Source organism: Spectribacter acetivorans (assembly GCF_031846305.1).
Classification (GTDB): Bacteria; Pseudomonadota; Gammaproteobacteria; order Nevskiales; family Salinisphaeraceae; genus Spectribacter; species Spectribacter acetivorans.
Window position 1 is genome coordinate 170795 of record NZ_JAVRHY010000002.1, and the last position, 56469, is coordinate 227263.

Here is a 56469-nt window from a genome sequence, read left to right on the forward strand (position 1 = left end):
CTATGCGGTCGGCCTGGTGCTGCTGGGGATCGCGGCGGCGCTCACCGTGTGGTCGATGGTGGCTTACCTGCGGGCGGCCTGGCCGCATTTGCGCGATTAGAGGCTCAATCGCGCCTTGACACGTGCGCTGCACGCCCTAGAATACGCGGCGAATAAGGCGGGAATAGCTCAGTGGTAGAGCACAACCTTGCCAAGGTTGGGGTCGCGAGTTCGAATCTCGTTTCCCGCTCCAGTTTGCAATGCGACTGCAGCGATCAAGCCTCGTCCCGACGGTCGGGGCTTTTTCGTTGGTGCTGGTGGCATACGCTTGTATCCAGTGGTCGCAATAGACGAAGACTGCCGACTTTGGCCTGGTGGCAGAGTGGGTGAGCCGGAACCAGACGAATCACCGATTCGTCCCGGCGAACGCCCGCGGCAGGACGCCGCGGGCCGGGTTTCTTGGTGAGACCAAGATGGTCGAACCTAGAAACTGCGCGCCGCGATTGACCGGTCGACAGCGTATAACGAAGATGACCGACTTTGGCCTGGTGGCAGAGTGGTGATGCAGCGGCCTGCAAAGCCGCGTACCTCGGTTCGATTCCGGGCCAGGCCTCCACCTTTTCCTTGCCGTTTCCCCGCGGCCCCGTCGCGCCACCACCGGCGCGGCCTGCGCTAGACTATCGGCACGCCCAGGTGGCGAAACCGGTAAACGCTGCGGACTTAAAATCCGCTGGTAGCAATACCTTGTGGGTTCGAGTCCCACCCTGGGCACCAAGGCATGGGGCGGTCGCCCGCGCTGGTGTCGCATCCACCGCCTGTCATTGCAGGGAAGCCTCGATTTGACGCAATCCAGTGCAGGACTGACCGTGCAATCGCTGGCCTGCGCGCGTGGCCGCCGGATACTGTTCGAGCAGCTCGATGTGACGCTGGCCCCGGGCGAGGCGGTGCGAGTAACCGGTGATAACGGTCGCGGCAAGACCACCTTGCTGCGGACGTTGGCGGGGCTGCGTCTGCCTCATGCGGGCCGGGTGTGCTGGGATGGCCACGACGTGCATACCGGGGACGCCTTCACCGACGGTGACCTGCTGTATCTGGGCCATGAGAACGCCCTCAATCCGGACCTCACGGCGGTGGAAAATCTGACCGCGTTGCGGACGCTGCACGGACGCCAGGGCGACATTCGGGCGGGGCTGCGGCGCTTCGGGGTGGATACGATCGGTGACCGCCCCTGTCGGACGCTGTCGGCCGGCCAGCGCCGGCGCAGCGCGCTGGCGCGGCTGTGTCTGGAAGGCGCAAGGTTGTGGTTGCTTGATGAGCCCGCCGCGGCGCTGGACGCGGCGGCCCGGCAGGTGCTCGGCGACGTGATCGGTGCGCACGTGGCGGCAGGCGGGCTGGTCCTGTTCACCACCCATGAAGCGCTGGATATCCCGCAAACTCCGGTTCGATCGCTGACGCTGTGAGCGGCTTTCTGGCCATGCTCCGGCGCGATCTGCTGCTGCTGGCACGCCAGCGCGGCGAGGCGGTGCATCACGTGCTGTTCTTTCTGCTGCTGGTGGCGTTGTTTCCGCTGGGCACGCGTCCGGCGCCCGATCTGCTGCTGTCGCTGGCCCCGGCGCTCATGTGGATGGCGGCACTGCTGGCCGCGTTGCTGTCGCTGGACCGCCTGTTCCGCCCCGATCTGGACGACGGCACGCTGGAACAGCTGCTGCTGTCGCGCGAGCCGCTGGCGCTGCTGGTGCTGGCCAAGGTGGCGGCCTACTGGCTGGGTGGCGGGCTGATCTTCGTGCTGGTTTCGCCGCTGGTGGCCCTGCTCCTGGGGGTACCGGCACAGGCCATTCCGGTTATCATGTTGAGTCTGTTGCTGGGGACGCCGGTGCTGGGCCTGATCGGCGCCATCGGTGTAGCGCTGACGCTCGGCCTGCAGAGGGCCGGCGTGCTGCTGAGCCTGCTGGTGTTCCCGCTCTACGTGCCGGTACTGATTTTCGGGGCCGGCGCCATGCAGGCGGCTATCGAGGGATTGCCTGCCGCCGGGCCGCTCTACATGCTGGGCGGCCTACTGCTGCTGGCGATATCGCTGGCGCCACTGGCCGCCGCGGCGGCTCTCAGAATCAGTCTGGAGTAGGTTTCGCGTGCGCGACTGGATTGCCTGGACATGCTGATGCGCTGGTTCCATCAACTGGGCTCGCCGCCGTATTTCCAGTCGCTGGCGCGGCGCCTGTCACCCTGGCTGGCGGTGCCAGCGGTTCTGCTGACCGCCTGGGGCTTCTACGCCGGGCTGGTCCATGCGCCGCCCGACTATCAGCAGGGCGACGCCTTCCGCATCATCTACGTGCACGTGCCGGCCGCCTGGCTGTCGCTGTTCGTGTACACCGCGATGGCAGTGGCCGGCGCGGTGGCCCTGGTCTGGCGCATGAAGGTGGCCGAGGCCTTCGTGATCGCTGCGGCGCCGATCGGCGCAAGCTTTACGTTCCTGGCGCTGGTCACCGGCTCGATCTGGGGCAAGCCCATGTGGGGCACCTGGTGGGTGTGGGACGCCCGGCTCACCTCCGAACTGATCCTGCTGTTTCTCTATCTCGGGGTGATGGCGCTGGAAAGCGCGATCGAGGAGCCGCGGAGTGCGGCCCGCGCCGCATCCCTGCTGGCGATTGTGGGCGTAGTGAATGTGCCGATCATCCACTACTCGGTGGAGTGGTGGAATACGCTGCACCAGGGTCCGACGGTGACGCGCTTCGACGCTCCGGCCATTGAGTGGTCGATGCTGCTGCCATTGCTGGTCAGTGCATTGGGCTTCACGCTGCTGTTCGCGTGGCTGGTGCTGGTGCGCATGCGGGTGATTCTGCTGCGGCGCGAGGCGGGCTCGCGCTGGGTGCGGGAATGGCTGCAGAACCCATGAGTGATTGGTGGTCGATGGGCGGGTATGCCGCCTACGTGTGGAGCAGTTTCGGCATTGCCGCGGTCGTACTGGTGTGGAACATGGTCTGGCCCTACGTACAGTTGCGGCAGCTGCGCCGACGGCTGCGCCAGGAGGAGAAACAGGTTTGACCCCGAAAAGACGCCGGCGATTGACGCTGGTGGGGCTGTTGCTGCTGGGTATCGGCGGCGCGGTTGCCCTGATGCTCACTGCATTCAACGAGAACCTGATGTATTTCTATCAGCCCAGCATGGTGGCTGCCGGCGAAGCGCCCCAGGGGGCGCGATTCCGTATCGGGGGCCTGGTGGAAACGGGCAGTGTGGAACGGGCCGAGGACGGCCTGCTGGTGAATTTCACCCTGGCCGATTGCGATGCCGCGGTGCCAGTGCGCTATCGGGGTATCCTGCCTGACCTGTTCCGCGAGGGGCAGGGCATCGTCGCCTACGGGCAACTGGATGAGCAGGGCGTGTTTGCCGCCGACGAGGTGCTGGCCAAGCACGACGAAAATTATATGTCGCCGGAAGTGGAGGAGGCCCTGAGCAAGCCGGACGGCCAGTCCTGCATGCCGGCCAGCATGGGAGCCGCGCTGTGATTGTCGAACTCGGCCATTTCGCGCTGGTGCTGGCGCTGTGCCTGTCGCTGGTGCAGGCGATCGTGCCGATGCTGGGCTATCGCACCGGACGGACCGACCTCATGGGCATGGCCATGCCAGCGGCCTCGGGGCAGTTCGTGTTCCTGGCACTGGCATTCGCGGCGCTCGGCTGGGCATTCCTGCAGAACGATTTCTCCGTGGCCTATGTCGCCGCCAACTCCAATACCGAGCTGCCCTGGTACTACCGTCTGGCCGCCATCTGGGGTGCCCACGAAGGCTCGTTGCTGCTGTGGGTGACCATGCTGGCGGGTTGGAGTCTCGCGGTTGCGGCCTTCAGCCGCTCGCTGCCCACCGATGTGGCCGCTTGCGTGCTCGCGGTAATGGGCATGGTCAGCGTGGGCTTTCTGCTGTTCACACTGGGGACTTCCAACCCGTTCGAACGGCTGTTTCCTGCGGCCGCCGAGGGCCGTGATCTGAATCCGCTGTTGCAGGATCCGGGGCTGATCATCCATCCGCCGCTGCTCTACATGGGCTACGTGGGCTTTGCGGTGGCGTTCGCGTTCGCCATTACTGCCCTGATTACCGGGCGGGTGGACAGTGCCTGGACCCGCTGGACCCGACCATGGACCACGGCGGCCTGGTCGTTTCTCACCATCGGTATCACCCTGGGCAGCTGGTGGGCCTACAACGAACTGGGCTGGGGTGGCTGGTGGTTCTGGGACCCGGTGGAAAACGCCTCCTTCATGCCCTGGCTGGTGGGCACCGCCCTGATCCATTCCCTGGCGGTGACCGAGAAACGCGGCATCTTCCAGAGCTGGACGGTGCTGCTGGCAATAAGCGCCTTCGCCCTGTCGCTGCTGGGTACATTCCTGGTGCGGTCGGGCGTACTGGTGTCGGTGCATGCCTTTGCCACCGACCCGGCTCGCGGTATCTATATTCTGCTGTTCTTTGCCATCGTGGTGGGTGGATCGCTGTTGCTCTACGCCGCCCGCGCCCCAAAACTGGCGCGCGGGGATACACCGGTCAAGGCGCTGTCCCGCGAGGGGCTGCTGCTGCTGAACAACCTGTTTCTGGTGGTATCGGCCGCAGCCGTGCTGCTGGGCACGCTGTATCCGCTGGTGGCGGATGCCCTGGGTCTGGGCCGGATATCGGTGGGGCCGCCGTATTTCAACACGGTGTTCGTGCCGCTGACGGTGCCGCTGGTGATTCTCTGCGGCTTCGGCGGCGCGATGGCCTGGAAACGCACCCGCTGGCAGGTGCTACGTGACCGGCTCTGGCTGCCGGCGCTGGCTGCAACCGTTGCCGGCGTGGGCCTGTCCTGGGTGACACTGGGCACCGGCGGGGTGGTAGCGACGGCCGGCTGCATGGTCGGTTTCTGGGCCATTGCCACGGCCATGGAGGAGCTCTGGTACCGCCGCCGCACCAGCTGGTCCCGCGGCGTGCTGGGCATGACCATGGCCCACGCCGGCGTGGGCGTGATGGTGATCGGCATCACCCTGGTTACCGCGTTCGGCCTGGATCGGGATGCCAGTCTGGCGGTGGGCGAAAGCAAGACGATGGCCGGCTACCGGTTCACCCTCGAGGGCACCGAGGAGCAGTCGGGACCCAACTACATCGCGCAGGTCGGCCACGTCGCCATTAGCGATGGGGACGGCAATGCCATCGCGACCGTGCATCCGGAAAAACGGCGCTATCCCACCCGCGGCAACGTGATGACCGAATCCGGTGTGCACAGCAATCTGTTCCGGGATCTGTACGTGTCGCTGGGCGAGCCTCTGCAGCAGGGCGGCTGGTCGCTGCGCCTGTTCTACCGGCCATTCGTGCTATGGGTATGGCTGGGCGGGCTGCTGATGATGCTGGGGGGCATCCTGGCGACGACCGATCCCCGCTATCGACGCCTGCGTCAGCGCGAACGCCAGCGGGCCGACAGCCACGCCGTCGCCGCCGGCGCCTGATGCGGCTCAGCTTTGTCCTCCCCGCGCTGGTCGTGGTGGTCCTGATCGGGCTGCTTGGCTACGGCCTGACGCGCAATCCGTCGGAACTGCCGTCGGCGCTGCTGGATCAGCCGGCGCCGGCCTTTTCCGTGGCGCGTCTCGAGGCGCCAGATCAGTTGATTACCCAGGAGGCGTTTGCCGGCCGGGTCGCGGTGTTCAATGTCTGGGCGAGCTGGTGCGTGGCCTGCCGGGCCGAACATGCACTGATCGAGGAACTTGCCGAGCGTGGCGAGGTGGCCGTCTACGGCCTCAATTACAAGGATGACCGGACCACGGCGATGCAGTGGCTGGACCGCTATGGTGACCCGTTCGTGGCCAGCGCCTTCGACCCGCGGGGGCAGGTCGGCATCGACTACGGTGTGGCGGCGGTGCCGGAGACTTTCATTATCGATGCCGAGGGCATCATCCGTTTCAAACAGGTGGGCCCGGTGGACCGCGAGACGCTGGAGCAGACGCTGCTGCCGCTAGTGGCCCGTCTGAAAAAGGAAGCGGCGTGAAGGTCCTGCTGTCGGTATTTTTCCTGTTGCTCGGCGGTACCGCGGTGGCAGCGCCGCCCGCCCTGGACGAGGCGCAGACCCATCGTTACCACCAGCTGATCGATCAGGTACGTTGCCTGGTCTGCCAGAACCGCACCATCGCCGAATCCGACGCGCCGCTGGCGGCGGATCTGCGCGACATCATCGGCCGGCAGATCGCTGCCGGGCGCTCCAATGAGGAGATCAAGAATTATCTGGTTCAACGCTACGGTGAATGGGTGCTGTACAAGCCGCGTTTCTCGGCCGCCACCTGGATTCTGTGGCTGGGTCCGGCGGCACTGCTGCTGGCGGCGCTGGTGAGCGCGATACTGCTTTGGCGGCGGACCGGGCGGCGCGCCGAACCGCCAGCACCGGATGAAGACTCGCTGGCACGGATTCTCGACGATGAGCGTCGGTCATGATCGTGTGGTTCTGGGTGCTGGCCGGACTGATGGCCGTGATCGCGGCCGGCGGCCTGTTATGGCCGCTCTGGCGGGCCGGATGGCGCGGCAGTTCGCGGCGCGAAGCCAATATCCAGGCCTATCGTGACCGTGTTCGCGAGCTTGACGCCGAGGTGGCGAGTGGCCGCATATCCGAGGAGGAGGCGGCGTCGCTCAAGGCCGAACTGGGCCGACGTCTGGTGCATGAGGCTGGCGACGAGGAAGCGCCGGCGACGCCGGTCCGAGTTCGACCCTGGGGCACCTCGCTGTTTCTGATCCTGCTGGTGCCGGTGCTGGCAGTCATCGTTTACGGGTCGGTTGGCGAATGGCAGCTGGCCACCGGTAATGACCAGCCGCCGCTGCCGGTGATGATCGAACGCCTGGAATCCCGGCTTGCCAGCCGCCCGGAGGATGCCCGGGCCTGGATGTTTCTCGGGCAGGCTTATTCCAGTCAGGAACGGCCGACCGACGCGGCCGAGGCCTTCCGGCGTGCCAACGAGCTGGTCGAGCAGCCGGAGGCGTCCCTATTGGTGCGTGAGGCCGAGGCGCTGGCCACCGCTAACGGCGGGCAGCTTCAGGGTCGGGCACAGGCGCTGTTCGATCAGGCGCTGGAACAGGATCCCGACAATGGCCTGGCACTCTGGTATGCCGGGATGGCGGCGATCCAGTCGGAGCAACCGCAGGACGCCCGGCGCCACTGGCAGCGACTGCTGAAACAGGATCTGCCCGACGATTTCCGGGCGGTGGTCGAACGCAGCCTTGAGCGGATTGATGCAGCGCCGCAATCGGGCTCCTGACGCGGTTGTCACCCCCCGGGAAACGGGTTAGGGTCGCCGGCGTCACCCCCGCACGACGCCCGCGCATGGCCGACGCCACCGTTATCGAACTCGATCGACTGCCCGCCATCGTTCCCACCTATCTGCGTGCCGCGCTCACCTTCAGCGGCGGGCTGGGTCCCGACGCCACGATCCCCGACATCGAATGCCGCGTGCCCGGCGTATCGATCGACCCGGATCTGCTGCAACGCTACGCCGAGGTCTGCGGGTTCCCGCCGGACAGCAACGACGTACCGATCACGCTGCCGCACGTGCTGGCGTTCCCGGTTCACATGGCCGTGCTCACGCACCGTGAATTCCCGCTCAAGCTGCTGGGGCTGGTGCATGTGCGTAATCGCATTACCCAGCATCGCGCGCCGGCGGTTGGCGAGGCGCTGGATCTGGCCGTACGGGTCGGCGGCCACCGGGACGTGCACAACGGCATCGAGTTCGACATGGAAACGGTGATGGCCGACGCCTCCGGCAATACCGTCTGGGACTCGACCAGCACCATGCTGTCGCGCGGCGGCGGCAAGGGCCGGCGTTCGGGACGGGGCGACAAGTCGCCGCCGGCGGTGCCGGAACAGGGTCGCTACGGTCGATGGGAGGCGCCCGCCGACATCGGCCGGCGTTATGCCGGGGTGGCGGGCGACGTCAACCCGATCCACCTGTCGGCGTTGTCGGCCAAGCTGTTCGGTTTCCCCCGGGCGATCGCCCATGGTATGTGGCTCAAGGCACGGGCGGCGGCGGAGATGCAGGCCGACCTGCCGGATGGCGCCCATACCCTGGAAGTGGCCTTCAAGCGCCCGGTGCTGCTGCCGGGTTCGGTCATGCTCAAGTACGATCCGGGCGAGAGTGGAATCGATTTTGCACTGATCAAGCCCGATTCGGACACCGTGCACATGGTCGGATCCGTGCGCCGCGCGTAGTGGACCTGAGCGCCCGTTGACGGTCCCGGCGCACCAGAAAGGAGCAGCAATGCGAATCCGTAAAGCCGTTTTCCCGGTGGCAGGGCTGGGTACCCGTTTTCTGCCGGCGACCAAGGCCAGTGCCAAGGAAATTCTGCCGGTGGTGGACAAGCCGCTGGTGCAGTACGCGGTGAAGGAAGCGATTGCCGCCGGCGCCGAGGAAATGGTGTTCATTACCAGTCACACCAAGAACTCGATCATGGATCACTTCGATCGGGACTACGAACTGGAGGCCATTCTCGAAGCCAAGGGCAAGGAAGACCTGCTGGCTGCGGTGCGTGATGTACTGCCCAAGGGCATTACCTGTGTCTACATCCGTCAGCCTGATCAGATGGGGCTCGGGCACGCGATTTCCTGCGCCTTTCCGGCAGTGGGAGATCAGGACTTTGCGGTGATTCTCGCCGACGACCTGATCGCGGGCGGCTCGCAACCCTGCCTGGCCCAGATGCAGCGGGTGTATCAGTCTTACGGCGCCAGCGTGCTGGCAGTCCAGAGGGTGCCCTGGGAAGAGACCTACAAGTACGGCATCGTCGAGGTCGAGCCGGTCGGGCCCGGCCTGTCGGAAATCAAGTCCATCGTGGAGAAGCCTGATCCGAAGGACGCACCGTCGAATCTGGCCGTGGTGGGGCGCTACATCCTGACCCCGCGCATTTTCCGGCTGATCGACCGCACCAGTCCCGGGGCCGGCGGTGAGATACAACTCACCGATGCAATCGAGGCACTGCTCAAGGAGCAGACGGTGATGGCCTACGAGTTCGAAGGCACCCGCTACGACTGCGGCAGCAAGCTGGGTTATCTGCAGGCAAATGTGGAGATGGGCCTGCAGCACCCGGAGATCGGCCCCTCGTTTCGCGCCTATCTGCGCGGCCTCGATCCGGCGCTGCTGACCGATCCCGATGACGACAACCATACGAATGGGTAAGTCCGTGCCAGCGGCGAGTTTGTTATCATTCCCGTCAGGGCAATGCGGCGCCGGTACGCATTGCCATCGTTGCCTCTTTCCGGGGTGATTCCGGCCCCCCGGCCAGCGGATCCGCCGCCGCCATGAAGAGCGAGCTCAACGAGAAGTTTCTCCGGAATTCCCCGCTGTTCGGTGCCAATGGCGCCTACATCGAAGACTATTACGAACAGTTCCTGAAGGACCCCGAGTCGGTCGAGCCGTCCTGGCGCGAGTACTTCCGGGGTCTCAATGGCGACGGCCGGGCCGACGTGGCCCATTCGCCCATCCGCGATTCCTTCATCGACACCTCGGCCAGCGCCGGCCAGGGCGCGGCGCCGCGAACTGCCATGGCCCCCCAGGCGGCGCAGAAGCAGGCCGGGGTGCTGCGGCTGATCAACTATTACCGCGTGCGCGGTCACCAGAGCGCGCAACTCGACCCGCTGGGTCTGTTCGAACCGCCTGCGGTTCCCGACCTCGACCCGGCCTTTCATGGTCTCGGCGAGGCCGATATGGACGCCGCGTTCAACACCGGCTCGCTGTTCGCGCCGGACGAAATGTCCCTGCGCGACATCATCCATCTGTGCAAGCGGGTCTACACCGGCACCATCGGTGCCGAATACATGTACATCACCGACACCCGCCAGAAACGCTGGATCCAGCGGCGCCTGGAGGCCTCGGTGCAGGAGCAGCCGCTGTCCGCGGAGGCCAAGCTCGAGGCCTTGCGCCAGCTGACCGCGGCCGAGGGTATCGAGCGCTACCTGCATACCAAGTACGTGGGCCAGAAACGCTTCTCGCTCGAGGGTGCCGACAGCCTTATTCCGATGCTTGATGCGATCGTGCGTACGGCCGCCGGCTATCGCATCGACGAGGCGGTCATCGGCATGGCCCATCGCGGGCGGCTGAACGTGCTGGTCAACATTCTCGGCAAGTCCCCGCAGGAGCTGTTCTCCGAGTTCGAGGGGGATGTGGATCTGGATCGGCTCGATCTGTCCGGCGACGTGAAATATCACCTCGGGTTCTCCACCGATGTGGAGATCGCCGATACCCGCATGCATCTGGTGCTGGCGTTCAACCCGTCGCACCTCGAGGCGGTCAATCCGGTGGTGCAGGGCTCGGTCAAGGCCCGGCAGGAACGTCGTGATGATGACGACGGCGACACCGTGCTGCCGGTGCTCATCCATGGCGACGCCTCGTTCGCCGGGCAGGGCATCGTGATGGAGACGCTGCAGCTGTCCCAGGCCAAGGGTTATGCCACCGGCGGCACGGTGCACATCATCGTCAACAATCAGCTCGGCTTCACCATGCAGAGCCCGATCGCGGTGCAGCCGGGCGAGAGTTCGCGTACGTCGCAGTACTGCACGGACATCGCCAAGATGCTGGAGGCGCCGGTATTCCATGTGAACGCCGACGATCCGGAAGCGGTGGTGTTCGTCAGCCAGCTGGCGGTGGATTACCGTGCCGCCTTCGGCAAGGACGTGATCATCGATCTGGTCTGCTACCGCCGCCACGGCCACAACGAGGCCGACGAGCCGGCCGTGACCCAGCCGTTGATGTATCAGAAGGTCAAGGAAAGCCCGACTGCCCGTGCCAAGTTCGCCAAGCGTCTGGTCGACGAGGGCGTGGTCGAGGCCTCCGAGCCGGATCGCCTGTTCGAGGCCTACCGCGAGGGGCTGTCCGAGGGCCGCAACATATTCCGCGCCACACTCGGGCTGGTCGGCAATGACCACACCGTGGACTGGGCCCGCTACACCCGGCAGCACTGGTCCGACTGCGTGGACACCAGCGTACCGCTCAAGACCCTGCGCCGCCTGTCTGACGAGTTGCTGACCTTCCCCGACGGCTTCGAGCTGCACAAGCGGGTCCAGCGCATTGTCGAGGACCGGCGCAAGATGGCCGCCGGCGCCATTCCCGTGGACTGGGGCTTCGCCGAAACCCTGGCCTATGCCAGCCTGCTGGATGACGGCTTCGACGTGCGTCTGTCCGGTCAGGACTCCGGACGTGGCACCTTCTTCCATCGTCACGCCGTGGTGCATAACCAGAAAGATGGCAGCTGCTTCGTGCCGTTGACCCAGGTGGGTAGCGACAACGCCCGTTTTACCGTCACCGATACCCTGCTGTCCGAGGCCGGGGTGCTGGGCTACGAGTACGGCTACGCCACCGCCGATCCGGAAGTGCTGGTGGTGTGGGAGGCTCAGTTCGGTGATTTCGTCAACGGCGCCCAGGTGATCATCGACCAGTTCATCGCCAGCGGCCGGGCCAAGTGGGGGCGCCTGTGCGGGCTCACCATGTTCCTGCCGCATGGTTACGAGGGCCAGGGCCCGGAACATTCCTCGGCCCGGCTCGAGCGCTTCCTGCAGCTATGCGCCGAGCGCCATATGCTGGTGGTGGTGCCGTCCACCCCGGCCCAGTGGTTCCACCTCATCCGCCAGCAGATGGTGCGCGACCTGCGCATGCCGCTGGTGGTGATGACGCCCAAGAGCCTGCTGCGCCACCGGTTGTCGACCTCGACGCTGGACGACCTTACCGAGGGGCGCTTCCAGTTCGTGATCGACGAGCCGGCCGATATCGACGCCGACCGCATCAAGCGCGTGGTGTTCTGCAGCGGCAAGGTCTACTACGACCTCTATCAGGCCCGCGAGGAGCAGAAACTCGATACCGTGGCGCTGGTTCGCATCGAGCAGCTCTATCCGTTCCCGGCGGATGAGTACGCCGCGGCGATCGCGCGGTATCCCAATGCCACGCAGATCGTCTGGTGCCAGGAAGAGCCGGAAAACCAGGGCGCCTGGTATCAGATCAAGCATCGGTTGACGGTGCCGCTGGGGAGTAATCACACGCTGCTGTACGCCACCCGGGCCGGCTCCGCCAGCACCGCGGTGGGTTACCACAAGCTGCACGTCAAGCAGCAGAAGGAGGTCGTCGACGCCGGGCTGAGCGGCGGCCTGGAGCTGGTCGATCGCGGCAAGAGCCGCAACCGCAACGGCCGACAATCCCGCAAGAAAAAGTCATAAGGACGCCTCATGAGCATGGAGATCAAGGTTCCGGAACTGCCGGAATCCGTTTCGGAAGCAACCGTCGGTGAATGGCATGTCGCCGCCGGCGACAGCGTCGACCGCGACCAGAACGTGGTGGACCTGGAAACCGACAAGGTCATGCTGGAGGTGCCGGCCACTGCCGCCGGGACGATCAAGGAAATCCGTGTTGAAGCGGGCCAGACGGTTCACGCCGGCGACGTGCTGGCGATTGTCGAGGAAGGAGAGGGCAGTTCGGCCGGGGGCAGCGATGACGGCGCGAGCGCCGGCGCCGCCGAACCGGCCTCAAGCGGCGATGCCGATGAGGTGGCAGACGACGACGGGGATGATCAGCCCATCCAGAGCCCGGCCGCCCGCAAGCTGATGGATGAGCACGGCCTCGGGGCCGGCGACGTCAAGGGCAGTGGCAAGGACGGTCGCATCACCAAGGCGGATGTGCTTTCCGCGGTGGACGGCAAGTCGGAAGCGCCGGCGCCCGCCAGGTCGAAGCCGCAAGCCGAGAAGCCCGCCGCCGACACGGACAAGGCACCGGCCAGCGCCGACAAGGCGGATCAGGCAGCGCTCAAGGCCGGCGCGGGCGAACGGCTGGAGCAGCGCGTGCCCATGACCCGCATCCGGGCCCGCATCGCCGAGCGTCTGCTCGAGGCCACCCAGAGCACCGCCATGCTGACCACCTTCAACGAGGTGGACATGCAGGCGGTCACTGACGTGCGGGACCGCTACAAGGAAAAATTCGAGAAGGATCACGACGTCCGGCTGGGCTTCATGTCGTTCTTCGTCAAGGCGGCGGTGGAAGCCCTCAAGCGTTTCCCGGTGGTCAACGCCTCGATCGACGCCGACGACATCGTCTACCACGGCTATTACGACGTGGGCATCGCGGTGTCCTCGCCGCGTGGTCTGCTGGTGCCGATCCTGCGTGATGCCGATCAGCTCAGCTATGCCGAGATCGAGTCGAATATCCGCAGCCTCGGCAAGCGTGCCCAGGAAAGCAAGATCACCATGGACGAACTGTCCGGCGGCACCTTCACCATCACCAATGGCGGCGTGTTCGGCTCCATGCTGTCCACGCCCATCCTCAATCCGCCGCAGAGCGCGATTCTGGGCATGCATGCGGTCAACGACCGGCCGATGGTGGTCGACGGTGAAATCCGCGTGCGGCCGATGATGTATCTGGCGCTGTCCTACGATCACCGCATCATCGACGGGCGCGACGCCGTGCTGTTCCTGCGCACCATCAAGGAGCTGATCGAGGATCCGGCCCGCCTGCTGCTACAGATCTAGAACGGTTTCAGGAATTCCGCGCCGGCTGCCGCACCGCGCGGCCCGCGCCCACAGGAACTGCTTATGAGCAACAAGTACGATGTCATCGTCATCGGCGCCGGCCCGGCCGGCTATGTGGCCGCCATCCGTGCCGCCCAGCTGGGCATGCAGGTCGGCTGCATCGATCGCTGGCTGGACGATCAGGACGAGCCGTCGCTCGGGGGCACCTGCCTGAACGCGGGCTGCATCCCTTCCAAGGCGTTGCTGGAATCCTCGGAGCTCTACCACCGGGCGCAGCACGACTTCGCCGAGCACGGTCTGGACGTCAAGGACGTGTCGATGGACATCGGCCGCATGCAGAAGCGGCGCGAGAAGATCGTCTCCCAGCTTACCGGCGGTATTGCCGGCCTGTTCAAGGCCAATGGCGTGGAATGGCTGCAGGGCAGCGGCAGCGTGGCCGACGCCGGCAAGGTCGAGTTCCAGCCCGTGGGCAAGAACGCCCGCAAGAAAACGCTCGAGGCCGACAACATCATCATCGCCAGTGGTTCGGAGCCGGTGGCACTGGATATCGCCCCGTTCGACGGGGAGCGGATTCTGGATTCGCGCGGTGCGTTGACGCTGGCGGATGTACCCAAGCGCCTGGGCATCATCGGCGCCGGCTATATCGGGGTGGAACTGGGCAGCGTGTGGTCGCGCCTTGGGGCCGAAACCGTGATCCTGGAAGCCCAGGAAAGCTTCATGCCCATTGCCGACACCCAGATCGCCCGTGAGGCCCTGCGCCAGTTCGGCAAGCAGGGCATGGACATTCGCATGGGCGCCCGGGTGGTGTCGGCCAAGGCCAAGACAGGCAAGTCCGGCAACGTGACCGTGCGCTACAGCGTGGACGGTGACGAAAAGGAAGAGGTGTTCGACCGCCTGATCGTGGCCGTTGGCCGCCGCCCCTGCACCGATGGTCTGCTGGGCGGTGACGCCCAGGTGGAACTCGATGACAAGGGCTTCGTGTCGGTGGACGGTGATTTCCGCACCAGCCTGCCCGGGGTATACGCCGTGGGCGACGTGATCGGCGGCCCCATGCTGGCGCACAAGGGGATGGAAGAGGGTAGCGCGGTGGCCGAGATTCTCGCCGGCCAGAAGCCTCACGTGAATTACGAGACCGTGCCCTGCGTGGTCTACACCTCGCCGGAAATCGCCTGGGTCGGCAAGACCGAGGCCCAGGCCAAGTCCGAGGGCATCGACTACCGGGTGGGCGCGATCCCGTTCGCCGCCAACGGCCGGGCCAAGGCGCTGGGCCAGGAAACCGGACAGGTCAAGCTGATTGCCGATGCCAACACCGACCGGATCCTGGGCGCGCACATGATCGGGCCCTATGTGTCCGAACTGATCCAGGAAATCGTGGTGGCGATGGAATTCCAGGCTTCCAGCGAGGACATCGCCCGCATCATTCACGGTCACCCGACGCTGGGCGAGAACGTCCACGAGGCGGCGCTGGCCGTCGACGGCCGGCCGATTCACTTCGCGCCGAAAAAGCGCAAGTAACGGGCTTCGGGTTGCAAGTCTGGACGGGCACCCGAGGCGCCTGACCCGGAACCTGAAACTTATCGCCCGGTCTCGGCCCTTTCCGGTAAAATTACCGGATCACTTCGCATCCGACTTCCTGCAACCATGGCCGGCCACAGCAAATGGGCGAATATCCAGTACCGCAAGGGTGCTCAGGACAAGAAGCGGGGCAAGATATTCACCAAGCTGATTCGTGAAATCAGCGTCTCCGCGCGCACCGGCGGCGGGGACCCGGATGCCAATCCCCGGCTGCGCCTGGCCATCGACAAGGCGTTGTCCAACAATATGCCCAAGGACAACATCGAGCGCGCTATCAAGCGCGCAACCGGTGATGCCGATGGCGCCCACTACGAGGAAGTCCGCTACGAAGGTTATGGCCCCAGCGGTGTGGCAATCATGGTGGACTGCCTCACCGACAACAAGAACCGCACCGTGGCCGAAGTGCGCCACGCCTTCTCCAAGCACGGGGGCAATCTGGGCGCCGATGGGTCGGTGGCCTATCTGTTCTCTCGCGCGGGCGTGATCAGCTACGGGCCGGAAGTCGACGACGAGCCGGTGCTGGCCGTGGCGCTGGAAGCGGGTGCCGAGGATATCGCCGAATATGATGACGGGTCGTTCGATGTGCTGGCCGCCCCCGACGACTACCGGCAGGTGCGCGACGCCCTCGAGGCCGCCGGCCACGAACCCAGCGCGGCCGACGTGACCATGCGGCCGGCCACCACCACCGAACTGGAAGGGGCGGACGCCGAGACCTGTCTCAAACTGCTGGACATGCTCGAGGACCTGGACGACGTCCAGAACGTCTACTCGAACGTGGAACTCCCGGAAGACGTGCTGGCGGCGAGCTGAATCCCATGAGCCGCATTCTGGGCATCGACCCGGGTTCGCGCGTGACCGGCTACGGTCTGATCGACGGGGACGCCGGTCGACCGGTGCTGGTGGCACATGGCTGCATCCGGCAGCCCGACGGCGAACCGTTTCCCGAACGGCTGGCGCGCATCTTCGCCGAGGTGGGCGCGGTGATTAAGACGCATGACCCGGCCGAGATGGCGATCGAGGATGTGTTCGTCAGCCGTAACGCCGCCAGTGCCCTGAAACTGGGTCAGGCTCGTGGCGCTGCGATCTGCGCCGGCGCGGCGGTCGGCCTGCCGGTGGCGGAATATACCCCCGCGAAGGTCAAACAGGCGCTGGTTGGACGCGGCGCGGCCGACAAGCGTCAGGTGGCGCACATGGTGGGCATGCTGCTGGGCGTGCGCGAGCCGCTGCAGGCGGACGCCGCCGATGCGCTGGCCGTCGCGATCTGTCATCTGCACCACCGCCAGACCGCCGAACGGCGTCCGGCCCGGGCCCGCGCCTCGTGATCGGGCGGCTCGAAGGCCGGCTGCTGGAAAAGCGCCCGCCATGGTTGGTGCTGGATGTGGGCGGCGTCGGCTATGAAGTCGAAGCGCCGATGTCCACCTTCTACAAGCTGCCGGCCGTGGGGGAGCCCGTGGTGCTGCGCACGCACCTGGTGGTCCGGGAGGACGCCTTCAGCCTGTTCGGCTTCGCGCACGAGGCCGAGCGCAGTCTGTTCCGTGAACTGATCAAGGTCAGCGGGGTGGGGCCACGGCTGGCACTGACCATTCTGTCGGGCATCAGCCCGGACGATTTCGTGGCCACGATCCAGGAAGGCGATGCCGATCGCCTGACCGGGCTGCCCGGCGTGGGCAAGAAGACCGCGGCCCGGCTGATGGTGGACATGCGCGACCGTCTGGGCAGTGCCGGCGCCACCGGTATGCCGATGGGCGGCCCGCCCAGCGGCGGCGTGCCCGACGACCCGGCCGCCGAAGCCCATCACGCGCTGACCTCACTGGGCTACAAACCGGCCGAAGCGACCCGGCTGCTGCGTGACTGCGATACCGCGGGCCAGTCCAGCGAGGAACTGATCCGTCAGGCCCTCAAGCGGGCGGTACGCTGAGATGAGTGAACAGCGGGTGATTGCCGGCGACGCCGAGCCGGATGATGAGGTCGACCGTGCCCTGCGGCCGCGCCGGCTATCCGAGTACGTCGGTCAGGCGCCGGTACGCGAACAGCTGGAGATCTTCGTCACCGCGGCCCGTCGCCGGGGCGAGGCATTGGATCACGTGCTCATCTTCGGCCCGCCGGGTCTGGGCAAGACCACGTTGGCCCACGTCATCGCCACCGAAATGAACGTCAACCTGCGCCAGACCTCCGGACCAGTGCTGGAGCGGCCGGGCGATCTGGCGGCGCTGTTGACCAATCTCGAGCCCAACGACGTGCTGTTCGTTGACGAAATCCACCGGTTGTCACCGGTGGTCGAGGAAGTGCTCTATCCGGCGCTGGAAGACTACCAGCTGGATATCGTCATCGGCGAAGGGCCCGCCGCCCGCTCGATCAAACTGGAATTGCCGCCGTTCACGCTGGTTGGCGCCACTACCCGGGCCGGCTCGCTGACCTCGCCATTGCGGGATCGCTTCGGCATCGTCCAGCGGCTGGAGTTCTACAACGAGGCCGACCTGCGGTCCATCGTGGAACGGTCAGCCCGCATCATGGCGGTCGGCATCGACGCGGACGGCGCCCGGGAAATCGCCCGCCGCTCGCGGGGCACGCCACGCGTGGCCAACCGCCTGCTGCGCCGGGTACGTGACTATGCGGAGGTCCGGGCGGACGGCCACATTGACGGCCCGGTGGCCAGTGCGGCCATGGATATGCTCGACGTGGACGCCTTCGGCTTCGACGTAATGGATCGCAAGCTGCTGATGTCGCTGCTGGAAAAATTCGAGGGCGGGCCCACCGGGGTGGAAAGCCTGGCCGCCGCCATCGGCGAGGCGCGGGAAACCATCGAGGATGTGCTCGAGCCTTATCTGATTCAGCAGGGCTTCATGATGCGCACGCCGCGGGGCCGGGTGGCCACCCGCCAGGCCTATCAGCATTTCGGCCTGCCGACCCCGGCCCGGTTCGAGAGCCTGCCGGTGGGGGATCTGTTTGCTGCCGAGACTCCTGACAACGAGGATAAGCAGTAACGGGTAACTCTCCGTGTCTGAAATGGTTTAAAATAATGCCGGTTGTTGATCGGAGCCATCCGGAACGATGGGTCAAACCAAGGCTGACGCAGCCGGCAATGCCGGCGGACCGCGCTGCTTCGAGTGGCCGATTCGCGTCTACTATGAGGACACGGATGCCAGCGGCGTGGTCTATCACGCCAACTATCTGCGCTATTTCGAGCGTGCCCGGACCGAATGGCTGCGGGCACTGGGCTACGATCAGGCAAGCCTGGCCGCGGAACTCGGCGTCGTATTCACGGTCGTTTCCGCAACGTTGGCGTTTCGGCGTCCGGCACGCCTGGACGATATGCTGATCGCCGATGTCGTGATCAGCGAGGTGCGCCGCGCCAGCCTGAGTTTCGAGCAGACCCTGCGCCGCGAACGGGAACACGTGGCCAGTGGGCAATTCCGGGTCGCCTGCGTCGATGCGCATGGGTTCCGGCCGCGGGCGGTACCGTCGGTCATCGTCGCCGACGCACAAGGAGACTGAATGAACGTCGCAACCGATCTTTCCCTCTGGGGCCTGATCGCCGAAGCCAGCATGCTGGTGAAGCTGGTCATGCTCGGACTGCTTCTGGCTTCCGTGGCTTCGTGGGTGGTGATTTTGAAGAAACGCCGCGTGATCGGCGCCACCCACACGGAAGTTGAGTGGTTCGAGGACCGTTTCTGGTCCGGCGGCAATCTCAACGACATCTACCGCGAGGTGATGGAGCGGGGCGACACCCACATCGGCCTGGAAGCGCTGTTCCGTGCCGGGTTCGAGGAGCTGCGCCGGCAGCGGGCCGACGGTCGGGGCAGGTCCGATGAGATCCTGACGTCGGTACAACGGGCCATGCGCGTGTCGCTGGCGCGGCAGGTCGAACGGCTGGAAAACGGCCTGGCACTGCTGGCCACGGTCGGGTCGACCAGCCCCTATATCGGTCTGTTCGGCACCGTGTGGGGCATCATGAACGCCTTCATCGCCCTGGGTAACGTCAAGCAGGCCACCCTGAGCATGGTGGCGCCCGGTATTGCCGAGGCCCTGATCGCCACCGCCATGGGCCTGTTCGCGGCGATTCCGGCAGTGATTGCCTACAACTTCTTCACCAATCGGGTGGACGGGCTGGAAAGCCGTTTCCAGACCTTCATGGAGGAGTTCGCCGGCATCGTCGAGCGCGGCATGCACGCCACGCCCGCCCAGTCCGACAAGTGATGGCGGGTCAGCCTGGACCACGGAGACGCTCTCATGGCATCTAAGCGGCGCCTGGCCAGCGATATCAACGTCGTACCGTACATCGACGTCATGCTCGTGCTGCTGATCATCTTCATGGTCACCGCACCGTTGCTGACCACCGGCGTGCAGGTGAATCTCCCGCAAGCACCGGCCGAACCGATGGATATCAGCGAGGAAAACGAGCCGCTGATTCTGACGGTCAAATCCAACGGCGAGCTGTACCTGAACATCGGCGACAACCCCGATCAGCCGATATCCGCCGATCGGGTGGAGGAACTGGCGGCACGGGTGATCGAGCAGCGCCCGGACGTGCCGGTGGCGGTGCGCGGTGATACCGAGGGCCGCTACGGCGAGGTGGTGCGTGGCATGGTGCTGCTGCAGCGGGCCGGCGCCGGCCGGGTGGGTCTGATGACCGATCATGCCGAAGACGGCGACGAGCGTGGCTGAACTCCGGCATCTCTGGCGTGACAACCGCGGTCCGATTCTCTGGGCTGTGGGACTGCATCTGCTTCTGATCCTGCTGCTTGTATTCAGCATTCACTTCGGTGGCATCGTGCAGGGCGGATCGGAGCAGCCCGAGGTGGTGGAGGCGGTGATGGTCACCGGCGCCGGAAGCCCACCTCCGCGCGAGAGCGCGCCGCTGACCGACGAACCACCGCCCGAACCCGAGCCGGAAACGCCACAGCAAGACGCCGAGGCAGAAGCGAAGCAACAGGAAGCCGAGGCGCGCGCAGAGGAAGAGGCCAAAGCGCAGGCCGAAGCCGAGCGCCAGGCGCAGGAAGAAGCGCGCCGGAAGGCAGAGGCCGAAGCCGAAGCGGAACGCCGTGCCGAGGCGAAGCGCAAAGCCGAGGAAGAAGCCCGACGCAAGGCCGAGGCAGAGGCCGAACGAAAAGCCGAGGCCGAAGCCAAACGCAAGGCAGAGGAGGAGGCAGAACGGCAGGCAGAAGCCGAAGCCAGGCGCAAGGCGGAAGCGGAAGCCGAACGGAAGGCCGAAGCTGAAGCCCGACGAAAGGCGGAGGAAGAAGCCCGTCGGAAGGCCGAGGCGGAGGCCAAGCGCAAGGCCGAGGAAGAGGCGCGGCGCAAGGCGGAAGCCGAGGCCGAGGCAAAACGCAAGGCCGAAGCGGAAGCCCGTCGCCGGCGCGAGGCAGAAGCCGCCGCGCGGCGTCAGTCGGTGCAGGATGCACTCGCCGAGGAGTCCAGCGCGCGTCAGCGGGCCGCGAATCAGGCGGCCGTCGACGAATACGCCTCGCTGATCAAGAATCACGTCGAAAGCAACTGGCGGCGGCCTGCCGGTGTCGAAGACATCAGTTGCCGGGTGCGGGTGGAACAACTGCCGGGTGGCCAGATTGCGGGTTACGAGTTGCTGGGGTCCTGTGGCAGCGATGCCGTAGACTTGTCGGTAGAACAGGCCATTGCCAAATCCGACCCCCTGCCGCGCCCGCCCAGCCGCGAGGTGTTCCAGCGGGAAATAATCTTCAATTTCGAACCGGATTAACCAACGAGGCACTTGATGATTGAACGACTCGTCGCATGGTCCCGGCTGACGGTGATCCCGGCCTTGATGCTGCTGGCGGCAATGCCGGCGCAGGCGGCCCTGGAAGTGGAAATCACGCAGGGCGTAAGCGGGGCCCAGCCGATTGCCATCGTGCCGTTTGCCCGTGATGCCAGCGTGACCGGCGATACCGATATTGCCGAAGTGGTGGACGCCGACCTCGAGCGCTCGGGGTTGTTCGAGCCGCTGGCCCGCGACGCCATGCTGGAAACGCCGGGTAGCGTGCGCGAGGTGGATTACGCCAACTGGCGATCGGTGGAAGTCGACAACGTGGTCGTCGGCCGGGTGTCGCCGGACGGCCGCGGCGGCTACCGGGTCAGCTTCGATATCATTGATGTATACAAGGGGCGCTCGATCGGCGGCTACGAGATCAGCGCCAGCGAAGGCGGCCTGCGTGACGCCGCCCATGCCGTGGCCAACCGCATCTACGAGCAGTTCACCGGCAACAAGGGGTACTTTCTGTCGCGGATCGCCTACGTGGCGGTGGCACAGGAGAACAACGGGCCCACGTATCGGCTGGTGGTGGCGGACTATGACGGCCACAACCCGCAGACCATCGCGCGGTCGCGCGAGCCGATCCTGTCGCCGGCCTGGCATCCGGCCGGCACCAAGCTGGCCTACGTGGCCTTCGACCTGCAGCGCGGACGGTCCAGTCTGAGAATCCAGGATCTGGGGACCGGCGAGGTCAAGGAAGTGTCATCGCGGCCCGGGATCAATGGCGCCCCGGCCTGGTCACCCAACGGCAACAAGCTGGCGATGACGCTGTCCTACCGCGGCAACCCGGACATCTACACCTACGACCTGGCCGACGAGCAGGTTCGCCAGATCACGCGCAACGGCGCGATCGATACCGAGCCGTCATGGTCGCCGGATGGCAGCCACATCGTGTTCACTTCCGATCGCGGCGGCAAGCCCCAGGTTTACCGGGTGCGCAGCGGCGGCGGCAACGCCGAACGGCTGACCTTCGATGGTGAGAGCAACCAGCGCCCGTCCTACTCACCGGATGGCGAGAAAATCGTCATGGTGCAGGGCGGTAACGGGTACCGGATTGCGGTTCTGGACCTCGAAACCAATAATGTCCGCGTAGTCAGCGATGGCCCCCTGGATGAAGGCGCCAGCTTCGCACCCAATGGTCAGGTGATCATTTATGCGCGTCAGCAGGGCAACAGCGCTGAACTGGCAACCGTGTCGGTTGACGGACGCATACGCAATCGCCTGCGTCAGCCGGGCGATGTGCGCGAGCCGGCCTGGTCGCCGGCCGGATACTGATTTGCTGGTACGAGGCGGACTGGATACTCGAATTTTCCCTATCACGACAATCCAAGGAGATTAGGATGGTCAATCGGTTTTCACGTCGCCACGCCAGCTGGCGCGGCATGGCCCTGGTTCTGGTATCGGGCCTGTTCCTGGCCGCCTGTGCGGACAATCCGCCGCCCGGCGATCCCGACGATACCAGCGAAGGCGTTTCCACGGGTCAGGGGGACGGCAGTGTCGAAACCCGCGAGATCAACGAACGCGGCCTGCTCGGCATCGACGAGAAGGATCGGGCCATGTTCGTCGATCCGGACAACCCCCTGTCCACCCGCACGATCTACTTCGAATACGACAGCAGCACCATTCAGTCGCGCTTCCGCGATGCGATCCAGGCTCACGCGGGCTACCTGGCGGATCACCCGGACGTTCAGCTTCGACTGGAAGGCCATACCGACGAACGTGCCACCCGCGAGTACAACGTGGCCCTGGGTGAGCGGCGCGCCGAATCGGTGGAGCGGGCGCTGTCGCTGGCCGGTGCCGGTTCGGACCAGCTTTCCACCCTGTCATTCGGCGAGGAGCGGCCGGCGGAGCTGGGGTCTACCGAAGCCGCCTACGCCAAGAATCGTCGGGTTGAACTGATCTACGTGGCGCGCTGATCATGTTGATGGCAGCACAACTCGGTCGGGTCGGGGCAGTGATCCTGATCGGCATTGTCGGTGTGGCTCAGGCCGATATTGATACGGCCACCAAGCTGCGGCTGCAGTCGATCGAGGCGCGTCTGCCGGACGTGGACCGTCTCGAGCAGCTGGAACAGCGGGTAGCTCGTCTGGGTGCCGGCGAGGGCATCCAGGTGGCGGCCAACGAGACCGGCGATAATGGCGGCGGCAGCAGCGGGGGCATGTTCTCGCTGCTGCAGGACCTGCAGAGCGTGAAGGAAGATGTGCGCTCGCTGCGGGGCGAGATCGACGAAGTCCGCAATCTGATTAAGCGTAACGAGCAGCGGCAGCGGGATCTCTATGAAGATCTTGATGCCCGTCTTCAGGCGCTGGAGCAGGGCGGGGCCGGCGCCTCGGGTGGCGGCTTTGTCACCGTGCCGGAAAATGGTGCCGGCTCGGGTAGCGATCAGGGCGAAGTCGATGGCGAGGCGGCGGAAGCCGCCTACACCGCGGCGCTGGATCTGCTCAAGGCGGGAGATTACGAGCAGGCGCGGTCAAAGTTTGACCGCTTTGTCAGCGACTACCCGAACAGCGAGTTCAGCGACAATGCCTGGTACTGGCTGGGTGAGGCCCGCTACGTGGATCGCATCTATGAGGGTGCCATTGCCGCGTTTCAGCGAGTGATCAAGCGGTTTCCGGACAGCAACAAGGTGCCCGGTGCCCAGTACAAGCTCGGCGTGATCTACGACGAACAGGGCAAGTCGCAGCAGGCACGGGAGGCGCTGCAGCAGGTGATCCAGGAATATCCGGATGACAATGCCGCCGAGTTGGCACGCAAGCACCTCGACGCCATGGGTAGCTGATGTCGGATGCCCCGGTTGCCGAACGTCGTCCGACCGACCGGGTCAATCGGCGCGACGTGGATACGCTGCGTATCACGGAAATCTTCTATTCGCTTCAGGGCGAGGCGCGGGCGGCCGGCGCACCCACCGTGTTCGTGCGGCTCACCGGCTGCCCGCTGCGCTGTGATTACTGTGACACGGCCTATGCCTTTCACGGCGGGCAGCGCTGGGGTATGGACGACATCCTCGCCGAGGTCGCGACCCACGGCGTACAACACGTCTGCGTGACCGGCGGCGAACCGTTGGCCCAGCCGGCCTGCGCCGCGCTGGTCCGCCGCCTCTGCGATGCCGGGTACCGGGTGGCGGTCGAAACCAGCGGTGCGCTGGATATCCGGCCGATCGATACCCGTGCCTCGCGCATCGTCGATCTCAAGACACCCGGGTCCGGCGAGTGCCAGCGCAACCGCTGGGACAACCTGGCCGCGCTGACCACCGAGGACCAACTAAAGTTCGTCATCTGTGACCGGGCCGATTTCGACTGGGCGGCGGCGGTCTGCCGGGAACACGGCCTCTGGGATCGTTGCCCGGTATGGTTCTCCCCCAGCCACGGACAGGTGGAACCGTCCGCCCTGGCGGACTGGATACTCGGCGAACGCCTGCCGGTAAGGCTGCAGTTGCAGCTGCACAAGCAGCTCTGGGGCGATCAGCCGGGGCGATAGCGCGTGAATCGGGATGACGAGCATGCCGTGGTGCTGCTTTCCGGCGGCCTGGATTCCGCCACTTGTCTGGCCATGGCGCGTGCGCAGGGACTGGTCTGCCATGCCCTGACCGTCGACTACGGCCAGCGACATCAGGCGGAAATGCAGGCGGCCGCAAGACTGGCCGTCAGCCTGGGCGCGGCACAGCATCGGGTCGTCCGGGTCGATCTGGCCGGCATGGGTGGATCCGCCCTCACCGACGCGGGCATCGACGTGCCGGAACAGCCGGGTACCGGCGTACCGGTAACCTACGTGCCGGCGCGCAACACCGTCATGTTGTCGATCGCGCTGGCCTGGGCGGAGGTGCTGGATGCCCGGCACATCTTCATCGGTGTCAACGCGGTGGACTATTCCGGCTATCCCGATTGCCGTCCGGCCTTTATCGAGCAGTTCGAGCGGCTGGCTGCGCTGGCAACCAGCGCGGCCACTGAACAGGGGCATACCGTGCGCATCCAGGCGCCGCTGATCGCCCTGACCAAGGCGGAGATCATCCGTCAGGGAAGCGCGTTGGGGGTCGACTATGCGGCGACCGTGACCTGCTACCAGGCGGATGCCGATGGGCAGGCCTGCGGTCGTTGTGACGCCTGCCGGCTGCGTCGGCAGGGGTTTGCGGAGGCCGGCGTGAGCGATGCCACCCGCTACGCGGCGGACGCTGGCTGATTCCCCGCCACGACACCCTGGCCAAGTAAGCGTTTTCGGGTATCATTGCGCGCTTTCCGCGCGGGCCGTTAGCTCAATGGTAGAGCACCGGGCTTTTAACCCGTTGGTTCCGAGTTCGAGTCTCGGGCGGCCCACCATTCAACGCGCCTCACGGTCAGCCATTGGCGGTTGACCGCTCCCGGTTCCGAGTTGACGGCGTGCGTTCCTGCACGCCGCCCTCCGGGTGTCGCTTCGCGACATCCCGATCCGGGTCTAACCGAATCGGTCGAGTCTCGGGCGGCCCACCATTCAACGCGCCTCACGGTCAGCCATTGGCGGTTGATCGCTCCCGGTTCCGAGTTGACGGCGTGCTTCCTGCACGCCGCCCTCCGGATGTCGCTTCGCGACATCCCGATTCGGGTCCAACCGGATCGGTCGAGTCTCGGGCGGACCACCATTTACTGTGTCTTGCAATCCAGCGTCCGGCCACTCAGTTGGTTGGCGTGCCCCGCTCGGGCGTTGCTGTTCGGTGTAGTTGCTCGACGCCGGCTGCCAGGGTGACGGTGGTCAGTTCGCCGAGATGCCAGTCGACGATGCGCCCGGCACGGTCCACGAACAGGGTGGTGGGAAGCATGCCGCTGCCAAGGGCCTGGCCAAGTCGGCCGCTCGCATCCAGCACTACGTTGTCCAGGTCCAGCGATTGCGCCTCCAGATACGCCTGCACCGTGGCAGCAGACTCGCGCTGGTTGGCGAACACGAAGGCGATATCGTGATGCCGATTCGCGGCCGCCTCCAGTACCGGCATTTCCCGTCGGCAGGGACCGCACCAGGTGGCCCAGAGGTTGATCACCCGTGGTCCCGGCGTGATATCGGTCAGCACCACAGTACTGCCGTTCAACTGTTGCATTTCGACGGGCGGCAACATGGCGGCCCGGGGTGTCAGCCAGGCGGTCAACCCGGTACCGCCCAGCCAGATCAGTCCACCGGCCAGTAACGCCGAGGCCAGCGCCCGCCGGTTTCCCGGCTCGCGGATCAGATAAACCGCCACCAGGGCGATCACGACCGTTGCCGCGCCCGGCCACCAGAAGCCGCCGTCCCAGATGTAGAGGATTTCCAGGGGACGGGATGCGTACAGCGACCAGTGTCGGGCGACGAACCCCACCCGCGCGCCGATCACGCCGGCGATCAGGAGCAGCCAGAGGCGATCGTTGGCAGAAGGGGATTGCCGGCTCGAGGAAAGCAGGCGCCCGACGACAAGCGCGCCAGCAAAGCCCAGCATCAGCAACAGGCGATCGAGCGGAATGGACAGCGGCCCCAGAGCGATGGTCTGCATGCGTGTTCAGGCTGGCGGGAAGACGCGCGCGATCATGACCGATTGCGGGCTGACCCGCCAGAGTCCCGGGGTGGGGTGCTGAAGCAATCCGTCGTGCCCGGTAAACTCTCGCGCTCTGCGGCGCCGGCGATCAGCCGTCGGCCCGGTTGCCTGCCGCCAACAAGGAGACACGATGGCCATCTGGCACGGTTCCCCCGACCTCGACCTGCTCAACGGCTATGCCAGCCGCGACATGACCGGCCGCATGGGCATGGTCTATACCGAAATCGGCGACGATTACCTGCGGGCCCGGATCCCGGTTACGGACGACTGGCGCCAAGCCTACGGACTGTGGCATGGCGGCGCCTCCTGCGTGGTGTCCGAATCCATGGGCAGCGTGGGCACGTCGCTGTGTCTGGACAGCGAGCGCGAGTACTGCGTGGGTGTCGAAATCAATGCCAGTCACATGCGCTCCGCCACCCGCGGCCACGTCACCGCGGAGGCCAGGCCGATCAAGCTCGGACGGAATCTGCACGTCTGGGAGACGCGGCTCTGGAATGATCAGGACAAGCTGATGTGCGTTTCCCGCCTGACCACTTCGATCATAGCCGGCGGGCTGCCGGTCACCGGCTAGCAGACTTCAGTCGGGCCGTTCATCGGTTTCCGGCAGCGGTTCGGGCGGTGGTTCCGGGGCTTCCACGGGCGGCGGCGAGGGGGCTTCCTCGACATCCGCGTCCGGCGCCTCGTTCTCGGGTGTCAGTTCGTCGGCGGTCGCGGCTTCCTCGGCCACCTCATCTCGGCTCTTTTCGATGCCGATGTGATACGCGGCAAAGCCCGGAATGACCACCTGATTGAGTGCCATGCCTAGTACCTGGCCGCGGACGGTGGAAATGACCTCGATGCGGGTATTCGTGATCGGGTCGGTGACGGTGCCGAGGACATCCCCCTTCTTGACCCGATCGCCGAGGCCCACGCGGCTGAACAGAATCCCGCCGGAGTCGGCCCGGACCCAGTCGGACTCGTAGTACACCGGCTGTGGTTCCCCCCACAGGCTGATGCGGCTGAGCATCTTCATGTGATTAAGCAACGACCGGATGCCCTTGACCCCCTGGGCCACTTCCTCGGGCTGGAAGCGCATCGGTTCACCGGCCTCCAGCGTGACGGCCGGAATTCCCGCCTGCGTGGCCGCGCCGCGTAGCGTGCCGGGCGGGCCCTCGCTTTGCAGCACGGCGATCGCACCGAATCCCTGGGTGAGATCAAGCACGGCCGGATGGTCGAGATCAGCTCGCAGCTGCGGCAGGTTCGTGCGGTGGAAAGAGCCCGTGTGGACATCCACCAGTGCGTCGCAATGGCGGATGATGCCTTCGAAGAACGCATGGGCGATGCGCGACGCCGAGCTGCCGTGGGCATTGCCGGGAAAATAGCGGTTCAGGTCTCGTCGGTCCGGCAGGTAGCGAGAACTACGGCGAAAGCCGAACAGGTTGACGATGGGGACGCCGACCACGGTGCCAGCCAGCTCGTCGGCCTCCAGCCCGTAGAGAACCCGGCGGACCATCTCGATACCGTTGAGCTCGTCGCCATGGACTGCCGCGGTCAGGCAAAGGACCGGGCCGGGGCGCGTGCCATGGGCCACAAGTACCGGCGTGGGTACCGAGATTCCCAGGAATGATTCGCTGGCCACCCAGGACAGGCGACGCGTCGTACCCGGCATCACGTCCGTATCCAGAAAACGGAACGGACCCATCTCGTTAACCGAAGCGGTTTCCTGCTCGACCGGAGGAGACGCGGCGGGGCCGGCCTCGGCATCGGCCTCGGCGGCGACCGGCGGCGCCGCCGGGTCGGCTGTTTCCGGCGGGGCCGCACTATCACTGGTCTCGTCCGCCGCTGGTGCGGCGGCGGGAGGCGGGGTGATGATCAGATCATCCTCGATCTCATTGGCCCAGCCCGGCACGGTCAGCATGATCAGAGAGCAAGCTAGGCCACGCAACCATGGTCGAGCCTTCATGACCCGATCCGAGGGCCGGGGACGGGGCGAGTAACCCCCACAGCAGGCACCTGAGTTCACCGGATCTCCATCTTGGGTGGTGCCGCCGGAGGGACTTGAACCCCCACAGCCTAACGGCCACCAGGACCTAAACCTGGCGTGTCTACCAATTCCACCACGGCGGCTTGGCGCCTAGTTTACCGCTTTGTCTGCCGCGCATTCGAGCGGGTTGCCGTGGCGGCCCCCGCATGAACGCGTCTCGAGTTGCATCGACTCTGGCGTTTGCGTAATGTCGGAAATGCACCATAGTGCACTGTACAAATGTGCCAAGCGGCAGCATAACGCTTAGCGCACAAAATAGCAGATCAAAACAGCAATATAATGCATGTTCGGGATCCGCGGACCCTGGTCAGGATCGTAGGCGAACAGCAGGACACGGGGCAGTAGACCCCACGGGCAGATGCGGCGCGGTGCGCGCCGGGCGAGAGGAGCACAGCATGTATACCGTCGATATCGATACCGGCGGAACGATGACCGATGCACTGGTCAGCGACGGTGATCGCCGTCACTCGTTCAAGACCGATACCACGCCCCACGATTTCACGGTCTCGTTCCGTCACTGCCTGGAAGCGGCGAGCCAGGCGCTCGGGTTCGATTCGACCTCGGCATTCCTGCGTGAGGTCTCGATCATCCGCTGGTCTTCCACCATTACCACCAATGTCCTGGGTGAGCGCCGTGGCGCACGCGTGGGCATCCTGGTATCAGCCGGGCACGAGACCGATCTTTACGGTGACGGCGATTCCTCGGTGGTCGATGACCTGATTGCCGCCAATCACATCATCGGCATGTCCGCCGACCCGGATCGCCAGGAAATCCTGGATAGCGTCAAGAAACTGCTGGAAAGCAGCGTTCGCCGCGTATGCGTGTCCCGGGCCGGCTCGTTCCCGGACAACACCGTGGAGAAACACATCAAGGCGGTGATCGAGGAACAGTACCCCGATCATTTTCTGGGATCGGTGCCGGTGCTGCTGGGCAGCGAGATGGCCCAGATCGGCCACGACCAGACCCGGGCCCATTACTCGCTGATGAATGCCTATACCCACTCCCAACTGGCCCAGGCGTTGTTCAAGGCCGAAGACATCCTGCGCGACGACTACAACTGGGAGCGCCCGCTGTTCATCGGCCACACCAGCGGCGGGGTGGCCAAGGTGGGCAAGACCAAGTCGGTGGACACGATAGAGTCCGGGCCGGTGTTCGGCACCTTCGGCGGGGCCTACATTGCGCGCGAGTACGGCATCGACAACGCGGTCTGTTTCGACGTCGGCGGCACCACCTCCAAGGTCTCGATCATCCGCAACGGCGAACCGGTGTTCCAGCGCGGCGGCCAGCTCATGGGCATTCCGGTGCAGACCTCGTTCGCCATGCTGCGGTCGCTGGCGATCGGCGGCGGCTCGATTGCCCGCGTGACCGACGGTGCCGTTCGACTGGGGCCGGAAAGCATGGGCGCCGCACCCGGGCCGGCCTGTTATGACCTGGGCGGCGATCGCGCCACCCTGACCGACGCGATCCTGGTGCTTGGCTATCTCGATCCCGCGGGCTTTCTCGGCGGGCGCCGGGAACTCTCGATCGACCGGGCCCGCGCGGCGCTGGCCGAACATGTCGGCGATCCGCTGGGCCTGTCGGTGGAAGCCGCAGCCCGTGCGGTGCGTGACCAGGCGGCCAGCGAACTCGCTACCCTGGTCCGAAACACGCTGGCCGAAGCCGGCCTGTCTGCTGCGGAAACGGCGCTGTTCCTGTTCGGCGGCAACGGGCCCACGCTGGGGGCGTTCGTTGCGGAGGCCGTGGGCATCGAGCGGGCCTACGCATTCGATCTGGGGCCGGTGTTCAGCGCCTTCGGCTCAGCGATTTCGGATGTCGTCCACGTTTACGAACGTGGAGTGGGGACGACCTTCGGCCCCGAGGCGGAGACTCGCATCCGGGCGGTGGCGGCCGATCTCTATCTGCAGGCGGGCCGCGACCTGCGCGGGGAAGGTTTCGATCCCGCCGACGCGACCTTCACCGCGGAACTCGAATTCGGCGAGCACGAGACGGTGGCCGGGGTGGTCCGCATCGAGACCGGGCCGGATGCCGATGACGCCTGGTCCGAGGCTGCGAAAAAAGCCGTCGCCGCCAGCGATATCGATATCACCCGCTGGCCGTTGCTACTTATCCGACTGTCGGCGCGGCATGCCATCGGCACCCACCGTCTGCAGCCAAGCGATCGGCAGGCTAGCGCGGGCGCCGGGGAAACCCGTGGCCTGGTATTCCGCGAGGATCAGAGTCAACCGCAGCCGGTCCACCGCTGGGAAGACCTGGGGCCGGGCAGCGAGGTGGTCGGCCCCGCGATCATCAATGGCGCCACCCTGACCTGTCCGGTGCCGCCGGGCTGGGCGCTGCGTGTTGACGAATACGGCAACGCCGCGATGGAGAACAGGCAATCATGAGCTACGACCGGCTGCGCTTCACGGAATACCTGGATCTGGATCTCAACAGCGAGACCTGGATCTGCCACGACTGTGGGCACGAGTTGATCTCGGCGAGGGAGAACTACAAGAAAGGCTGTCTGGTCGCCGACCGCGAGCCGGCCGAGGTCCATCCCCCGGTAATGGCCGGGGACTACGGCTTCGTGCCCGACGCCGACTGGGTGCATGTGCTGGAGTTCTACTGTCCCGGCTGCTCGCGTCAGATCGAGGTCGAGTATCTGCCGCCGGGGCATCCGGTCACCCACGACATCGAAGTCGACCTGGATGCGCTGAAAGCGCGTCTGGACAACAAGGAAATAGAAATCCGCGACGGCAAAATCTGCCGACCGGGCGGCGACGGGGAGGACGCGTAAATGAGTGACCGAACCACGGCCCGGCCGATGCAGTCGATCGATATCGATGTCGGCGGCACCTTCACCGATCTGGTGCTGAACCTGGACGGCGAGACCACCATCGCGAAATGTCCGACTACGCCGCACGACCTTTCCGTCGGGTTCCAGGATGCCATCGAGGCGGTGGCGGAAAAGACCGGCACGACCATGCCGGAGTTGCTCCCGCGCATCGACGTCGTGCGTTACTCCACCACGGTTGCCCTGAACCGGTTGATCGAACGCAAGGGCCCCCGCGTCGGCCTGGTCACCACGGAAGGCTTCGAGGACACCATCCTGATCGGCCGCGGGGCCCAGTGGCTGGACGGGCGCCGGGTGTCGGAAATCCGCAACATCCCGGCCCAGCGAAAGCCGATGCCATTGATTACCCGCGACATGACCGTGGGGGTGCGCGAGCGGGTCGATTCCACCGGGCGCATCGTGCGGCCGCTCGACGAGGAGGACGTTCGCCGCAAGCTCCGCACCCTGATGGACCGGGGCGCACGGGCGATCGTCATTTCCCTGATGTGGTCGTTCGTCAACCCGGACCACGAGCGGCGCGTGCGCGAGATCATCCGCGAGGAATACAAGGAGTATCAGCTGGGCTTCGTGCCGGTGGTGCTGTCCTCGGCGGTGGTGCCCAAGATCGGCGAATACGAACGCACCATGACCAGCGTGCTGGATGCCTACCTGCAGCGCGACATGCAGGCCGAGATCAGCGCCACCTGGGACAAGATCCGCGACCAGGGGTATCGCGGTTCCTTCCTGATGATCCACAACTCCGGCGGCTGCGGCGAAATCTTCAAGACCAGTGCGTCCCGCACCTTCAATGGCGGGCCGGTTGCGGGCCTGATCGGCTCGGCTCACTTCGCCAGGCAGCTCGGCTACAAGAACGTGATTGCCGGGGATGTCGGCGGCACGTCGTTCGACGTCGCGCTGGTGGTGGAGTCCGGGGTGCGCAACTACGACTTCAAGCCCGTGATCGACACCTGGATGGTCAACATGACCATGATGCAGACGCTGTCGATCGGCGCCGGCGGCGGTTCCATCGCGGCGGTGGACCCGGTCACCAAGCGTCTGACCGTCGGGCCCCGCAGCGCCGGCTCCATGCCCGGACCCGTCTGCTACAACCAGGGCGGCACCGAACCCACGGTGACCGACGCCGACGTGGTGCTGGGTTACATGAATCCGGGTAACTACTTCGGCGGCAAGATGAAGCTGAGCGTGCGCAAGGCCGAACGCGCCATCCGCGACCGCATCGCCGAGCCGCTCGGCATCAGCGTTCTGGAAGCGGCTGCCCAGATCCGGCGCATCATCGACGAATCGATGGCCTCCGCGATCAAGCGGGAAGTCCACATGCGCGGTTTCCGGCCCGATGATTTCGTGCTGTTCGCCTTCGGCGGGGCCGGGCCGACGCACGTCTCCGGGTTCAAGGCCGACGTGCCCCGGGCGGTGGTATTCCCCTCGGCCCCCGTGTTCTGCGCCGTGGGTTCATCGATCATGGACTTCGTGCACATGTACGAGCAGTCCCGCCGCATGGTGTTCATGGAGCCGAAGACAGAAGCATTCGTCGCCGACCGGGAACAGTTCAACCGGACGGTCGAGGCATTGATGGAAAAGGCCCGTGGCGAGCTGATGGCCGAGGGGTTACCCGTCTCCGAGGCGATCTTCTCGCTGGAGCTGGACATGCTCTATGGCGGCCAGGTGCAGGTGAAGCGGTTTTCCTCGCCCAAGGTACGGCTGGATTCGGAGGACGACGCAAGGGCCGTCTACGAGGCCTTCGAAGCCGAGATCTCCGACGCCTACAGCCCGCTGGTGGTCAACCGGCCGGGCGGGGCGTTTCTCGACAATTTCGTGCTGCGGGTCACGGTGCCGACGCACAAGCCGTCGCTGGTCGAACGCGAGATGGGCGGCGCCGATCCGTCCGCCGCCGCCAGCGGTTCGCGCGAGGCGTTCTGGCCGGAAACCGGTGAAAGCGTGGACACCCCCGTCTACACCTTCGAGAAACTGCAGCCCGGCAACGTGATCGACGGGCCGGTCATCATCGAGGCCGAGTTCACCACCATCGTGGTGCCGCCCGGGCAGCGGTTCTCCATCGACAAGCACGGCCTGGGCGTGATGGAAGCCAGGGCGTAGGAGAGAAAAAATGGCAATCCCGACACTCGAACAGAAGCTCAAGTGGCTCAAGCCCAGTCCGGCCAGCGACGAGGAACTGGCGCTGGCGGCGAAGCTGGACGCGGCCCAGGTGGAAATCGGCTTCCAGCGCACCAACGACATCCTCTCCGAGGCCATGGAGGTCTTTCAGCGCACCTGTCGCTGCGCCATGGGCGTAGCTGGCGATTCGCTGGTGGGCATCATGACCGCGGAAGGCGACATGGTGAATGCCTCCTGCGGCACCTACCTGCACTCCGTGATTCCGCCGCTGATCAGCAAGTTCGTCATGGAAACCTATGGCGACAACCCCGGTATCCGTGACGGCGACCTATGGTTCGCCAACGACGCGGTGTATGGCGGCGTTCACAATCCGGACCAGATGGTGATGATGCCGGTGTTCTTTGAGGGCGAACTGGTCGCCTGGACCGCCGCGCTGGTGCACACCACCGAAACCGGGGCGATCGAACCGGGCGGCATGCCGGTATCGGCTACCTCCCGCTTCGAGGAGGGCATGAATCTGCCGCCAATGAAGATCGGCGAGAACTTCAGGCTCCGGGACGACATTGTCACCATGTTCGAGGCCTTCGGCCTGCGCGCCCAGTCGATGATCAACGTCGACCTCAAGGCGCGCTGCACAACGGCCGACCGGGTGCGCCGCCGGATTCTGGAAGTCTGCGAACGCGAGGGGGCCGATTATCTGCGCGGCCTGTTCCGGCGCATGCTGCAGCAGGCTGAAGCCGGGGCGGCGGATCTGATCAGCCTGTGGCCGGACGGCCACTACCGCTGCGTGACCTTCGCCGATGCCGTGGGTCTGCAGCAGGGCATTGTGCGCAACTGCTACATGGACATGCAGAAGCGCGGCGACAAATTGATCGTCGACTTCTCCAAGACCGGCCCGGAAACCGCCAGCTCTTACAACGCCCATCCGCAGGCGGCCATCGCCCACTTTTCCAACTATATCTACGAATATCTGTTCCATGCGTTGCCGATCAACAACGGCACCTTTGCGTCAATCGACTTCAAGTTCGGCCAGAACACCTGCCTGAGTCCCGACCCGCGGGCGGCGACCTCGAACTCGGTGATGATCTCGGCCGGCGTGATGAGCGCCAACCACAACTGCTTCGCCAAGGCGTTGTTCTCCACCTCGGACTGGCGCCAGGCCGGGGCCTCGCTGGGTAACGGTGGTAACGCCCTGGTGCTGGCCGGGCAGAATCAGTGGGAAACCGACTTCGCTGACATGATGGCCTACTCCATCAACAGCGAAGGGCAGGGGGCGCTGCCGGACATGGACGGCATGGACTCCTTCGGCTTCCCCTGGGCGCCGTTCGGCCGGGCACCCAACAGCGAATTCGTGGAAAACGAGTTCCCGCTGCTGATCCCGGTATCCAACCATCTGCGCGATTCCTGCGGTCACGGCAAGTACCGTGGTGGCGTGGGCACCGTCCAGGTCTGGGTGGCCCACCACAAGCCGCAAGTGGCCCTGATGGCCATCGCCGACAACACCCGCCTGCAGACGCCACAGGGCCTGTTTGGCGGGTATGCGCCGTGCACACTGCCGGGCATCGGCATCCGCCAGGCCAATATCACCGAGATGATGGCCGAAGCTAGCGAGGCCCTGAACATGGACGCCTACGACATCCTGTCCAACCGCACCATCGGCGGGGACTACGAGGTCGAGTTCATGGGCCGCTCGGTGCGCGCCTACAACGAGGGCGACATCGTCACCTTCGCCTTCTCCACCGGTGGCTGCGGCTATGGCGACCCGCTGGACAGGGATCCATTGGCGCTCGAGGCCGATATCCAGAAGGGCGTGGTTTCCCGGGAGGCGGCGGAGTTCGTCTACAAGGTCGTCTGGGACGAGGAACGCCAGGCAGTGGACGAGGCGGCCAGCGAGCAGGCACGGCAGGCGGAACTGGCGGCTCGCGCCCGGCGCGGCGTGCCCTGGGACGAATTCATGGCGTCCTGGTCGCAGAAGAAGCCGCCGGAGGAGATCCTGGTTCACTACGGCACGTGGCCGGACGCCGAGTCCCGCGGTCCGCTGGTGCGTGCCTGATGGGGGTCGACGCTCGCAAGTGTCTGGCCGATCTGGCCCGCGGCGAGGTCGGGGCAGACGACCCCCTGTTCGCGCCGATGATCCACGGCCTCGGCGCCCAGATCGAGGCCCTGTCGCCGACGGAAATGGTGGTGGATGCCACGCGCCTGGGCAAGGGGCTTGGCGAGACCCGGCGCGTTCTGGGATTGTCGTCGCTGTACGTCACGGTGCCGTCCCTGGCGGAGGCCGAAGCGCTGGGCGCGGGTGTGGATCTGTCCGTCTGGCCGCCGCGTCTGACCGCGCCGGCGGGCGCGGCGGCGCTGGAAGCCGATGAGGCCGATGCGATCGCCGACAGTCCGCGGCTACAGGCATCGCTGGAGCTGACCCGACGCCTGTCGGCCACTGGCGACGATGCGGCCCTGCTGGTGGGACTCACGGGACCGGCCACCCTGGTCGAGCAGCTGGTGCCGGGGTCAACGGGGGAGGAACGCGAGGACGCATTCGACTATGCCGGCGGATTTCTCACTGCCCTGGTACGGGCCTTCGGTGAAGCTGGCGCGCATGCGGTGGTGCTGCAGGAAACGGTGGCGGCACCGGACGATGAAGATGGTCGCGAATTGTGGGAGGACGCGCTCACGCCGGTGGCCAATGTGGCCCGATTTCACAAGATGCCGGTGCTGCTGGGTTTCGTCGGTGCGGCCGGGCCCGGGCCTGGCGACTGGCCGGATCAGATCGTGCCCTGTCTGGCCCCGGGGGAGACCGCGGCGCAGGCGGGCGACGATCACGTACTCATGCTGCCGGCTGACCCGGCAACCTGGCGCGGGTCGGCCGACGGCACGGCAATGATCCTCACTGCTGGCGAAGTGGCGGTCGACACGCGAATTGCGGACCTCAAGACCGTCATCAAGGCGCTTGCATGACAGACTACTGGTGCCCGGAACTGGAGACCAAGCCCTGGTCCGACGTCCAGGCCTGGCAGGCGCAGTGTGTCGCGGAGGCAGTCCCGCGGATACGGGCGAGGTCGCGCCTTTACGCCGGACTGCTGGCCGAGACCGGCGATGTCACGATCAATGCGTTCGAAGATATTCAGCGACTGCCGTTCACCGAGAAGGCGCATCTCAAGGACGCACAGGCCGATGCCTCGAAGGCCGAACCCTTCGGCGCGAATCAGGCGGCGCCCCTGGTGGATATCGTGCAGACGGTGTCCTCCTCCGGCACCTCGGGGATGCCGCTGTACTACCCGGTGACGCGGGCGGACGTGGCGATGTGGACCGATGCCATCGCGCAGAACTTTTTCACGTCGGGTATCCGGCGCGAGGACATGATCGCCCACCTGGTCGGTCTGCCGGGGGTGGCCGGCGGGCTGCCCTATGCCGAGGCATTCCGCGAGATCGGCGCGACCCTGTGCTGGCTGGGTGGTTTCCCCACCGAGCGCATCCTGCGGGAAATGCGCCGGCTGCACACCACGGCGTTGCTGGCCACCACCTCGTTCGGTACCTACCTGAGCGAGACCTGGGATCAGGCGGGTGAGACCACCGGCATCGAGTCGTCCCTGCGCAAGGTGCTCTGTGGCGGGGAGCCGGGTCTGGACCAGCCGGCCATCCGGCACAAGATCGAAACCGGCCTGGGCATCGACGGCCTGCGCGAGGTCATGGGCATGGGCGACGTGATTCCGGGCATGTGGGGGGAATGCGACGTCGCCGATGGCATGCACTTCAACGCCCAGCGCTACGTGGCGGTGGAACTGATCGACCCGGACAGCGGCGAGACCGTCCCCTGGTCGGCCGGCGCCACCGGGGAGCTGGTCTATACGACCTTCCAGCGGGACGCCGCGCCGTTGATCCGCTATCGATCGCGGGATCATGCCCAGGTGGTGGACGTGACCTGCGCCTGCGGCCGAACCTCGCCGCGCATGCGCTGCATCGGGCGCACGGATGACATGCTCATCTACAAGGGCATGAATGTCTTTCCCACTGCCATCCGCGACGTGGTGGCGGAAGTCTTCCCCGGTCGGCTGGAACCGACCCTGCGCATATGGAAGGCGCACAAGGACCTGGTTCGCTTCGACGAGGCCATTCCGGTGGATGTCGAGGCCTGCGAGGGCCTTCCGGCCGCCGAGTACCCCGCGATTGCCGAGGCGCTGGAAAACGCGGTGCGCTCGCAGATGCAGGTTCGCATTCGGGTCACGGTCCTCGAACCCAGCGGCCTGCCACGCGGCGCCTACAAGAACGCGCTGGTGGCGGTACGAGAAAGCACATGAACGTCAATCGGTTACAACATGAAATTCGATAACGCATTCATCCCTTGCGGCTTCGCCTGGTCCTCGCCGTTCGTACGCTGGCAGGGGACGCTGGCCGATGTCTCCAGCATGGATCTGGGCGTGACCGTGACCAACGATGCGCTGGCGCAGCGGGACTTCGATCCGCAACGGCTGACGCAGCTGGTGATGGGCACGACGGTGCCGCAGGCGGATTCCTTCTACGCCGTGCCCTGGACCGCGGCCCGCATCGGTGCGCCGGGGATTACCGGCCCGGACATCTCGCAGGCCTGCGCCACCGCGGTCGCCTGCGTGGCCAGCGCCGCGGCCACCGTGGACAACGATCCCGACGAAACCGTGCTGGCGCTGACCACCGACCGCACCAGCAACGGGCCGCTCATGATCTACCCGAAGAGCCGGAGCATGGGCGGCAGCCCGGACACCGAGCACTGGGTGCTGGACAATTTCGCCGCTGATCCGGCCACCGGCAAGGCGATGGTGGCCACGGCCGAAAACGTGGCCGCGGAAGCGGGTTTCACCCGCGAGGCGCTGGATGACGTTTCGCTTCTGAGATACCGGCAGTACGAGCAATCCCTGGCCGGTGATCGGGCGTTTCAGCGGCGCTACATGCAGCCGGTGCGGTTGACCGACCGCAAGGGCCGGGTCACGGAAATCAGCGCCGACGAGGGCATCTCGCCGACCACCGCGGAGGGCCTGGCGGAACTCAAGCCGATGGCCGGCGGGGTGATCACGCTGGGCATGCAGACCCATCCCGCCGACGGCACGGCGGGGACGCTGATCTGCGGCCAGGCCACGGCCCGCGAGCTGTCGAACGGCAACGGCATTGTGCGTCTGATCGCGACGGGGTTCGGCCGGGCGGCGGCCGCCCACATGCCCAAGGCGCCGGTGCTGGCGGCCGAACGGGCCCTGGCCAGTGCCGGCCTGAGCTATCACGACATCAAGCTGGTCAACACGCACAATCCGTTCGCGGTCAACGATCTGTGGCTGGAAAAGCAGACCGGTTTCCCGCTGGATCGCACCAACATCTACGGCAGCAGCCTGATCTACGGTCATCCGCAGGGACCCACCGGTCTGCGCTCGATTGCCGAGCTGATCGAGGCGCTGCGCCTGGAAGGCGGCGGCCTGGGGCTGTTTACGGGTTGTGCGGCGGGGGATACCGCGGCAGCGTTGGTCATCGAGGTGCGCGACTAGCATCGGCAGAACAGGCCCCAGTAGGGCTAGTAATGCGGAGGAGACGGGGATGACGCAGGGGTTCGCCGGAGTGCATCCACCGCGGGAGTACAACGCCGCGACAGACTTCATCGACCGTCATGGCCGGGAAGGTCGCGGCGGGCGCACCGCCGTCATCGATGCCGACGGTCGGGTCAGCTACGACGACCTGGCCGAACTGGGGAACCGGGCGGGCAATGCGCTGCTCGGGCTGGGCCTGCGCCAGGAATCCCGCGTGGCGATGATCATGCACGATAGTCGGCGTTTTCCGGCCGTGTTCTGGGGCGCGATCAGGGCCGGCATCATCCCGGTTCCGGTCAATACGATGCTGCGGACCGGGGATTACCGCCAGATCCTGACCGATTGCCGGGCTAAGGCACTGCTGGTCAGCGAACCGCTGCTCGACGAGGTGCGTCCGGCCCTGGCCGACCAACCCTTTCTGGATACCGTGATCGTGGACGGCCGGCCCGGCCCTGGCGAGCAGTCCCTGACCGACCTGCTGGCTGCGGCAAACCCGGATCTGGACGCCGCCCCGACCACCGCCGACGACGTGGCCTTCTGGCTGTATTCCTCCGGCTCTACCGGCACCCCCAAGGGCGTGCTGCATCTGCACCGACATCTGCCGGCCACCGCCGAATGCTATGGCCGTGGCGTGCTCGGCATCGAGCCGGACGACGTGATCTTTTCCGCCGCCAAGCTGTTCTTCGCCTACGGCCTGGGTAACGGCATGACCTTTCCATTCGCAGTCGGCGCCTGCGCCGTCTATCTGCCCGGACGCCCGACCCCCGACGCCGTAATGGCGATCATGCGAGAACAGCAGCCAACCATTTTCGGTGGCGTACCAACGCTTTACGCGGCGATTCTCGCCGACGACGCGAACAACCGCGACCGTGCCTCACAGGCCCTACGCCGCTGTATTTCGGCCGGCGAGGCCCTGCCGGCGGAGGTCGGCGAACGCTGGCAGGCACGTTTCGGCGCCGAGGTGCTCGACGGCGTTGGCTCCACCGAAATGCTGCACATCTTCCTGAGCAACCGCCCCGGCCGGGTGCGCTACGGCACGTCCGGCGAACCGGTGCCCGGCTACTCGGTGCGGCTGGTGGACGAAAGCGATCACGAGGTAGGCGAGAACGAGATCGGCGAACTGCTGGTCGACGGCCCCTCGGCCGCCGTGGCCTACTGGAATCGTCGCGACAAGAGCCTGGAGACGTTCCAGGGTCACTGGACCCGTACCGGCGACAAGTATTACCGCGACGCCGAAGGCTGCTATCACTACTGCGGCCGCACCGACGACATGTTCAAGGTCAGCGGCCAGTGGGTGTCGCCCTTCGAGGTGGAATCGGCCCTGATTGCCCACGATCAGGTGCTGGAAGCGGCGGTGGTGCCGCACGATGAGGGCGATAACCTGCTAAAGCCGCGGGCCTTCGTGGTGCTCAAGAACGGCGTGGCCGCCAGCGACGACCTGGCGGCCGAGTTGCAGGGCTTCGTCAAGGCGCGCATTGCCACGGTGAAGTACCCGCGCTGGATCGAGTTCATCGACGAACTGCCCAAGACCGCCACCGGCAAGATCCAGCGCTTCAAGCTGCGGGCCTGACCTTGAAACGCCGCGGGGTCGATATTGTTGCCGACGGCAAGCGCCTCGAGGCCTGCTGGGTGGGCCCGGGCCCGGACGAGGCGCCGACCCTGGTGTTCCTGCACGAGGGGCTGGGCTGCGTGGGGTTGTGGAAGGATTTTCCCGAACGCCTCGCGGCGGCCACCGGCTGCGGTGCCCTGATCTACAGCCGCGCCGGTTACGGCGGCTCCGAGCCGGTTGATCTGCCCCGGCCGCTGACCTACATGCATCACGAGGCGCAGGTGGTTCTGCCGCAGGTACTCGATATCGCCGGCATCCGGCGGGCCATCATGGTGGGTCACAGCGATGGCGGGTCGATTGCCCTGGTCCACGCCGGCAGCGTCGGCGACCCGCGCGTAGCCGCGCTGGTGCTGATGGCCCCGCATGTGTTCAACGAGGATGTCTGCGTAGCGGCGATCGAGCAGGCGCGTGAGGCCTATAAGCAGGGTGAGCTGCGCGCGGGACTGGCGAAGTACCACGGCGACAATGTCGATGTGGCCTTCCGTGGCTGGAACGATGCCTGGCTGGATCCCGGTTTCCTCGAATGGAATCTGGAATCCTTCCTGCCCGCGGTGCAGGTGCCGGTGTTGCTGATTCAGGGGGTCCAGGACCAGTACGGCACGGCGGCCCAGATCGAGGCTATTGAACGGCAGGTGTCCGGCCCGGTGCAGACGCTCTGGCCCGAGCCCTGTGGCCATGCCGCCTACCTTGACCAGCCGCAGGTGGTTATTGACGCCACCCGACAGTTCCTCGAAGACGCGGCGGGTTCGCGACCTTCCGCCAGCATGGGCGCAGCGGCACGGGGCTTGTGGTGACGCGCGACCGCTGGCAGTTCGACGATGCCGACTCCGATCATGGCGGACACCGTCACGTGCCGACCCCGCCGGTGAATGCGGACCTCGGGGATTGGTCCGGGCCGCGCTATTCGACCCTGCCGCTGCCGGCGTTCCGTTTCCTGCCGGGGCGCGATGCGCAGCCGGAAAGCAGTCATCTGCCGGCGTTCGATCTGCCCAGCGCCGACCCCACCGACTGGCGGTACTGCGCGCCTTATCTCTACGCCGTGGACTGTTTCAACCACGGCTTCTGGTGGGAGGCTGCCTCGCTCTGGGCGGGGCTGGCCGCTGGTACGGATCCGAACGATGCCGATCATCACTGCCTGAATGGCTTGACCCGGGCGGCCGAGGCCTTGTTGCGGCGGCGCATGGGGTGGCGCTCCTCGGTGGCGCGATTGCGCCTGGAAACGGAGCGGGCCTTCGCGCGGGTGCCCGAGGCAACACTCACGGGCCTGCAACCAGCGACATGGTGGCCATCGCTGGATCGTTGTCTGCGGCCGGGAGGCGTGGACTTCCCGCGGCTGGAACTCGACGGCCCCAGTTCGGAATCGCAGGAAAATGCACAATACTGCATTGACGGTCGAAAGTAGAGTGCAATATAGTGCTGCCAGTCTACGCTGCGGATGGTGGCAAGGAGCGAAAACATGAGTGCAACGGCAATGACCGGCGCAACGGATACCGCAGATCACCCGGTGGATTTTCAGACCCACCCGGATCAGTACCGCCACTGGCGGCTGTCATTCGACGGCGAGATTGCCCGGCTGGACATGGATGTCAGCGAGGACGGCGGCCTGTTTCCCGGCTATGACCTGAAGCTGAACTCCTATGATCTCGGCGTTGATATCGAACTGCACGATGCAGTCCAGCGGTTGCGTTTCGAACACCCCGAGGTCAGGACGGTGGTGTTGTCCTCGGGCAAGGACCGCATGTTCTGCGCCGGTGCCAACATTCGCATGCTGGGCAGCGCCAGCCACGCGCTCAAGGTGAATTTCTGCAAGTTCACCAATGAAACCCGCAACAGCATCGAGGATGCCAGCGAATACTCCCGGCAGACGTATCTGTGCGCGATCAACGGCATGGCCGCCGGCGGCGGTTATGAACTGGCCCTGGCCACCGATCACATCATGATGGCCGACGACGGCAATGCGGCCGTCGCGCTCCCCGAGGTGCCGCTGCTGGCGGTGCTGCCCGGTACGGGCGGGCTGACCCGGGTGCTGGACAAGCGCAAGGTCCGGCGTGATCTCGCCGACGTGTTCTGCACCATCGAAGAAGGCGTCAAGGGACAGCGTGCGGTGGACTGGGGGCTGGTGGACGCCGTGGTCCCGGCCTCGCGAATGGACGACGCCGTGCGCGAGCAGGCCCAAGCCATGGCCGGCCAGTCGGATCGGCCCGGTGATTCGGCGCAGGGGGTGGAACTCACGCCGCTGCAACGCCGGTTCAGCGGTGACGTGATCGAGTACGAACACATCGTGGTCCGGCTTGATCGCGACGCGGCCACCGCGGATATCACGCTCAAGGCGGTGGCCCAGGAAGCCCCGTCGACGATGGACGAGGTCCTGAAGCAGGGTGCCGGCTTCTGGGTTCTGGCCCTCGCCCGCGAACTGGATGATCTGCTGCTGCACCTGCGGGTCAACGAGCTGGAAATCGGCTCGTTGCTGTTGCGTACCGAGGGCGATCCCGGTCAGGTAGCCGCCTATGACGCCTTGCTCGGCGCGCATGGCGACCACTGGCTCATGCGCGAGATCCGCCTGTACTGGCGGCGGGTTATGAAACGCCTGGACCTGACCTCGCGCAGCCTGTTCGCGCTGGTCACCCCGGGTAGCTGCTTCACCGGCTTTCTGGCGGAGATTCTGTTCGCGGTGGACCGCAGCTACATGCTCGATGGCATCTTCGAGGACGAGGAACCGGATCAGACCCCGGCCACCATCCGCTTGACCGACTCCAACTTCGGGCCATACGCGATGAGCAACGGCCTGACGCGCCTGCAGACGCGCTTCTACGGGCACGATGATCGGGTGGTCGCCGCTGAGCGGTTGATTGATCGGGATATTGACGCCGAAGCCGCGCTGACTGCCGGCCTGGTGACCTTCGCGCCGGACGACATCGACTGGGATGACGAAGTGCGCCTGGCACTCGAGGAGCGCCGGGCATTCTCGCCGGATGCGCTGGTCGGCATGGAGGCCAATCTGCGCTTCGCCGGCCCCGAGACCATGGAAACCCGGATCTTCGGCCGCCTGACCGCCTGGCAGAACTGGATTTTCCAGCGGCCCAATGCCGCCGGTGATCAGGGCGCCCTGAAACTCTATGGCAGCGGGCGTCGCGCGGATTACGACCGGACGAGGGTCTAGGAGATATCTGAAATGGCATACGAAGCAGTCGATTACGACACAAAGATACCGAACAACGTCAATCTGGCCGGTGACCGGAAACTCCAGCGTGCCCTGGAAAAGTGGCACCCCGGATTCATCGACTGGTGGCTGGGCATGGGCCCGGAAGGCTTCCAGGACAACGAGGTCTACCTGCGCACCGCGGTGGGCGTGGACCCCAAGGGCTGGGCCCAGTTCGGCTACGTCAAGATGCCGGAGTACCGCTGGGGCATTCTGCTGGCGCCGGCCGAGGAGGGCCGCACCATTCCCTGCGGCGACGACAAGGGCAAGCCCGCCTGGCAGGAGGTGCCGGGCGAGCACCGGGCCACGCTACGGCGCCTGATTACCATCCAGGGCGACACCGAGCCGGCGTCCGTGGAGCAGCAGCGACTGCTGGGGCAGACGGCGCCCTCGCTGTATGACATGCGCAACCTGTTCCAGGTCAACGTGGAGGAGGGGCGCCACCTCTGGGCCATGGTCTATCTGCTGCAAGCGCATTTCGGCCGGGACGGGCGCGAGGAGGCGGAAGCTCTGCTGCAGCGTCGCTCCGGTCACGAGGACACACCGCGCATCCTGGGGGCCTTCAACGAGGCCACGCCGGACTGGCTGGCCTTCTTCATGTTCACCTTCTTCACCGACCGGGACGGCAAGTTCCAGCTGGAGTCGCTGGCCCAGAGCGGTTTCGATCCGCTCTCGCGCACCTGTCGATTCATGCTTACCGAGGAAGCGCACCACATGTTCGTGGGCGAGGATGGCGTCAAGCGCACCATCCAGCGCACGGTGGACGCGATGAATGAGGCGGGCATCGAGGACCCCCAAGACTCGGCGGCGGTGCGCAAGCTTGGGGTCATCGATCTGCCGCTGATGCAGCGCTATCTTAACTTCCATTTCACAGTCAGCGAGGACCTGTTCGGCTCGGAAACCTCGACCAATGCCGCCAACGCCTTCACCGCCGGCATCAAGGGGCGTTACAAGGAAGCCGACATCGACGACGATCACCAGCTGCACCAGGACACCTATCCCGTGCTCGAGCCCGTTGACGGCGGATTCGCGTACGCCGACCGCCCGGCGCTGCACTCGCTCAATGCCCGGCTGCGCGACGACTACATCCGTGAATGCGCCTCGGGCGTGAAACGCTGGAACAAGGTGATCGCCAAGGCCGGCATCGATTTCGAGCTGGTGCTGCCGCATCAGGCCTTCCGCCGCCAGGTCGGGCAGTTCGCGGACCTGAATGTCACCCCGGCGGGAGAGATCGTCGGCGCCGACGAATGGCAGTCGATGGCGGACCAGTGGCTGCCCTGCGACGACGACTATGCCTACGTGCGATCGCTGATGAAGCCCTGTTACGAGCCCGGAAAGTTCGCGGGCTGGATCTCCCCCGCCCGGGTGCCCGTGGACAAGAAGCCCGGCGACTTCGAATTCGTGCGTATCGAGGGTTGAGCGGACCCGCCGGGCGGCGATGCCGGGCGCCATCGGAATGCGGTACGGTATGCACTATATATCTGAAACCGTACGTGTCTTGGCCGACGAACTCGAACCACAGCTTGACAGCTACCTGCTGGCGCTCAGCGACCGGTTACGTGGTTTGCGCGCCGCCCGCGGCATGACGAGACGTCTGCTGTCACGACATTCATCCATTTCCGAGCGCTATCTGGCGCAACTGGAAGGCGGCAAGGCCAATCCCTCGGTAACCGTGCTCTGGCAGCTGGCCTCGGCCCTGGGCGTGGATTTCGGCGATCTGGTGCTGGCGACCGACGCTGGCGACCGCGGCATGGACCCGGAGCTGCGGCGCCTGCTGGCCGCGATTCCGCCGGACGCCGTGGCGGGGGCGCGAAATCTGTTGCGGGAGTATCTCGGCGAACGCCGCGACAGCCGCGGTGGCATTGCCCTGATTGGCCTGCGCGGAGCGGGCAAGACCACCCTGGGCCGCGGTCTGGCGGACGCGCTCGGGATGCCGTTCTTCCGGTTGAGCGAACTGATCGAGGAACTGGGTGGCATGCAGCTCGGGGAGCTGTTTTCTCTGGGCGGCCAGAAGAGCTATCGGCGACTGGAGCGCCAGGCGCTGGAGAATCTCGTCGCCGGGCATCGCCAGTCGATTCTCGAGGTCGGCGGGAGTCTGGTTTCCGAGCCCGCCACGTATCAGTTGCTGCAGGGCAGTTTCCGTACCGTCTGGCTGCGGGCCAGTCCCGAGGAGCACATGGATCGGGTCCGGGCGCAGGGCGATCTGCGCCCGATGGAGGAGAGCAACGAGGAGGCGATGGCGGACCTCAAACGCATTCTTGCGGAGCGCGAGGCCGAATACCGGCGGGCCGACGCGGTGGTGGACACCAGCGGCCGGCGCGTGGATGAATCGCTGACGGAGTTGAAGCAGACGGTGGCGCGCTTGCTGCCGGCAACCAACGACGCCATCGGCGCCTGAACCAGGAGCAATAGCGACCATGACCGGAGCCGCGAACACCGCGCATCAGAATCCGCCCGGCAGTGTGCTTATCATCGGCGGCGGCACCGCCGGCTGGATGGCGGCGATCCTGCTCGCCCATGCGTGGCGACAGCACGGTACCGAGATCACGCTGATGGAATCGGCGGCGATCGGCACCATTGGCGTTGGCGAGGGCTCCACGCCTCGCATGCGGGTCTTCTTCGAACGCCTGGGCATTCCCGAAAGCGAGTGGATGCCGGCCTGCAACGCCACCTACAAGTGCGGCATCCGCTTTCCCGACTGGTCGACCCGCCCGGGCTATCGCAGCTATTACCACCCGTTCTTCACGCTCGACGACAATCCGTTCATCCAGCCGTTCTTCCATAACGCCGACCTGCGGCGCCGCAAGAGCGTGGCCGTGGATGCCCATCCCGATGCATTCTTCGTATCCCAGCACCTGGCCCAGGGCCGCCGGGCACCGGTGGCGGGACGCGGCAGCTACAGCACCGACTATGCCTACCACTTCGATGCAGGCCTGATCGGTGAATTCCTCAAGAACAAGTCGCTGGCCATGGGGGTTCGCCACATCGAGGACACGGTCAACCAGGTCGAGCCGACCGGCACCGGCGACATCGCCGCGGTCCACACCGAACGGCACGGCCGGATGGCGGCCGATCTCTTCGTCGACTGCACCGGCTTCGCCGGATTGCTGATCGGTCGTACGCTGGAGGTGCCGTTCCATTCCTACCGGGATCACCTGTTCAACGACAGCGCTGTGGCGCTGCCCACGCCCACGGAACCGAACGTCGGTCTGCCTTCGGAGACGCTGTCGACGGCGCTGCGCCACGGCTGGGCCTGGAAGATTCCGCTGACCAACCGGTTCGGCAACGGTTATGTGTATTCGTCGGACTACTGCTCGCCGGAAGAGGCCGAGCGCGAATTACGTGAACACACCGGCCAGCATGATCCCGCGGTGGAAGCTCGGCATCTGAAGATGCGTATCGGCCGGCGCGAGGACTGCTGGGCGGGCAATTGCCTGGCGGTGGGCCTGTCGCAGGGGTTCATCGAGCCGCTGGAAGCCACCGCCCTGATGCTGGTGCAGGAAACGCTGGAGCAGTTCATCACCGCGCACGGGCAGGGCGAAGCGGCCAGGGCGGCATTCAATCGCCGCATCGGGCAGACCTTCGACGGCGTGCGGGATTACGTGTTCATGCACTACAAGCTCAATACCCGCACCGACACGCCGTACTGGATCGACAACCGCGAGAACAGTCCCTGTTCGGATGTGGTCGAGGCGCTACTGTCGACCTGGGATAATCGAAGCGGCGATATTCTCGGCGCGCTCAACGAGCGCAGCGAACAGCTCGTCTACTCGCATACCTCGTGGATATGCATTCTTGCGGGCATGGGACGATTTCCCCGGAACACCCGCAAGGCGGGGCCCAAGCACCAGGCCAGCGATGCCCGGGCGGTGGCGAACACCTGCCAGGGGATGGTCCCGTTGTTCCCGGATCACCGGGCCGTGATCGATGCCATGCTCACCGAGGCGGCCTGACGAGCCGGCCCACCCTGTCGGGTAGTTTTTCCCGAATATTGAAACTCGAAGGGTTGGCGCCGCGTATAGGCAATATAATTCACGCGGTGTACGTCCACAGGGGCGTGTCACCGTCGGACGGGAAATACAGAATACACCCGTACCGTTTTTAGGGACCTGTGCCTGCGCGCGCATGTACAGGGAATCAGTACCATCGCAGCAAGCGATGTCTGGAGGAGGCGATATGCATATCCGCAAGTACGACTTCGACTACGGTCGTCGAAAAATGATGGAGAAGACCGCCAAGGGCCTCGGCTATGCCGGCGTCCTCGGCAGTGTCTGGCCGATGCTGGCCAAGGGGCAGTCGACCGACATCAAGATGGCTTATCCCGATGAGCAGATCTCCATCGAGGAGCACACCAAGGGCAAGATTTCCGTCGGTGACACTATTACCGCCGACAACCTCGAGCACGTAGAACATCTGCTTGATCCGATCACGGTTCAGGAAGTACGTGACGACGGTCGACAGATCGGTATCCGCGAAGCTACCACGGACGTGCTGGATCTCTTTGAGGAGCCGTTCCTCGAGCAGACCATCGCCAACCGCGGCAAGACCGTGGTCGATGACGACGGCAACATCTGGTTCGAGAAGAAGGGCGTGCCGGCCAAGGGTGGTCTGCCGTTCCCGGAACCGAAGAATGCCTACGAGGCCCAGGCCAACATCAACTACGGCTGGGGTCGTCATAACTACTCGCAGTACGCGATCAAGGACTGGGATATCGGTCCGGATGGCGACGTGCAGTACCAGTACGAATTCGTCTGGTCCGAGCTGCAGGTCACCGTGCGTCCGGACGGCAAGGTGTGGAACAACGAAAAGGACATGCTGCGGTATCAGTCGGTGTTCTTCACCGCGCCGAACGAGCAGTCCGGTACCTCGTTCCTGAACACCTGGCCCTACGACCAGCGCCAGTTCCCGGGCCTGGTCGGCTACCTGCCGGCGTTCAAGCGCGTACGTGAATACCCGACCAACCAGCGCTTCGAGCCGCTGGTGCCGGGCATTACCGTGTTCCTGTCCAACGCCTGGGCCGCCGGCGATCCGCTGGCCACCTGGGGCAACATGAAGATTGTCGGCCGTCAGCCGATGCTCGGCGATTTCCATGGTGGCTGGGACGAAGGTCACAAGGACGATCCGAACTGGGGAATGGGTGTCCACGGTGGTCCGAAGGGCCAGACCTACTGGAACACCACCCAGGAACTCTGCCCCGAGTGCATCGTGATCGACCTCGAGCCCACCAAGTACCCGCGTACCCCGGTCGGCAAGCGCCGCACCTGGCTGGACGCGCGTAATGGCGAGTTCGTCCGCAGTGTCGACTACGACCGCAAGGGCAACATTTGGAAGAGCTGGCAGGCTGGCTTCTCCAAGTACACCGGCATGAAGACCGGTGAGGGCCACGAGCCCTGGAGCTGGCGCTGGGTGCATTGCCACGACATTCAGTCGGGCCGCATGAGCCGCTTCTACCAGGCCAATGAAGTGACAGGCGGGTACAAGTCCGAGTGGAACACCGATGGTGATGACGCTTACGACAAGTACCTGACCACCCAGGCGATGCGTCGACTGGGCGCGTAAACCGGCACGAGCTACTGCGGGGGATCACACCGTGATCCCCCCGCCAGTCGGCTCATCACGGTTTCAATGGCGGTCCCTCGGGGCCGCCTTTTTTTTGGCTGTGATATCGATAACAGAACCGGCCCGGCCCGCACCGGTCAAAGTGGCGGATTGAAGTCGGTCCGACAAAGTCCGCAACGGAGTAGCGCCGGCTTTGGCCGGCCTTCCGACTGTCAGTAAATCGGCGGACGTAAGTACCACTAAGACCAAAAAGCGGCCCACCTGCTAGCCCGGGTATGCGCGCGAAACAACCAGCCTCAGACGCACGGGAGTTGCGGATCACCCGCGCCGGGCAATGCCAGTAAGGAATTCGTTCGGGGCAGGGCGCGGCCGACGGGAGGTCGGGGCCAATCCGAGATCATCGCGAGGAGATGGTGCGCCGGGGGAGACTCGAACTCCCAAGGGCTATTCGCCCACTAGGCCCTCAACCTAGCGCGTCTACCAGTTCCGCCACCGGCGCAAGCGCGCGCAAGTGTAGCAGACGCGCTCCCGAAAGCGGAGCCCCGGGCATGGCAAAGCCGCCTCCTCAGTTGGCGCCGGTCTCCGCCAGCATCGCCCCGATCACTTGTGTCCAGATGCCGGACCCCCGCAGCATCATCCCGCCGTCTGCCGCCACCACGTTGCCGGTGATGTAGCTCGCCAGCGGGCTGGCGAGAAAGCAGGCCAGGGCGCCGACGTCCGCCGTGTCGCCCATGCGACGCATCGGCACCTCGTCGGCAATCCGGTGCTCACTGCCGGGCGGCGCTAGCCGCTTGAGCCCTTCGGTATCGGCGATCCACCCGGGCAACACACTATTCGCCCGAATGCCATAAGGCCCCCATTCCAGGGCCAGCGTTTTCATCAGGTTGTCCACGCCGGCCTTCGCCGCGCCGGCATGTGCCTGGAATTCGAACGGTGCCTGGGCTTGACCGGCGGAAATGAAGATCAGGCTGCCGCGGGTTTGCCGGAGTTGCTCGAAGGCGGCACGCGCGGCGTTGAAGGCCCCGACCAGGTCGATGTCGACCACGGTGCGGAAGCCGTTGCTGGAGAGCTTTTCCGTGGGTGCGGTGAAGTTGCCGGCGGCCCCTGCCACGAGCACGTTGATTGGCCCGAGCTGTTTTTCCGTGGTGGCCATGGCGTCGGCCAGCGCGTCCATGTCGCGTACGTCGGCCGCCTGGGCGACTACGTTCGCGCCCAACTTTTGCAGCCCTCCTGCTGCGTCATCCAGTTTCGACTGGGTGCGGCCGCAGATGGCGATATTGGCGCCCAGGCGGGCGAAGCACTCTGCCACGCCGAGGTTGATACCGCTGCCGCCGCCGGTAATGAAAACGGTTTGGCGGGCAAACAGGGTGGGGGCGAATACGTCCTCAAGATGCAAGATGACTCTTCTCCTATTGAGAATCCGGTGGGCGCTGCGGGGCCGATATCGGGCGTCGACGACCCCGGTTTTGGCTTGCGGGCCGCCGGGGACAGCGCCGCCAGACGGGCCCGAATGCTGGCAATTTAGCGTGGCGCCAGACCAGCGGCGCCGCATTCCCAATCGGAATATCCAGCATTATGGCGCGCCAGCCGGCAATCCGCGATGTCACGCGGTATGGGTTGAACCCAAGCCAACGTGCGGGTCTCGCCCCGACTCGAGAAATACTCTAGGCTGGCGGCAAATACCGAAAAGACACGGGACGATGATCGATACAAGTCATATCGGACGGGAGCTACCCGTCCATTCGGTGGACGTGGAGCGGGGCCGATTGCGCTTCTTCGCCAAGGCCATCGGGGAGACCGATACGGTCTATCGAGATACCGACGCGGCGCGTGGCGCCGGCCATCCCGACATTCCGGTACCGCCGACCTTCCTGTTCTGTCTGGAAATGGAGGTGCCCAACCCCTTTGCGGTGTATGAGGAGCTCGGTATCAAGGTCAGCCAGATTCTGCACGGCGAACAGCGTTTCCAGTACCACGCCATGGCGTATGCCGGTGATCAGCTGACCTTCCACGGTCGCATTACCGATATCTACAGCAAGAAGGGCGGCAAACTGGAATTCGTGGTCAAGGACACCGAGGTCACCAACCAGGATCAACAGGCAATCGCCAGCCTGCGCTCCGTCATCGTCGTGAGGAATCCGTGATGCCAATGCCCCGATTCGACGACATCGAAGTCGGCGACAACCTGCCGGCGCTCGAGCATCCGCCCATCGATCGGCTTCAGCTTGCGCTGTACGCCGGCGCGTCCGGGGATCACAACCCGATGCACGTGGACATCGATTTCGTGAAGAAGGCCGGCCTGGATGATGTATTCGCCCACGGCATGCTCGGCATGGCCTGGCTCGGCCGGCTGGTGACCCAATGGGTGCCGCAGACGGCATTGAGGAATCTGGATGCACGCTTTCTGGATATCGTGCCGGTGCATGCCGAGGTCACCAGTCGGGGCCGTGTTGCCCGCAAGTTTACGGAAGACGGCGAGAACCGCATCGAAGTCGAGATCGAAAACGTGGACGGCGAGGGCAAGGCCAGCATCAGCGGTCGGGCGGTGATCGCGCTGGACTAAGTACCGCTGGCGGATGGCTGCCTCGCGTATGCTGGCGGCGTGATGTACGACGCTGCCCCATGAGTCAGGCCACCTCCCATGTCTGCCCGACCTGCGACTGGGTCTGTGAGGTCCCGAACCTGTCGGCCGGCGAGCGTGCGCGATGCCCGCGCTGTGCGCACAGCATTGCCCGCGGCGGGCCGCGAACCCATGCTGGCACGCTAGCGCTGTCGCTGACCGGTCTGATCCTGCTTGCTTTGTCGATCGGGTTCGATTTCCTGTCATTCGACGTGCAGGGCCGCGGGCATACCATCCGGCTGCTCGATGCCGGCACCGTCCTGCTAGACCAGACCTATCTGTTTCTCGGCATCCTGGTGCTGGCCACCACCGTGTTTCTGCCGGGGCTTTACCTGGCCGGGGCGTTCTACCTGAGCCTGGCGCTGGCAAGGGACCGACCCTTGCCGGGAAGTACCGCGGTATGCCGCTGGCTGGCCCCGATCGAGCCGTGGATGATGAGCGACGTGTTCATCGTCGGCATCCTGGTAAGCCTGATCAAGATCGTGACCCTAGCCAACGTGATGCTTGGGCCGGCGTTCTATACCTTCTGCGCCTACGCGATCCTGATGCTGGCGATCACCAGCCGTTTTCACCCGACGGATTACTGGCACCGTTTCGTACCGGCGGGCAACCTGGCCGCCAGACCACAGGCGGGCCGTACCGCCGCTGCTCAGGGGTGCGCCGGATGTCACGCCTGCGGACTGATATTCACGGCATCCGGCACGCGGGCCTGCCCTCGCTGCGGGCATCGGCTGCCGGCCGCGGCGGGTTTGCGCCTGCAGCGGACCTGGGCGCTGCTGGCCGCCGCCTCGGTCCTGCTGCTGCCGGCGAATCTGATGCCGATCATGGCGACCGTCAGCCTCGGCTATACCACGCCGGCCACCATCATCGGCGGCGTGGTCCACATGGTGGAAACCGGCAGCTGGCCGATCGCTCTGATCATCTTCGTGGCCAGCATCGTGGTGCCGATTGCCAAGATCGGCATGCTGGGCTGGCTATGCCTTAAACTGCAGACCGGACGGCCGGCCACCCGATTGGGGGACCTGCGGGTTTATCGGGTGACCGAAGTCATCGGCCGGTGGTCGATGATCGACATTTTCGTGGTGGCGGTACTCACGGCGCTGATCCAGGCCGACCAGTACATGGCCGTGTCACCCGGACCCGCGGCGGCCTCGTTTGCCGCGGTGGTGCTGCTGACCATGCTGGCCGCGCAGAGCCTTGATCCGCGACTGATCGCACAACGACATACCCCGACATGACCGACTCCGATCTGCAGACAGCCCATATCGATCAACAGCGGGGCCCCTGGCTGTCTGCGGTCTGGATCATCCCTCTGGTGGCGATCCTGGTCGGCGGCTGGCTGTTCTATCAGAACGTGCTGGCACGCGGCGCGCTGGTGACGCTGGAGTTGCCCAATGCCGAGGGGCTGGAGGCGGGACGCACCACGGTCAAGATTCGCAACGTCGAAGTCGGCAAGGTCGAGGACGTACGCCTCACTGGCGACTATTCCGGGACCATCGCCGAAATCCGCATGGATCGCGACGCCACCGGCCTGCTGGTGGAGGACACCCGCTTCTGGGTGGTTAAGCCGCGTATCGGCCGACGGGGCATCAGCGGGCTGAACACCATCCTCTCCGGCGCCTATGTCCAGATGCAGCCGGGCGAGTCCGACAAGCCGCGCTACCGCTTCGAGGCGCTGGAGCAGCCGCCGGTGATGGAATCGGATGCGCCGGGCCTGTCGCTGCGCCTGTCCGGCCGGGAGCAGGCAGCATTGAGCGTGGGCGATCCGGTGCTGTATCAGGGCCGCGAGGCCGGGCGGGTGGAAACCGCGGAATTCGATGCCGAAACACAGCAAATGCGATACCAGGTATTCGTCGATCAGCCCTATGATTCGCTGATCCGCCGCAATACACAGTTCTGGAACCGCTCCGGCGTGGATGTGGAGCTCAGCTCCGAGGGGGTGCAGGTGAATCTCGGGTCGCTCGAGGCCATGCTGGCGGGCGGCGTGACCTTCGGCCTCCCGGAGGACGTACCGCCGGGTGGCGCGGTATCCAACGGTGACCACTTCGATCTGTTCGCCTCTCGCGATAAGGCGCAGCAGGATCGTTTCGATCAGCAGATCGAATACATCGTGCTGGTGCGAGACTCGGTCCGCGGTCTCAACCCTGGTGCGCAGCTGGCCTTCCGCGGCATCCGCGTGGGTACGGTGACGGATGTGCCGTTCTTTACCGAGGCGGTGCGCGAGCAGAACTTCGAGGATTTCCGCATTCCGGTGCGGATCCTGTTCGAACCCCAACGGCTGGGACCGGCCTGGGGCGACCGCAGCCTGGACGAGTGGCGTGAACGCCTGGACGGGCTATTCGAGCGTGGCCTGCGGGCCAGCGTACGGCCCGGCAACCTGTTGACCGGCGCCATGTACATGGATCTGCAGATCGTCGACGAACCCGAGCCGCGAGACATGGTGACCGTGGGCGATTATCCGGTGTTCCCCAGCACCGTCGGTGGCTTTACCGGCATCGAACAGAAGATTTCGACGCTGCTGGACAAGCTCAACAATCTGGATATCGAACCCACCCTGAATCGCCTGGGCGATACGCTGGCGTCGTCCGATCGCACGTTCGAGGAAATGACAGCCACGCTGGATTCCCTCAACCAGGTACTCAAGACCGATGAGGCCCGCAGCCTGCCCGCGGAATTGGAGAAGACGCTGCGGGAAATCCAGCGAACGCTGGGGGCCTATCGCGAAGGCCAGCCGGTTTACGACCAGCTGGATCGGGCGTTGCAACAGCTGACACGGGTCCTCGATGACCTGGGCCCGCTGGCGGATACGCTGCGCGAGAGTCCCGATGCCCTGTTGTTCGGCCGTGAACCCGAGGAAGACCCCATGCCGAGAGCGCCGCGATGAACCGACTTCCGATACTGCTGATCATGCTGCCGCTGATAGCCGGCTGCGCGACGTCGGTACCTGCCACGCATCACTACCTGCTCACCGGCCCCGAGGCTGACCCGGCAGCGGCGGAGGACAGCATCAGCCTGACCCTGGCCGGTGTCAGCACGACGGCTTATCTGCAGACCCAGGGCATCGTCATCCGGACCACAGAAACCGAGGTGGCCACGGCGCAGCGCCACCGCTGGGCGGAACCGCTGCCCGAACAGTTGCGGCGCCGGATTCCGGCGCAGCTGGGCCGGGCATTGCCCGGGGTGCGGGTATTCACGCAGCACGCGCCGAGTACCGGCCCGCGGCTGTTCGTCCATTTCGATCGTTTCAACGGCCATTTCGACGGCGTTGCCGTGATCGGCGGCACCTGGCATCTGGAGAATGAACGGGGTGAACTGCTGCTGCGCCGGCATTTCACGATCCGCCAGCCGCTGGACAATGACGGCTATCCGGCCCTGGTGTCGGCGCTGTCGGCCGCCACCACTGCACTCATCGGCGACATTGCCGAGTCGCTAGCCCCGGTGCTGATCGACGGACGCTGAGGGCGCTTCATCCAGGGCCTGCTCGACCGCCTCGGCGATACGCTGGGCCACCCGCGGCGGGGCCCCGCCTGACAGTGACTGATTGAGCCGCGACCAGGCTGGATGCATCCGGCAACGCAACACCCGTCGCCGCAGTTGCCTGCTGGGCCAGCCCCCGGCCGGCGCTTCCGATTGCAGGCGCTGGGTAGCCGCATGGCCGCGGCGGAGCAGGGCGCGCAGCAGCATGATCTGACGCGCCGCCAGCAGGGCCAGCACCGCGACATCCGGCGCCAGTACCTGTCGTCCCTGCAAGCGCACCCACCAGGGGCGGATCAGACGATCGGTGGCGCCGGCCGCCGCACCCAGCCCGGCGCCGATGGCAGTAGCGGCACCCAGACTCAGGCCGCCGGTCATGGCATCCACGCCCAGACCGGCCATACCGCCGGCCGCCACCGCCGATCCGGTGCGGATGCCGAAGGCGCGCAGATGGTCGGGGTCGAACAGATCCTCGCGCCAGGTACCGTCGTCCAGCGGCAGGTCGGGCGCCTGGTAGGCGCCCAGTTCGAAGCGGAACAGATCCAGCAACGCCGCCACCGCGGCCTGTTCGCGCTCGCGCAGCTGATCGCGCATCGCGGTGCGGGTTGGCGCCGGGTCCTCGTCCGTCCCGGCGGTCCGCCGTAGCGCCGCCGCGTCGATGAGCAGTTCCGCCACCACTCGACAGGCCGCCATGATGGTCGTGCGGCGCTCGTCGCGACGTTCCGCCTGCAGAGCGGTGAGGCGGTCGCGGTGCGCGTCCAGCATCAGGCCCAGTTTTTCGAACAGCCGATCCTCGGCGCCGGCGTCGAGCACCACGGTGTCGAACTCGGCCAGAACATGCTGACCCAGTCGCGCCAGTTGTGTGCGCCAGTCCGCCGCGTCAGCCGTGGGATCGGCGACGAAATTTAGCACCGGTAACAGCGGTCGGCCGCAGGCCGCCAGCAGCCTGAGTTCTTCCCGATGCTTGGCGCGCATCGGCTCGCGGCTATCGATGACCAGCAGTGCCGCATCGCTTTGCAGCAACTGCCGCAGGACCCGGGCCTCCTGCTCGTAACGGCCCTGATCGTGGTCGCCCTGCAGAAACGCCTCGATGCCCGCGACCGGGTCGACCGCCTGCGCCAGCCCCTCGTCCAGATGGGCGCGCAGTCCCAGCGCATCCTCCAGTCCCGG

General features: G+C 65.6%; 53 protein-coding genes and 6 tRNA genes (2 of these 59 only partly in view). 53 read left to right on the plus strand and 6 right to left on the minus strand.

Annotated features, from left to right (window positions below):
• The 32 genes from pgsA to RM531_RS02945 form a co-directional block, all read left to right on the plus strand.
• Positions 1-100, plus strand: partial view of a CDP-diacylglycerol--glycerol-3-phosphate 3-phosphatidyltransferase gene (gene pgsA / locus RM531_RS02790; protein ID WP_311657137.1) — the 3' portion only. Its footprint begins 455 nt before the window's first position; 100 of the gene's 555 nt are visible here — the last part of the coding sequence; the start codon falls outside the window, past its left edge; its stop codon occupies positions 98-100.
• A gap of 57 nt (positions 101-157) precedes the next feature.
• Positions 158-232 (plus strand) — tRNA-Gly (locus tag RM531_RS02795).
• Between the two features lie 289 nt (positions 233-521).
• Positions 522-595, plus strand: a tRNA-Cys gene (locus tag RM531_RS02800).
• A 71-nt stretch (positions 596-666) separates the two neighbouring features.
• Positions 667-753: transfer RNA gene (locus RM531_RS02805), tRNA-Leu, on the plus strand.
• Between the two features lie 65 nt (positions 754-818).
• A complete protein-coding gene (gene ccmA, locus RM531_RS02810; protein ID WP_311657138.1) occupies positions 819-1439 on the plus strand; it encodes a cytochrome c biogenesis heme-transporting ATPase CcmA in 621 nt (206 codons plus the stop codon).
• Between the two features lie 14 nt (positions 1440-1453).
• Positions 1454-2101, plus strand: a complete 648-nt coding sequence (gene ccmB, locus RM531_RS02815) for a heme exporter protein CcmB (RefSeq protein ID WP_349255384.1) — start codon at positions 1454-1456, stop codon at positions 2099-2101.
• Between the two features lie 36 nt (positions 2102-2137).
• Entirely contained in the window at positions 2138-2872 is a 735-nt protein-coding gene (locus RM531_RS02820) for a heme ABC transporter permease (RefSeq protein ID WP_349255385.1), read from the plus strand.
• Entirely contained in the window at positions 2869-3021 is a 153-nt protein-coding gene (gene ccmD / locus RM531_RS02825; RefSeq protein WP_311657144.1) for a heme exporter protein CcmD, read from the plus strand. Before RM531_RS02820 ends, ccmD begins: the two co-directional genes overlap by 4 nt.
• Positions 3018-3482, plus strand: coding sequence for a cytochrome c maturation protein CcmE (gene ccmE, locus RM531_RS02830; RefSeq protein ID WP_311657146.1), 465 nt, complete (start codon positions 3018-3020; stop codon positions 3480-3482). Before ccmD ends, ccmE begins: the two co-directional genes overlap by 4 nt.
• Positions 3479-5437 (plus strand): heme lyase CcmF/NrfE family subunit, encoded by a 1959-nt coding sequence (locus tag RM531_RS02835; protein ID WP_311657148.1) that lies wholly within the window; start codon positions 3479-3481, stop codon positions 5435-5437. The genes ccmE and RM531_RS02835 overlap by 4 nt, the downstream gene beginning before the upstream one ends.
• Positions 5437-5973 carry a DsbE family thiol:disulfide interchange protein gene (locus tag RM531_RS02840; protein ID WP_311657150.1) on the plus strand — a complete coding sequence of 179 codons (537 nt, stop codon included), beginning with the start codon at positions 5437-5439 and terminating at the stop codon, positions 5971-5973. Before RM531_RS02835 ends, RM531_RS02840 begins: the two co-directional genes overlap by 1 nt.
• Positions 5970-6413 (plus strand): cytochrome c-type biogenesis protein, encoded by a 444-nt coding sequence (locus tag RM531_RS02845; protein WP_311657152.1) that lies wholly within the window; start codon positions 5970-5972, stop codon positions 6411-6413. Before RM531_RS02840 ends, RM531_RS02845 begins: the two co-directional genes overlap by 4 nt.
• Positions 6410-7228 carry a c-type cytochrome biogenesis protein CcmI gene (ccmI, locus tag RM531_RS02850; RefSeq protein WP_311657154.1) on the plus strand — a complete coding sequence of 273 codons (819 nt, stop codon included), beginning with the start codon at positions 6410-6412 and terminating at the stop codon, positions 7226-7228. Before RM531_RS02845 ends, ccmI begins: the two co-directional genes overlap by 4 nt.
• 65 nt (positions 7229-7293) lie before the next feature.
• Entirely contained in the window at positions 7294-8175 is an 882-nt protein-coding gene (locus RM531_RS02855) for a MaoC family dehydratase (protein WP_311657156.1), read from the plus strand.
• A 49-nt stretch (positions 8176-8224) separates the two neighbouring features.
• Positions 8225-9136: a UTP--glucose-1-phosphate uridylyltransferase GalU gene (gene galU, locus RM531_RS02860; protein ID WP_311657158.1), complete on the plus strand. Its 912-nt coding sequence runs from the start codon at positions 8225-8227 to the stop codon at positions 9134-9136.
• 122 nt (positions 9137-9258) lie between these two features.
• The gene (locus RM531_RS02865) at positions 9259-12162 is read left to right on the plus strand and encodes a 2-oxoglutarate dehydrogenase E1 component (protein WP_311657159.1); all 2904 of its coding nucleotides are present in this window, start codon (positions 9259-9261) and stop codon (positions 12160-12162) included.
• Between the two features lie 9 nt (positions 12163-12171).
• Positions 12172-13464 (plus strand): 2-oxoglutarate dehydrogenase complex dihydrolipoyllysine-residue succinyltransferase, encoded by a 1293-nt coding sequence (gene odhB / locus RM531_RS02870; RefSeq protein WP_311657160.1) that lies wholly within the window; start codon positions 12172-12174, stop codon positions 13462-13464.
• Positions 13465-13527: 63 nt separating this feature from the next.
• A complete protein-coding gene (gene lpdA / locus RM531_RS02875) occupies positions 13528-14979 on the plus strand; it encodes a dihydrolipoyl dehydrogenase (RefSeq protein WP_311657161.1) in 1452 nt (483 codons plus the stop codon).
• A gap of 126 nt (positions 14980-15105) precedes the next feature.
• Positions 15106-15849, plus strand: coding sequence for a YebC/PmpR family DNA-binding transcriptional regulator (locus RM531_RS02880; RefSeq protein ID WP_311657162.1), 744 nt, complete (start codon positions 15106-15108; stop codon positions 15847-15849).
• A gap of 5 nt (positions 15850-15854) precedes the next feature.
• The gene (gene ruvC / locus RM531_RS02885) at positions 15855-16361 is read left to right on the plus strand and encodes a crossover junction endodeoxyribonuclease RuvC (RefSeq protein WP_311657163.1); all 507 of its coding nucleotides are present in this window, start codon (positions 15855-15857) and stop codon (positions 16359-16361) included.
• Complete coding sequence (gene ruvA, locus RM531_RS02890; RefSeq protein ID WP_311657165.1) at positions 16358-16957, plus strand: Holliday junction branch migration protein RuvA; 600 nt, start codon at positions 16358-16360, stop codon at positions 16955-16957. The genes ruvC and ruvA overlap by 4 nt, the downstream gene beginning before the upstream one ends.
• A 1-nt stretch (position 16958) precedes the next feature.
• A complete protein-coding gene (gene ruvB, locus RM531_RS02895; protein ID WP_311657166.1) occupies positions 16959-18023 on the plus strand; it encodes a Holliday junction branch migration DNA helicase RuvB in 1065 nt (354 codons plus the stop codon).
• Positions 18024-18090: 67 nt separating this feature from the next.
• Positions 18091-18534 carry a tol-pal system-associated acyl-CoA thioesterase gene (gene ybgC, locus RM531_RS02900; protein WP_311657168.1) on the plus strand — a complete coding sequence of 148 codons (444 nt, stop codon included), beginning with the start codon at positions 18091-18093 and terminating at the stop codon, positions 18532-18534.
• Positions 18535-19236 carry a protein TolQ gene (tolQ, locus tag RM531_RS02905; protein ID WP_311657171.1) on the plus strand — a complete coding sequence of 234 codons (702 nt, stop codon included), beginning with the start codon at positions 18535-18537 and terminating at the stop codon, positions 19234-19236.
• A gap of 33 nt (positions 19237-19269) precedes the next feature.
• Complete coding sequence (tolR, locus tag RM531_RS02910; RefSeq protein ID WP_311657172.1) at positions 19270-19704, plus strand: protein TolR; 435 nt, start codon at positions 19270-19272, stop codon at positions 19702-19704.
• Positions 19676-20752, plus strand: coding sequence for a cell envelope integrity protein TolA (gene tolA, locus RM531_RS02915; protein ID WP_311657173.1), 1077 nt, complete (start codon positions 19676-19678; stop codon positions 20750-20752). Before tolR ends, tolA begins: the two co-directional genes overlap by 29 nt.
• Positions 20753-20767: 15 nt before the next feature.
• A complete protein-coding gene (tolB, locus tag RM531_RS02920) occupies positions 20768-22078 on the plus strand; it encodes a Tol-Pal system beta propeller repeat protein TolB (RefSeq protein WP_311657175.1) in 1311 nt (436 codons plus the stop codon).
• Positions 22079-22143: 65 nt separating this feature from the next.
• Positions 22144-22719: a peptidoglycan-associated lipoprotein Pal gene (gene pal, locus RM531_RS02925; RefSeq protein ID WP_311657177.1), complete on the plus strand. Its 576-nt coding sequence runs from the start codon at positions 22144-22146 to the stop codon at positions 22717-22719.
• 8 nt (positions 22720-22727) lie between these two features.
• Positions 22728-23582: a tol-pal system protein YbgF gene (gene ybgF / locus RM531_RS02930; RefSeq protein WP_311657179.1), complete on the plus strand. Its 855-nt coding sequence runs from the start codon at positions 22728-22730 to the stop codon at positions 23580-23582.
• Positions 23582-24280 carry a 7-carboxy-7-deazaguanine synthase QueE gene (gene queE, locus RM531_RS02935; RefSeq protein WP_311657180.1) on the plus strand — a complete coding sequence of 233 codons (699 nt, stop codon included), beginning with the start codon at positions 23582-23584 and terminating at the stop codon, positions 24278-24280. The genes ybgF and queE overlap by 1 nt, the downstream gene beginning before the upstream one ends.
• 3 nt (positions 24281-24283) lie before the next feature.
• Positions 24284-24979, plus strand: a complete 696-nt coding sequence (queC, locus tag RM531_RS02940; RefSeq protein ID WP_311657182.1) for a 7-cyano-7-deazaguanine synthase QueC — start codon at positions 24284-24286, stop codon at positions 24977-24979.
• A 62-nt stretch (positions 24980-25041) separates the two neighbouring features.
• Positions 25042-25116 (plus strand) — tRNA-Lys (locus RM531_RS02945).
• Between the two features lie 332 nt (positions 25117-25448).
• On the opposite strand, the gene RM531_RS02950 is transcribed toward RM531_RS02945, so the two are convergent.
• The gene (locus RM531_RS02950) at positions 25449-26291 is read right to left on the minus strand and encodes a prolipoprotein diacylglyceryl transferase family protein (protein WP_311657183.1); all 843 of its coding nucleotides are present in this window, start codon (positions 26289-26291) and stop codon (positions 25449-25451) included.
• A gap of 172 nt (positions 26292-26463) precedes the next feature.
• Between RM531_RS02950 and RM531_RS02955 the strand changes: the two genes are divergently transcribed.
• The gene (locus RM531_RS02955; RefSeq protein WP_311657185.1) at positions 26464-26904 is read left to right on the plus strand and encodes a PaaI family thioesterase; all 441 of its coding nucleotides are present in this window, start codon (positions 26464-26466) and stop codon (positions 26902-26904) included.
• Positions 26905-26910: 6 nt separating this feature from the next.
• Here the strand turns inward: RM531_RS02955 and RM531_RS02960 are convergent, their stop codons facing one another.
• Both RM531_RS02960 and RM531_RS02965 read right to left on the minus strand, forming a co-directional pair.
• Positions 26911-28275, minus strand: a complete 1365-nt coding sequence (locus RM531_RS02960; protein ID WP_311657186.1) for a succinylglutamate desuccinylase/aspartoacylase family protein — start codon at positions 28273-28275, stop codon at positions 26911-26913.
• A gap of 77 nt (positions 28276-28352) precedes the next feature.
• A tRNA-Leu gene (locus tag RM531_RS02965) sits at positions 28353-28439 on the minus strand.
• Between the two features lie 312 nt (positions 28440-28751).
• Between RM531_RS02965 and RM531_RS02970 the strand changes: the two genes are divergently transcribed.
• The 15 genes from RM531_RS02970 to RM531_RS03040 all read left to right on the plus strand — a co-directional run bounded on the left by RM531_RS02970 (position 28752) and on the right by RM531_RS03040 (position 49205).
• On the plus strand, positions 28752-30737 hold the full coding sequence (locus tag RM531_RS02970; protein ID WP_311657187.1) for a hydantoinase/oxoprolinase family protein: 1986 nt from the start codon (positions 28752-28754) through the stop codon (positions 30735-30737).
• Positions 30734-31129, plus strand: a complete 396-nt coding sequence (locus RM531_RS02975; protein WP_311657189.1) for an acetone carboxylase subunit gamma — start codon at positions 30734-30736, stop codon at positions 31127-31129. Before RM531_RS02970 ends, RM531_RS02975 begins: the two co-directional genes overlap by 4 nt.
• A complete protein-coding gene (locus tag RM531_RS02980) occupies positions 31130-33280 on the plus strand; it encodes a hydantoinase/oxoprolinase family protein (RefSeq protein WP_311657191.1) in 2151 nt (716 codons plus the stop codon). It abuts the gene before it with no gap.
• Between the two features lie 10 nt (positions 33281-33290).
• Positions 33291-35351 (plus strand): hydantoinase B/oxoprolinase family protein, encoded by a 2061-nt coding sequence (locus RM531_RS02985; RefSeq protein ID WP_311657192.1) that lies wholly within the window; start codon positions 33291-33293, stop codon positions 35349-35351.
• On the plus strand, positions 35351-36250 hold the full coding sequence (locus RM531_RS02990) for a uroporphyrinogen decarboxylase/cobalamine-independent methonine synthase family protein (RefSeq protein ID WP_311657194.1): 900 nt from the start codon (positions 35351-35353) through the stop codon (positions 36248-36250). Before RM531_RS02985 ends, RM531_RS02990 begins: the two co-directional genes overlap by 1 nt.
• Positions 36247-37590, plus strand: coding sequence for a phenylacetate--CoA ligase family protein (locus RM531_RS02995; RefSeq protein WP_311657195.1), 1344 nt, complete (start codon positions 36247-36249; stop codon positions 37588-37590). Before RM531_RS02990 ends, RM531_RS02995 begins: the two co-directional genes overlap by 4 nt.
• A gap of 18 nt (positions 37591-37608) precedes the next feature.
• Positions 37609-38799, plus strand: coding sequence for a thiolase family protein (locus tag RM531_RS03000; protein WP_311657196.1), 1191 nt, complete (start codon positions 37609-37611; stop codon positions 38797-38799).
• Positions 38800-38848: 49 nt separating this feature from the next.
• On the plus strand, positions 38849-40408 hold the full coding sequence (locus RM531_RS03005) for a benzoate-CoA ligase family protein (RefSeq protein WP_311657197.1): 1560 nt from the start codon (positions 38849-38851) through the stop codon (positions 40406-40408).
• 2 nt (positions 40409-40410) lie between these two features.
• Positions 40411-41241 (plus strand): alpha/beta fold hydrolase, encoded by an 831-nt coding sequence (locus tag RM531_RS03010; protein WP_311657198.1) that lies wholly within the window; start codon positions 40411-40413, stop codon positions 41239-41241.
• Positions 41238-41849 (plus strand): hypothetical protein, encoded by a 612-nt coding sequence (locus RM531_RS03015; RefSeq protein WP_311657199.1) that lies wholly within the window; start codon positions 41238-41240, stop codon positions 41847-41849. The genes RM531_RS03010 and RM531_RS03015 overlap by 4 nt, the downstream gene beginning before the upstream one ends.
• A gap of 54 nt (positions 41850-41903) precedes the next feature.
• Positions 41904-43607, plus strand: coding sequence for a 2,3-epoxybenzoyl-CoA dihydrolase (gene boxC, locus RM531_RS03020; RefSeq protein ID WP_311657200.1), 1704 nt, complete (start codon positions 41904-41906; stop codon positions 43605-43607).
• Positions 43608-43619: 12 nt separating this feature from the next.
• Complete coding sequence (gene boxB / locus RM531_RS03025; protein ID WP_311657202.1) at positions 43620-45065, plus strand: benzoyl-CoA 2,3-epoxidase subunit BoxB; 1446 nt, start codon at positions 43620-43622, stop codon at positions 45063-45065.
• A 49-nt stretch (positions 45066-45114) separates the two neighbouring features.
• On the plus strand, positions 45115-46044 hold the full coding sequence (locus RM531_RS03030) for a helix-turn-helix transcriptional regulator (protein ID WP_311657203.1): 930 nt from the start codon (positions 45115-45117) through the stop codon (positions 46042-46044).
• A 19-nt stretch (positions 46045-46063) separates the two neighbouring features.
• Positions 46064-47599 carry a tryptophan halogenase family protein gene (locus RM531_RS03035; RefSeq protein WP_311657206.1) on the plus strand — a complete coding sequence of 512 codons (1536 nt, stop codon included), beginning with the start codon at positions 46064-46066 and terminating at the stop codon, positions 47597-47599.
• A gap of 223 nt (positions 47600-47822) precedes the next feature.
• The gene (locus tag RM531_RS03040) at positions 47823-49205 is read left to right on the plus strand and encodes a DUF1329 domain-containing protein (RefSeq protein WP_311657208.1); all 1383 of its coding nucleotides are present in this window, start codon (positions 47823-47825) and stop codon (positions 49203-49205) included.
• 411 nt (positions 49206-49616) lie between these two features.
• Here the strand turns inward: RM531_RS03040 and RM531_RS03045 are convergent.
• A tRNA-Leu gene (locus RM531_RS03045) sits at positions 49617-49704 on the minus strand.
• A 66-nt stretch (positions 49705-49770) separates the two neighbouring features.
• Positions 49771-50601: an SDR family oxidoreductase gene (locus RM531_RS03050; RefSeq protein WP_311657209.1), complete on the minus strand. Its 831-nt coding sequence runs from the start codon at positions 50599-50601 to the stop codon at positions 49771-49773.
• Positions 50602-50905: 304 nt separating this feature from the next.
• Here RM531_RS03050 and RM531_RS03055 point away from each other — a divergent pair, with 304 nt between their 5' ends.
• Genes RM531_RS03055 through RM531_RS03075 form a run of 5 tightly spaced genes read left to right on the plus strand, consistent with a single transcriptional unit; the run spans position 50906 to position 55284 of the window.
• On the plus strand, positions 50906-51349 hold the full coding sequence (locus RM531_RS03055) for a MaoC family dehydratase N-terminal domain-containing protein (RefSeq protein ID WP_311657211.1): 444 nt from the start codon (positions 50906-50908) through the stop codon (positions 51347-51349).
• Positions 51349-51768 carry a MaoC/PaaZ C-terminal domain-containing protein gene (locus tag RM531_RS03060; RefSeq protein ID WP_311657213.1) on the plus strand — a complete coding sequence of 140 codons (420 nt, stop codon included), beginning with the start codon at positions 51349-51351 and terminating at the stop codon, positions 51766-51768. The genes RM531_RS03055 and RM531_RS03060 overlap by 1 nt, the downstream gene beginning before the upstream one ends.
• Positions 51769-51827: 59 nt before the next feature.
• Entirely contained in the window at positions 51828-53063 is a 1236-nt protein-coding gene (locus tag RM531_RS03065; RefSeq protein WP_311657215.1) for a PqiA/YebS family transporter subunit, read from the plus strand.
• A complete protein-coding gene (pqiB, locus tag RM531_RS03070) occupies positions 53060-54709 on the plus strand; it encodes an intermembrane transport protein PqiB (RefSeq protein ID WP_311657216.1) in 1650 nt (549 codons plus the stop codon). Before RM531_RS03065 ends, pqiB begins: the two co-directional genes overlap by 4 nt.
• On the plus strand, positions 54706-55284 hold the full coding sequence (locus RM531_RS03075; RefSeq protein WP_311657217.1) for a PqiC family protein: 579 nt from the start codon (positions 54706-54708) through the stop codon (positions 55282-55284). Before pqiB ends, RM531_RS03075 begins: the two co-directional genes overlap by 4 nt.
• Here RM531_RS03075 and RM531_RS03080 read toward each other — a convergent pair.
• Positions 55255-56469, minus strand: the 3' portion of a protein-coding gene (locus RM531_RS03080) for a DUF3482 domain-containing protein (protein ID WP_311657219.1). The gene runs 195 nt beyond the window's last position; only the last 1215 of its 1410 coding nucleotides appear in the window; its start codon lies off the right edge, out of view — the gene reads right to left on this strand; it ends in the stop codon at positions 55255-55257. The two genes, RM531_RS03075 and RM531_RS03080, sit on opposite strands and share 30 nt — an antisense overlap.

What these genes read in the sequence shown, in the direction of transcription:
- ccmB (WP_349255384.1), top strand. Translation starts at nt 1,454, where the DNA reads ATGCTCCGGCGCGATCTGCTGCTGCTGGCACGCCAGCGCGGCGAGGCG.
- RM531_RS02820 (WP_349255385.1), top strand. Translation starts at nt 2,138, where the DNA reads ATGCGCTGGTTCCATCAACTGGGCTCGCCGCCGTATTTCCAGTCGCTG.
- ccmD (WP_311657144.1), top strand. Translation starts at nt 2,869, where the DNA reads ATGAGTGATTGGTGGTCGATGGGCGGGTATGCCGCCTACGTGTGGAGC.
- RM531_RS02840 (WP_311657150.1), top strand. Translation starts at nt 5,437, where the DNA reads ATGCGGCTCAGCTTTGTCCTCCCCGCGCTGGTCGTGGTGGTCCTGATC.
- ccmI (WP_311657154.1), top strand. Translation starts at nt 6,410, where the DNA reads ATGATCGTGTGGTTCTGGGTGCTGGCCGGACTGATGGCCGTGATCGCG.
- RM531_RS02855 (WP_311657156.1), top strand. Translation starts at nt 7,294, where the DNA reads ATGGCCGACGCCACCGTTATCGAACTCGATCGACTGCCCGCCATCGTT.
- galU (WP_311657158.1), top strand. Translation starts at nt 8,225, where the DNA reads ATGCGAATCCGTAAAGCCGTTTTCCCGGTGGCAGGGCTGGGTACCCGT.
- RM531_RS02865 (WP_311657159.1), top strand. Translation starts at nt 9,259, where the DNA reads ATGAAGAGCGAGCTCAACGAGAAGTTTCTCCGGAATTCCCCGCTGTTC.
- odhB (WP_311657160.1), top strand. Translation starts at nt 12,172, where the DNA reads ATGAGCATGGAGATCAAGGTTCCGGAACTGCCGGAATCCGTTTCGGAA.
- lpdA (WP_311657161.1), top strand. Translation starts at nt 13,528, where the DNA reads ATGAGCAACAAGTACGATGTCATCGTCATCGGCGCCGGCCCGGCCGGC.
- RM531_RS02880 (WP_311657162.1), top strand. Translation starts at nt 15,106, where the DNA reads ATGGCCGGCCACAGCAAATGGGCGAATATCCAGTACCGCAAGGGTGCT.
- ruvC (WP_311657163.1), top strand. Translation starts at nt 15,855, where the DNA reads ATGAGCCGCATTCTGGGCATCGACCCGGGTTCGCGCGTGACCGGCTAC.
- ruvB (WP_311657166.1), top strand. Translation starts at nt 16,959, where the DNA reads ATGAGTGAACAGCGGGTGATTGCCGGCGACGCCGAGCCGGATGATGAG.
- ybgC (WP_311657168.1), top strand. Translation starts at nt 18,091, where the DNA reads ATGGGTCAAACCAAGGCTGACGCAGCCGGCAATGCCGGCGGACCGCGC.
- tolQ (WP_311657171.1), top strand. Translation starts at nt 18,535, where the DNA reads ATGAACGTCGCAACCGATCTTTCCCTCTGGGGCCTGATCGCCGAAGCC.
- tolR (WP_311657172.1), top strand. Translation starts at nt 19,270, where the DNA reads ATGGCATCTAAGCGGCGCCTGGCCAGCGATATCAACGTCGTACCGTAC.
- tolA (WP_311657173.1), top strand. Translation starts at nt 19,676, where the DNA reads ATGCCGAAGACGGCGACGAGCGTGGCTGAACTCCGGCATCTCTGGCGT.
- tolB (WP_311657175.1), top strand. Translation starts at nt 20,768, where the DNA reads ATGATTGAACGACTCGTCGCATGGTCCCGGCTGACGGTGATCCCGGCC.
- pal (WP_311657177.1), top strand. Translation starts at nt 22,144, where the DNA reads ATGGTCAATCGGTTTTCACGTCGCCACGCCAGCTGGCGCGGCATGGCC.
- ybgF (WP_311657179.1), top strand. Translation starts at nt 22,728, where the DNA reads ATGGCAGCACAACTCGGTCGGGTCGGGGCAGTGATCCTGATCGGCATT.
- queE (WP_311657180.1), top strand. Translation starts at nt 23,582, where the DNA reads ATGTCGGATGCCCCGGTTGCCGAACGTCGTCCGACCGACCGGGTCAAT.
- RM531_RS02950 (WP_311657183.1), bottom strand. Translation starts at nt 26,291, where the DNA reads ATGCAGACCATCGCTCTGGGGCCGCTGTCCATTCCGCTCGATCGCCTG.
- RM531_RS02955 (WP_311657185.1), top strand. Translation starts at nt 26,464, where the DNA reads ATGGCCATCTGGCACGGTTCCCCCGACCTCGACCTGCTCAACGGCTAT.
- RM531_RS02960 (WP_311657186.1), bottom strand. Translation starts at nt 28,275, where the DNA reads ATGAAGGCTCGACCATGGTTGCGTGGCCTAGCTTGCTCTCTGATCATG.
- RM531_RS02970 (WP_311657187.1), top strand. Translation starts at nt 28,752, where the DNA reads ATGTATACCGTCGATATCGATACCGGCGGAACGATGACCGATGCACTG.
- RM531_RS02975 (WP_311657189.1), top strand. Translation starts at nt 30,734, where the DNA reads ATGAGCTACGACCGGCTGCGCTTCACGGAATACCTGGATCTGGATCTC.
- RM531_RS02980 (WP_311657191.1), top strand. Translation starts at nt 31,130, where the DNA reads ATGAGTGACCGAACCACGGCCCGGCCGATGCAGTCGATCGATATCGAT.
- RM531_RS02985 (WP_311657192.1), top strand. Translation starts at nt 33,291, where the DNA reads ATGGCAATCCCGACACTCGAACAGAAGCTCAAGTGGCTCAAGCCCAGT.
- RM531_RS02990 (WP_311657194.1), top strand. Translation starts at nt 35,351, where the DNA reads ATGGGGGTCGACGCTCGCAAGTGTCTGGCCGATCTGGCCCGCGGCGAG.
- RM531_RS02995 (WP_311657195.1), top strand. Translation starts at nt 36,247, where the DNA reads ATGACAGACTACTGGTGCCCGGAACTGGAGACCAAGCCCTGGTCCGAC.
- RM531_RS03000 (WP_311657196.1), top strand. Translation starts at nt 37,609, where the DNA reads ATGAAATTCGATAACGCATTCATCCCTTGCGGCTTCGCCTGGTCCTCG.
- RM531_RS03005 (WP_311657197.1), top strand. Translation starts at nt 38,849, where the DNA reads ATGACGCAGGGGTTCGCCGGAGTGCATCCACCGCGGGAGTACAACGCC.
- boxC (WP_311657200.1), top strand. Translation starts at nt 41,904, where the DNA reads ATGAGTGCAACGGCAATGACCGGCGCAACGGATACCGCAGATCACCCG.
- boxB (WP_311657202.1), top strand. Translation starts at nt 43,620, where the DNA reads ATGGCATACGAAGCAGTCGATTACGACACAAAGATACCGAACAACGTC.
- RM531_RS03030 (WP_311657203.1), top strand. Translation starts at nt 45,115, where the DNA reads ATGCACTATATATCTGAAACCGTACGTGTCTTGGCCGACGAACTCGAA.
- RM531_RS03035 (WP_311657206.1), top strand. Translation starts at nt 46,064, where the DNA reads ATGACCGGAGCCGCGAACACCGCGCATCAGAATCCGCCCGGCAGTGTG.
- RM531_RS03040 (WP_311657208.1), top strand. Translation starts at nt 47,823, where the DNA reads ATGCATATCCGCAAGTACGACTTCGACTACGGTCGTCGAAAAATGATG.
- RM531_RS03055 (WP_311657211.1), top strand. Translation starts at nt 50,906, where the DNA reads ATGATCGATACAAGTCATATCGGACGGGAGCTACCCGTCCATTCGGTG.
- RM531_RS03060 (WP_311657213.1), top strand. Translation starts at nt 51,349, where the DNA reads ATGCCAATGCCCCGATTCGACGACATCGAAGTCGGCGACAACCTGCCG.
- RM531_RS03065 (WP_311657215.1), top strand. Translation starts at nt 51,828, where the DNA reads ATGAGTCAGGCCACCTCCCATGTCTGCCCGACCTGCGACTGGGTCTGT.
- pqiB (WP_311657216.1), top strand. Translation starts at nt 53,060, where the DNA reads ATGACCGACTCCGATCTGCAGACAGCCCATATCGATCAACAGCGGGGC.
- RM531_RS03075 (WP_311657217.1), top strand. Translation starts at nt 54,706, where the DNA reads ATGAACCGACTTCCGATACTGCTGATCATGCTGCCGCTGATAGCCGGC.